The organism is Vibrio cincinnatiensis (genome assembly GCF_022113815.1).
GTDB lineage: Bacteria > Pseudomonadota > Gammaproteobacteria > Enterobacterales > Vibrionaceae > Vibrio > Vibrio cincinnatiensis_A.
This window is the reverse complement of record NZ_SGOM01000007.1, coordinates 1-57,671: the sequence shown is the minus strand read 5'-3', so window position 1 is coordinate 57,671 and position 57,671 is coordinate 1. Positions and strand designations below refer to the sequence as shown.

The following is a 57,671-nucleotide window of genomic DNA, read 5'->3' as shown; positions in this document are numbered from 1 at the left end:
AACATAAGCAGCGCAACAAAGACCACGATCATTAACCCGGTTTGCCAGGCCACTTGCACTAAATAGGCATCATAATGCTGCTGAGCAACGTCCATATTTTGAGTCGCGGCTAATAAGGAGTCATAGAACAGGCTAGCATCCCATAACTGTTTAGCTATCACCAATAAGGTACTGAATATCATCAGCATAACCATCTTTGGTATCAGACGTACATCTGTGATAACCCGTTCCCACGGTTTAAATGCTATCCTCGCCATTGTCCGTTCTCCACTCCGTCTAAATGTCAGTTTTTTCATGCTGTATATCGAAGGTATTATCGATAACATGAATTATTTCGAGCCTCGTATGAAAATAATAGTATCAAAAACCAATCACCATCGATGAGTGGAATATCGCTAATTCGATCATTGATGACGTGATTTGTGATCTCAAGCGGATTGTCTATTACTGCTCGAAATTTAAATTGAAAAATAGACACAAAATCATGACTCGATCACTGTCTCTATCGACTAAGTATGGAAACTCTACAAACCATTTGCCCACTCACGTACACCAATTGTGATCTGAGTCGATGTTTTCTTGCGGGGGTTCAAAGCCCCAGTGAGTAAGATAAAAAACGGATTGGAGAGACAGAATAAGCAAAAGCTCCCTCAATAAAGCAAAGCGATTCCGTATTATTTATTTCACAGATTAAGAGCAAAGATTGCTACAAAAGGTGATTTTGATATAAAAGCTAGAATTGGAAGAAAAAAGGCAGAGGAGCAACAAAAACGCCTCTGCCTTTTATTTTGACAAGCTACTCACGCCAGTAAGGTGGCGTTTCTACACCAATAATTCGAGTTTGTTCCATCGCGTGCAAGATCGAGTTCTCTTGACGAATCAACCACCGATTTACCTGTTCTTGATCTTCCGCTTGCAGTGTATCAAGCAGCTTTTCTAATGTCTTAAGTGTGAGCAGATCATCAATACCGTGTAGCAAATCAGCCCATGGCATTCGAAATGCTAACCGCTTTTCTGCATCATACAAACGGGCAAAACCGATTCCGGTATAAAGGCTTCGCATCAACCGATACTGTTGATCAATATATTCTTGGCTGGATAATGTTTGCTCTGGAGGAAAGACTTCCATAAGTTCAGCCCAAGCACGTTCAAGCTGCTTAACGGAAAAGCCTCGGATATTTCTCGCCATTCGTTCACGAGCTTTCTCGTCCAAAAATGGCTGCCAACCTCGGGTTAGAATCCAGCGACTAAGATCCAGTAATAGCCCCGTATAGCGAGCCGAATGAAGTAACTTGAGCGATTCTTCTCGCTGCGGAAGCTCTTCTTGACGCTGTTTTAACTCTGCCACCAAAAATTTGCGGGCCTCTAACTTACGCAGCGCATAACCTTTATCTTTCAGTAAGTCATCCAGATAGTCGTAATGCTTTAACCACACCAGTTCACCTTCAAGCCATTTCAGCTCTTGACGTAAAATCGCACTGGCACGACGTGGAACAATTCCACCATAAACCGTCAATAACTGACGAATAAAGCTAATCGCATGACTGATTTCATGTAGGGCTGCAATCGAGTCTTGTTCGGTATAAATTTGCTCATGATAATGCCAGTGAGACAAAGCATGCTCTAAAGAGCGAATAAAGCAGGACTCAACCGTATCATCATTTTGCGTGTTCACCAGACTCAATGGTTGAACCTCATCTCCCGAATAATCAGCCGCTAAACGATAGCCTCGCGCCGCCTTACTCAAGTTACCTAAACGCATTCCACCTTGATCGCTTAAATGGCGAGCCAGTACAAACAACGCATCCGTTTGCCCTGATTTTAACTCAAGTTCAACTTCGCAGATCGGCGCTTGATTCGCCCCTGCTTGTACCACGCCTTGGTCAAAAGCCACTTCTATTTGGCTACCATCAGCCATCCCGACTAGCCACTGCTCTCGAGTGAAATTCGTCGCAAATAAAGGCAATAGTTGCGCTTGTAAATCTATCACCTCTCGCCCATCTGGCCAGATATCTGCAGGATGAAGGGAGAGATCGGGATCATTGCTACAATGCTCCGCATTGTATTCAGGTCGTTGGTGTAGCCCAGCCACCACTCGTCCCGCCGTTTTGACGGTTTGTACATATACCTCATCAAAACGACGAATTCGTAGCCCTATATCGTGTTGACGTAACCAGTTATCGGCAGAATCAAAATAGGTGTTCCCTAATTCTCGACAACTGTGCTGAAGTACTTTGATTTCAGAAATTTTACTGCGTAAAACCTCTGAAAAATCTGGAGAAACAAAAAACTTCAGTTCTATTTCGGTTTCCATACTTATACCTTTCGCAGCAGATAGCGACAGGATATTGCCTAAAAGGCAGCGGGGCAAGAGAGAAATATCGACCGATAGATGATCTAAAACAGTTTTAATGCGCCAATTAATGGGTTAACATGCGCGCCTTTATAGCCAACGCTCAACATTTCGCCATAATATGGTATATGTTCTTTTTAGGTTATAGCTATTAGGTTGAATGACCATGCCAGTAAATACCATTATGGGGTTATTTGCAAAGTCCCCTATTAAACCTTTGCAACGACACGTTGTGTGTGTCAATGAATGCTGTTCTCACTTAGTCAATTTCTTTGAGGTTTGTGCTCAAGGTGATTGGGAGAAAGCGGAAGAGATACGCGCACAGATTTCTCATCTAGAGAAAGAGGCCGACGTGTTAAAACGTGAAATCCGTCTAAAACTTCCTCGTGGTTTGTTTATGCCGGTGGATCGGACTGACATGCTTGAGCTTCTCACTCAACAAGATAAACTGGCCAATCTTGCTAAAGATATTGCAGGCCGTGTTTATGGTCGTCAGCTTATTGTCCCTGAACCTCTCCAAGAAAACTTCATCGCTTATGTGAATCGCTGTCTTGATGCCGCGAAACAGGCGCAGAAAGTCATCAATGAACTCGACGAGTTATTGGAAACCGGATTTAAAGGTCGTGAAGTCACTCTCGTGGCGGAAATGATCAATCAACTGGATGTGATCGAGGATGACACCGATGCGATGCAAATTCGACTTCGCCAACAATTAATGGCTATGGAGTCAAAAATGAATCCTATTGATGTCATGTTCTTATACAAAATTTTTGAATGGGTTGGTGGTATTGCCGATCAAGCTCAGCGCGTTGGCGCACGGCTTGAAGTCATGCTGTCTCGCTCTTAAATCATAAAGTTAACCAAATAACTAAGAGTATTAATCGTACCATCACAGTTTAGGCGTTGATTATTGTTCTCGCTGATGGGATTTTTCGTGCCGAAAAAGTACTACGATTTTACTCCGCTTGTTATCAACAACTAGGTATTACGATGGATATCCTTGCGAACTACGGCACAGTCCTGATTCTTGTTGCAGCGATCTTCGGTTTATTAATGGCCATAGGTATTGGGGCGAATGATGTCGCCAATGCGATGGGCACATCCGTTGGCTCAAAAGCCCTCACCGTCAAACAAGCCATCATCATTGCGATGATTTTTGAATTTGCTGGCGCTTACTTAGCGGGAGGAGAAGTCACCGACACCATTCGTAAAGGCGTGATCGAACCCGCGCTCTTTGTTGACCAACCCGAATTGCTTGTGTATGGCATGATGTCTTCTCTGCTTGCCGCTGGCACATGGCTCTTACTGGCTTCTTATATGGGATGGCCGGTGTCTACCACTCACTCGATTATCGGTGCCATTATCGGTTTTGCCTCGGTATCAGTAGGCACTGAGGCTGTGGATTGGAGTTCAGTACAAGGCATCGTGGGTAGCTGGATCATTACCCCATTCATTTCCGGTTTGCTGGCCTATGCTATTTTTGTCAGTGCACAGCGGCTTATTTTTGATACAGAAACTCCACTGATCAATGCCAAACGGTTTGTGCCAGTCTATATGTTCATTACCACCATGGTAATCGCCTTAGTAACCATTAAAAAAGGCTTAAAACATATTGGCTTACACCTGACGAGTTCAGAAGCTTGGCTCTGCTCAATTGCCGTCTCTGCCATCGTAATGGCTTTAGGATACCTTTATATCTATAAGCGTTTTTCGAATACCGATGATAACCCCGGTTTTTCCAGCGTTGAACGTATTTTCTCTGTCTTGATGGTGATTACCGCCTGTGCCATGGCGTTTGCTCACGGCTCCAATGATGTAGCCAATGCGATAGGTCCTTTGGCCGCTGTCGTATCAACGGTGGAGCATCTTGGCCAAGTGGCAGGTAAAAGTACTATCGCTTGGTGGATTCTCCCTCTGGGTGGAATCGGAATTGTGGTCGGTCTTGCCACCCTAGGGCACAAAGTAATGGCAACGGTAGGGACGGGAATTACCGAGCTAACGCCAAGCCGAGGTTTTGCCGCTCAGCTAGCAACAGCATCAACAGTTGTACTAGCGTCAGGAACAGGCTTACCCATTTCAACCACCCAAACCTTAGTCGGGGCGGTATTAGGGGTTGGTTTTGCTCGTGGTATTGCTGCACTGAATTTAGGCGTGGTACGTAATATCGTTGCATCATGGATTGTGACTTTGCCAGCAGGAGCCTTACTGGCCGTCATTTTCTTTTATGTTATTCAAGCCGTGTTTGGTTAATCCATCACGTAAAAAAACTGTCAGTCGTTTGTCATTATTGACTCAAACGCACAGAAAGGGAGGCTTTGCCTCCCTTCTTGGTTGCACCAAGTTCGGAAAGTTTTTACTATCTGCCAAACAAACCTTAAAGCGAAGATCAAATTCTCATGAAAGACACTAGATTGTGTCTCAACTCTCTCAATGAGATGATTTGTTCATATCGCTATATTGACCATCACTAAGGGATAAACCGTGAAAAAACTCGTCTGCATGGTGCTATTTTCTTTGTTGGCTGCACCAACGCTCGCTCAAGACCGCTATATCGCAGATAAACTCTTTACTTATATGCATTCAGGTCCAAGTAATCAATTTCGCATCATTGGTTCGATTGATGCGGGAGAAAAAGTCAAACTGCTCTCGACCAATAAAGAAAATGGTTACAGCCAAATTGTTGATAGTCGAGGCCGTAATGGCTGGGTGGAAAGCCGCTTTGTCACTCGAGATATCAGCATGGCAGTACGCCTTCCTCTGCTGGAAAAAGAGTTAAAAGAAGTAAAAAGCCAATTGGCTAATGCTCGCCAAAATGCCGATAGTGAAAAAGCGGGATTAGTGGATTCACTCGAAATTCGCAATAAGCAAATTGCCGATTTAGAAAAAAGTTACGGTGATATCAGCCAACAATTAACCGCTTCACAAACAGAAATTCGTGAGCTTCGAGCAAAACTCGATACCCAAAAAGAAGACTTACTTCTAAAATACTTTATGTATGGGGGCGGTGTTGCTGGTGGCGGCTTACTGTTTGGCTTAGTCTTACCCCATATTGTCCCACGCCGTAAGCGTAACCCAGCTGGGTGGGCATAATCTTTATTTTTCTTATTACGGTCACCTCAGGTGGCCGTTTTTGTCTCGCTCGATGAAGGAAGAGATGTGCAAGTTTACTTAGTTGGCGGAGCCATCCGCGATCAATTACTCAACCTTCCTGTCTATGATAAAGATTGGGTAGTGGTGGGTAGCAGCCCAGAACAGATGCTCCAAGCTGGCTATCAAGCCGTTGGAAAAGACTTCCCGGTATTCTTGCACCCAAAAACAAAACAAGAATACGCCTTAGCACGCACTGAACGAAAAACTGGTGCTGGCTATACGGGGTTTGCCTGCTATTACGATCAAGAGGTGTCACTTGAGGAAGATTTAGCTCGACGTGATTTAACCATTAATGCCATGGCACAAGACGCACAAGGCAAACTGATCGACCCTTATGGCGGGCAAAAAGATATTGAGCAGCGTGTCTTACGTCATGTTTCACCAGCCTTTGTCGAAGATCCCCTACGAGTCCTACGTGTTGCACGTTTTGCGGCTAAACTCACCCACCTCGGTTTTACCATTGCCAAAGAAACGCAACAATTGATGCAGCAAATCACTCAATCGGGTGAACTCAGCCACCTAACGCCTGAACGGGTTTGGCAAGAGTGGCATAAGTCATTGGCGACTCAACATCCTGACGTTTTTCTTTCTGTACTCCATGAATGTGGCGCACTCGCCGTGGTGCTGCCCGAGCTTGATCGTCTATTTGGGGTACCACAGCCCGAAAAATGGCACCCAGAAATCGATACGGGCATACATACTTTACTGGTTGCCCAGCAAGCCGCTCAACGCTCCCCCTCTTTAACAGTGCGCTTTGCGGCCCAAGTTCATGACTTAGGTAAAGGTGTAACCCCCAAAGCGCAATGGCCGAGTCATAAAATGCACTGCCAGACTGGCATTGGCATTATCAAGCAGTTGTGTGAGCGTGTACGGATCCCTAATGAGTTTAAAGAGTTAGCGTTATTAGTCTGTGAGCAGCACTCAAACATTCATAGAGCAGCGGAATTAAAAGCCAGCACCAAACTCAAAATACTCGACAAATTAGACGTATGGCGTAAACCAGAGCGTTTAAATGAGGTATTACTTTGCTGCCAAGCGGATCATGCAGGCCGATTAGGATGTGAAGAGGCACCTTATCCACAAAGTGAACTCTTTAAGCAAGCTTATCAGGCGGCATTGACCGTCAATGTTCAGCAGATTATTACCGAGGGGTTTCAAGGGAAGGCCATCAAAGAAGCGTTAACTCAGCGCCGAATTCAAGCGATTGCCGCTTTAGAGACACACTGATGGTTTTTATCAAATCAGCCCATATCATAAAAAGATTGTCAGCCCTATAAAAAACGCCCTGCATTGCGGCAGGGCGTTTAGCGATAACAAAACTAAGCTATTTCAATAGAAATTAAGCTTGGCCTTTCACTTCTTTAAGACCGTTGAAAGGAGCACGAGCACCTAGCGCTTCTTCGATACGGATCAATTGGTTGTACTTAGCAACACGGTCAGAACGGCTCATAGAACCTGTTTTGATTTGACCTGCAGCAGTACCTACCGCAAGGTCTGCGATAGTTGCATCTTCAGTTTCGCCACTACGGTGAGAGATGACAGCAGTGTAACCTGCATCTTTAGCCATCTTGATTGCCGCTAGAGTCTCAGTGAGAGAACCGATTTGGTTGAACTTGATTAGGATAGAGTTAGCGATGCCTTTCTCAATACCTTCAGCAAGGATCTTAGTGTTTGTAACGAATAGATCGTCACCAACCAATTGGATCTTATTGCCTAGTAGTTGAGTTTGGTGTGCAAAACCATCCCAGTCAGACTCGTCTAGACCGTCTTCGATAGATACGATTGGGAACTTCTCAACTAGCTCAGCTAGGTAATGGTTGAACTCTTCAGAAGTGAAGGTTTTACCTTCGCCTTTCATGTTGTAGATGCCAGCGTCTTTGTCAAAGAACTCAGAGGCTGCACAGTCCATTGCTAGAGTGACGTCTTTGCCTAGCTCGTAGCCTGCAGCAGCAACCGCTTCTGCGATAACTTCTAGTGCTTCAGCATTAGATTTAAGGTTAGGAGCGAAACCACCTTCGTCACCAACAGCTGTGTTATAGCCTTTAGACTTAAGAACTTTAGCTAGGTTGTGGAATACTTCTGCACCAATGCGTAGCGCTTCTTTAAGCGTTTTTGCGCCAACAGGTTGGATCATGAACTCTTGGATATCTACGTTGTTGTCAGCGTGCTCACCACCGTTGATGATGTTCATCATTGGTAGAGGCATAGAGAACTGACCAGCAGTACCGTTTAGCTCAGCAATGTGCTCATATAGAGGCATACCTTTCGCTGCCGCAGCGGCTTTAGCGTTTGCTAGAGAAACCGCTAGGATAGCGTTAGCACCGAAGTTAGATTTGTTTTCAGTACCATCTAGGTCGATCATGATTTGGTCAACAGTTGCTTGGTCTTTTGCATCTTTACCAATCAATGCTTCAGCGATAGGGCCATTAACCGCACCAACAGCTTTAAGAACACCTTTACCTAGGAAACGAGCTTTGTCGCCATCGCGTAACTCAAGCGCTTCACGAGAACCCGTTGATGCACCAGATGGAGCCGCTGCCATACCAACGAAACCGCCTTCTAGGTGAACTTCCGCTTCAACAGTTGGGTTACCACGTGAGTCGATGATTTCACGACCTAGAACTTTAACGATCTTAGACATTAATGTTTCCTCTCATTGAATTTAAATGTCAAAACTAAAAGGATAGTGACACAACTTACGCCACTATCCATATCCTTTTACTTCAATTCACCGCGCTGGAATTGGCCTGCGGCTTTCACAAAACCAGCAAATAATGGATGTCCATCACGCGGAGTCGATGTGAACTCTGGATGGAACTGAGCAGCAACAAACCATGGATGTGCTGGGTTCTCAATCACTTCAACCAGTTTCTTGTCCGCTGACAATCCAGAAACTTTCAAGCCGGCTTTTTCAATTTGGGGACGAAGGTTATTGTTCACTTCATAACGATGACGATGGCGTTCATGAATCGTGGCACTTCCGTACAATTCATACGCTTTTGTCCCTTTCGTTAAGTGACAAAGCTGAGAACCTAAGCGCATCGTACCACCCAAATCAGAGGTTTCAGTACGTTCCTCAACCTTACCTTCCTTGTCCACCCACTCTGTAATTAAGCCTACTACAGGATATGGGCTTTCTTTGTTAAATTCTGTTGAATGTGCACCTGTCATACCCGCCACATTTCGGGCATATTCGATAAGGGCAACTTGCATACCTAAGCAAATACCAAGGTAAGGAACATCATTCTCACGAGCGTATTGGGTAGCAAGGATTTTACCTTCAATACCTCGGTCACCAAAACCGCCTGGGACTAAAATAGCATCCACACCTTGTAAGATGTCAACCCCTTTGGTTTCCACATCTTGCGAATCAATATACTTAATTGTCACGCTCAGACGATTTTTCAGCCCTGCGTGTTTTAACGCTTCATTGACTGATTTATACGCATCCGGCAATTCAATATATTTCCCCACCATCCCGATAGTGACTTCACCCGTGGGGTTGGCTTCTTCATAAATAACGCGTTCCCATTCTGAAAGATCCGCTTCTGGCGCTGTGATACCAAAACGCGCACAAACTAAATCATCCAAACCTTGAGATTTGATCAGTTGCGGGATTTTGTAAATAGAATCAACATCCTTCATTGAAATAACGGCTTTTTCTGGCACGTTACAGAACAGGGCGATTTTTTTACGTTCATTGGCGGGGATCACGCGATCACTACGGCAAACCAAAATATCTGGTTGAATACCGATAGAAAGCAATTCTTTTACTGAATGTTGGGTCGGTTTGGTTTTCACTTCACCAGCCGCCGCAAGATATGGCACTAAGGTTAAATGCATAAACATCGCATTTTCACGACCCACTTCAATGGCAAGCTGACGGATCGCTTCCATAAAAGGAAGGGACTCAATATCACCAACCGTACCACCGACTTCAACAATAGCGATGTCGTGGCCTTCAGAGCCAGCGATAACACGATCTTTGATCGCATTAGTAATATGAGGGATAACCTGAATCGTGGCACCTAAATAGTCACCACGACGCTCTTTACGGATTACATCGGCATAAACACGACCAGCAGTAAAGTTATTGCGCTTGGTCATTTTGGTACGAATAAAACGTTCGTAATGGCCAAGGTCAAGGTCAGTTTCAGCGCCATCTTCCGTGACAAACACTTCACCATGTTGAGTTGGGCTCATTGTGCCGGGATCAACGTTGATGTAAGGGTCAAGCTTCATCATGGTCACTTTAAGACCACGAGCTTCTAAAATAGCTGCAAGCGATGCTGCTGCAATACCTTTACCTAGAGAGGATACGACCCCGCCAGTAACAAAAATATAATTTGTCGTCATGTTTAACCTGAAATTGGTTGAATGAGGGAAATGGATTTCTTCTGGACGGGATGAAACTATACCAGAACCCATTTATCGCCACAACGTGAAATCTATCACACTCAGTTTTTTATTTTTTGCTTCAAATCAAACAGATTGAACTCGGCTTATTTTCTCTATTCAATCGTGCTTTTTATTGCTGTTTTTACTTAAAAAAGGCGCTATTGCCTCTTTTTCTTCCTGTTTGACTTGCTCCCACATAGCATCAAGTTCGGCTAATGAAAAATCCGTTAAGGGTTGATGATATGTCTGCGCCAATTGTTCCACCCCTTGGAAACGGCGCACAAACTTTTGATTGGCCTTCATTAACGCCACTTCCGGATCTTTCCCTAAGTGACGCACTAAATTGACCGTGGCAAACAACAGATCGCCTAGCTCTTCTTCCACTTTTTGTTCATTAATTTCAACCTGAAGCGCTTCTTCCATCACTTCAGCTAACTCTTCCTGAACTTTCTCTGCGACCGGGCCCAATGTGTCCCAATCAAACCCATATTTCGCACATTTTTTCTGGATTTTGTTGGCTCGCATTAAAGCGGGAAGCGCTTGTGGTATTGAGTCTAGAATACTTTGTTCATCTTTGCCTGCTTGGTGTTTTTCTTTGGCTTTTTCTGCTTCCCAATTAGCCTCAAGCTGCGCTTGATCTGATACCTGAACATCCGAAAAAACATGAGGATGACGACGAATTAGCTTCTCATTCACCGTTTCAACGACCTCGGAAAAATCAAATAAACCTTGTTCTTTCGCCAGTTGACTATAAAAAATCACTTGAAAAAGAAGATCGCCCAGCTCTTCTCGCAGGTTTGACCAATCTTGATGAGCAATGGCCTCCACTACTTCATAAGTTTCTTCAATAGTGTGTGGCACTATGCTGGCAAAGGTTTGTTTAAGATCCCATGGGCAACCATGCTCTGGGTCACGTAACTGATTCATGATCTGTTCAAGCTGTAAAATAGGGTGCGCCATGTTACCTCTCAATAAAAAACGAGGCAGAACCCATGTTCTTGCCTCGTTATAAACGATGCTCTATTAACCTAACCGCTTAACCAGCATCACATCTTTAATTTGTTCAATCCGTTTACAAATACGTTGTAGAACCTCAACATTGTTGAGCTCCAGTTCAAAGTCCATAATGGAGAGCTGCCGCTTATAGTCACTGCGACTTTTCATACTGGTTATTTTGATTTTTTCATTCGCCAGTAATGTCGTGATGTCTTTGAGTAACCCACCTCGTTCCATGGCTTCTACCCGTAGCGTTAAGCGGTAAGTTCCGACAAAACCCCGCCCCCAAACAGTATCAATGATTCGCTCAGGAGCATGGTGACTCAGCTCTTCGAGCTGCTCACAATCGCTGCGATGAACTGAAATTCCGCGCCCTTGGGTAATGTAGCCGCGAATTTCATCACCGGGAATCGGCTGACAACAACGCGCCAAATGCGTCATCAGATTATCCACCCCTTCGACCACCACTGCATCTTTATGCGTTGGGCTACTTACGGCTGGTTTGGTTTCTCCCACCAGTTTTTCAAGGGCCAGTTTATCTTCTTCTTCAGCGGTCGGTTTGTTGACCAGTGCATTGATGTGGTTGACGATTTGGTTAATCCGTAAATCACCGCTGCCTACCCCAACATACATTTCATCAGCACTATTCACGTTAAAACGTTTAAGCGCATAAACCTCAGCATCTTTTAAGGTGGCGCCAATTTTAGCCAACTCGTTTTCTAAGATTTCTCGCCCAGCTTCTAAGTTCTTTTCTCGGCTTTGTTTGCGGAACCAAGCATTGATTTTTGCCCGGGCCCGTCCAGAGTGAACAAAACCCAGTGATGGGTTTAACCAGTCACGCGAAGGGTTTGGCTCTTTGGCAGTAATAATTTCAACCTGATCGCCCATATGTAATTTATGAGTAAACGGCACGATACGCCCACCCACTTTAGCGCCAATGCAGCGATGCCCTACTTCCGAGTGAATATGGTAGGCGAAATCAAGCGGTGTAGCGCCCATCGGTAAATCCACCACATCACCACGCGGTGTAAAGGCATAAACGCGATCATCAAACACTTGGCTGCGCAATTCATCCAACATTTCACCAGAGTCGGACATTTCTTCTTGCCAATCCAAGAGCTTACGTAGCCAGGTGATTTTTTCGTCGTACCCACTTCGTCCAGCACTGCTGCCTTCTTTGTACTTCCAATGCGCAGCCACCCCCAGCTCCGATTCTTCATGCATCTGCTTGGTGCGGATCTGGATCTCTATCGTTTTCCCTTCTGGGCCTAAAATCACCGTGTGAATAGATTGATAACCATTGGGTTTAGGGTTCGCCACATAATCATCAAATTCACTGGGAAGATGCTTATATTTCGTGTGCACTATCCCCAATGCGGCGTAGCAGTCTTGCAGTTTATCCGCAATGATTCGTACCGCGCGTACATCAAACAATTCATCAAAAGCTAGGTTTTTCTTCTGCATTTTGCGCCAGATACTGTAGATGTGTTTGGGACGCCCACTCACCTCTGCATTGATGCTGGATGTTTTCATCTCTTGGCGTAGATCATCGACAAAGTCTCGGATGTACTGCTCACGAACAATTCTTCGCTCAGAGAGTTGCTTGGCGATCTGCTTGTAAGTATCCGGCTGTTGGTAACGAAATGCGTAATCTTCAATTTCCCATTTAAGCTGACCAATTCCAAGGCGGTTGGCTAAGGGGGCATAAATATTGGCACACTCTTTTGCGGCAATACGGCGCACTTCGTCGGGCTGATCTTTCACTTCCCGCAAATTACAAATGCGTTCAGCCAGCTTGATCACCACGCAGCGGAAATCATCAACCATGGCTAATAACATTCGCCGCACATTATCCACTTGCGCCGAAGCTTCACTACCACGCATGGTCACGTTGAGCTGTCCGATGGCGGCCATCTCTTCAACACCATGGATTAATTTAACTATCTCTTTTCCATAGCACTCTTCCAGTTCTTCATTATCAAGCAAACCACTGGTTGCTATTGGGAAAAGAAGAGCCGCCACTAACGTGGGTCTATCCATCGACAAGGTGATCAATATTTCGATCATCTCCCGTCCTCGCCATAACAGTAGCGAGCCTTGAGAATGACCTTCAAGTAATTGCTCACATTGGCGATAGACTTCGCTGAGCCTTGCCGCTGTTTTGGCTTCTTGCTGTAAACTAGCAATCCATTTTTCTAGCTCAAACTGTTCGTCTGGGTTTAAGTGTGCGCTACGTACCGCAACCATAGGGGTGTCCTAATTGTTATAATTTATGGTTTCGACTGACTTTCACATTTGAAAGTTCGGCCGCTTACCGATTTTTTACAAACAGAGCCATAGACTCCAAGTGGCTGGTATGTGGAAACATATCAAGCATGGTCAATTTAGCCAACTGGTATCCCTGACTCAGTAAACTGTGACTATCTCGTGCCAGCGTCGCTGGGTTACATGAAACATACACCACACGCTCAGCACCAAGCCTTGCGACGTGATCTATCACCCCTGCCGCCCCTGCTCGAGCAGGGTCAAGCAAGATTTTATCAAATTTTGCGGCAGCCCACGCCTGGCTGGTCATATCTTGTTCCAAATTCGCTTGGTAAAAGGTTGCCGTCTTGATCTGGTTCAACTCTGCATTATATTTTGCCCACTCAACCATCTCATCCACACCTTCAATGCCGACCACTGAGTAAGCCGATTGGGCGATAGGTAAACTAAAATTACCCAAACCACAGAATAAATCTAGCACTCGATCATCACTTTGAACATCCAACCAGGTAATGGCTTGTTCTACCATCTGCCGATTAACGGATTGATTAACCTGAATGAAGTGGCTCGGTAAAAAAGAAATAGAGGCCCCTGCTTCTTGATAGTTTGGATGTTCACCATACCGATGATCAACCTGCTCTGTTGTGGGTTGTAAATACAGAGAAAGCTGATGCTCTGCGGCAAAGGCCAGTAATTGCTGTTGATCCACTTGGCTTAGTGGAGCTAGATGGCGAAGCATAAGCGCAATCGTATTTTCACCTTTCACCAGCTCAACGTGGCCCAGTTGGTGAGGCTGACTCAAAGCAGTTAGCTGTTTTTTAAGCAGAGGCAATAGAGCATTAAGGCTCGGTTCAAGAACGGGGCAATCGGTCACGGTAACAATTTGCTTGCTCTGCTTACGGCGAAAGCCAAATTGAAGTTGTTGTGTTTTTTTATCCCATAACAGGCTTAAACGCACTCGGCGACGATAGCCTTTTTTCTTCCCACAAATCGGCTCTGACAGGCCGAGTTGCTGATTGGCAAACTTACTCATGAGCTGAGAAAGCGTCTGCTGTTTATGGGCCACTTGCGCAGTATGGTTAAGGTGCTGTAAATCACACCCACCACACTGCTGATAATACGCACAAAACGGTGTAACGCGCTCAGAGCTCGCCTGTAGGACTTTAATCAATTTTGCTCTGGCAAACTTACTCTTACTTTCCGTTAATTGAATCACAACCTCTTCACCCGGCAAGGCACCATCGATAAAAATCGGTTTTCCTTGCTGATAAGCGATACCGGCACCGAGATGATCGAGTTTGATAACACTCACCGACTGATGTTTCGATGAAAGTGAAGTATTCTTCTTAGGTTGAAAAAAACGTGCCATGCTCTGTGCCTAACTGTGATGAATAAAAAGGTTTTTTGCCCGAGCGTCACTATTCTGCACGGGGAAGATTGTCGAGAGCGGGGTTATTGCATTAAGCTATCCGCTCATTGAATAGCTTTGCAACACTCGATGCGGGTTATTTTCCCATATCCACACCACGATGTTTAGACAATAATGACCAAATATGGCTTACGTGCGCGTGTTATTACTCTAACTTTAGCTCCAACCTTGATTATTGGGTTATTGCTTAGCGCCTTATTCTCTTTTAACCGCTATCACGATTTGGAAATTCAAGTGATCAATTCAGGGGCAAGTATTATTGAGCCCCTTGCCATAGCCAGTGAAGAGGCTTTAAAAAATCAAAGTCGTGAATCGGTTCGTCGAATCATCAGTTACGCCCATCGGAAACACTCTAAATTTGTTCGCAGTATTGCAGTTTTTGATGCACGCCATGAATTGTTCGTCACTTCGAACTTTCATCCCAATTTTGAAGTGTTAATGTACCCCAAAGATCAACCGATTCCGGTTTTGGGCAGCTCACAACTCTATGACAATACGCTGATTTTACGTACGCCTATTTTATCAGAAACGCGCTTAATTGAAGACAACCTCAGTGCTCGTACGACTCCGGCATTGGGTTATATCGCGGTAGAGTTGGACCTCTCTTCCTTGCGCCTACAACAATATCAGGAAATCTTTTCAGCCTGCTTGGTGTTAGTGATGGGGCTAACGCTTTCCGGTGTTTTTGCTTTTCGATTGATGCATGATGTAACACGCCCAATCACCCACATGAAAAATATGGTGGATCGCATTCGTCGAGGCCACTTAGATGTACGAATTGAAGGAAAAATGCACGGTGAGTTAGATGCTCTGAAAAAAGGCATCAATGCCATGGCCGTCTCCCTTTCTGAGTATCATGTCGAAATGCAACACAGTATCGACCAAGCCACTTCCGATCTGCGTGAAACACTTGAGCAATTGGAAATTCAAAACATTGAGTTAGATATTGCCAAAAAACGAGCCCAAGAAGCCGCCAGAATTAAGTCTGAATTCTTAGCCAATATGTCGCATGAGCTACGAACACCGCTCAATGGTGTGATCGGCTTTACACGTCAAATGCTCAAAACTCAGTTAACGAACAGCCAAGCTGACTACCTTCAAACAATTGAAAAATCAGCAAATAACTTATTAACCATCATTAATGACATTCTTGATTTTTCTAAACTCGAAGCCGGTAAGCTCGCCTTGGAAAATATTCCATTTGAATTCCAAGAAACGCTCGAAGAGGTCGTTAACCTCCAAGCCACCAGCGCCCATGAAAAAGGGTTAGAAATCACCCTAAAAGTAGACCCGAAAATTCCGGTAGGTCTGGTTGGAGACCCACTTCGTATTCAGCAAGTATTAACCAACCTCGTCGGTAACTCCATCAAGTTTACTGAGCGGGGAAACATTGATATTAGCGTTGAGATGCGAGCACAACGAGACGACAGTGTCGAGCTTCAATTTATGGTACGAGATACCGGAATCGGTATTTCAGAGCGTCAACAAGCTCAGCTCTTCCAAGCCTTTAGTCAAGCGGATGCCAGCATTTCTCGTCGTTATGGCGGAACTGGATTAGGGTTAGTCATCACCCAAAAACTGGTCAGTCAGATGGGGGGAGAAATCAGTTTAACCAGCCGACTCCACCAAGGATCGACCTTCTGGTTTACGCTACGCTTACACGCTACCGAACTGCCGATTAGCGACCGTATTGATCCTCAAGTATTGGATCAAAAACAGCTACTCTTGATCGAACCGAATATGCAAGCCGCTTCGATTGTCCAGCAACAACTGGTTCAAGCAGGATTAGTGGTCACATACCACTCCGCGATTCCAGAGGAGTCTGACCATTACGATTATGTTCTACTCAACTTATCCCCGAATAAAGAGACGGACGCCTCTCAGGTTGAGCAATGGATCGAGCGAGCAATCACACTTGCTCCACATGTGATTATTGGAATACCGAGTACTGAACTTGCCTTAGCAGACCAACTGATGAAAACCTATCCCGTTCAGTGCATGACAAAACCTTTGTCTCGTAAAAAATTACTGCAAATTTTGATCGCTCATCAACCTCAAACGGTAGAAATGATTGAACCGGTAACTTATCAAGACAAGCTACCACTGACTGTCATGGCGGTAGATGATAACCCTGCCAACCTGAAGCTGATCACCGCTTTACTGCAAGAACGCGTTGAACAGGTGATCGCTTGTTCCGACGGTTCTGCTGCGGTAGAGCAAGCCAAATTACATCAATTTGATATTATTTTGATGGATATTCAAATGCCTCATATGGATGGTGTTACCGCTTGTCATGCGATCAAGCAGTTACCGCTCAATACCCAAACGCCTGTTATTGCGGTAACCGCTCATGCCATGCTTGGAGAGCGGGATCGCTTGTTAAAAGCAGGGATGGATGATTATCTTACCAAGCCGATTGAGGAACATGTTTTACAGCAAGTGCTCCTCCATTGGAGCCCACAAAATGCGACCGATAGATTAGAAACACGCCCCCTATCGACGGTGATGCTTCCACCAAAACTCGAGGTTTCCTCAACGGAGATCAAACCAGTAATCGACTGGGACCTTGCTTTAAAACAAGCGGCAGGAAAAGCCGATCTTGCACAAGAAATGCTGACGCTTTTGGTTGACTATATTCCAGAGGTTGCTCAAGTGGTCGAGCAAGCCTTAGAAGAAGCGTCATACCCGATTGAGGACTTACTGCACCATATTCATAAACTGCATGGGAGCTGTTCATACAGTGGTGTACCGTCACTCAAAGCGGTCTGTGCATCGCTGGAGCAAATGCTGCGTTCCGGTAGTGCTATTTGTGATGTAGAACCTGAATTGTTTGAATTACAAGATGAGATGAATAAAGTGCTAGCGGGAGCCAAAGCATATATTCAGCCCCCAAAATCGCCTTAAGCACAGGATTCAAAAATAACCGTAGCCAAAGCGTAATGACGCTCATCAGACAAAGAAAGGTGGGTTGCAGTAATCTGAGCGGCAGTAGCAAATTCAGCCGCTTTCCCGCTCAGTATCAATAACGGTTTTCCATTAACATCATTGCTAACTTGGAAGTCCTGAAAACTGACTCCGTGAGCAATACCCGTACCCAAAGCTTTAGAGGCCGCTTCTTTAGCAGCAAAACGTTTGGCTAAGTAACGGGCTTTTTGCTTTAACGAATGAAATATGACTAACTCTTCTGGCGTTAAGATACGCGCAGCGAAGGCATCACCACTGCGTGACAATGCCTTTTCTATTCGAACAATTTCCGTAATATCCGTCCCCAGCCCGACGATCGCCATCTTGTCTCCTATTGACGAGCTGATTGCATAATGGCTCTCATCTCTGCCACCGCTTTCTCTAAACCATCAAATACAGCCCGACCAATAATAGCGTGACCAATATTTAATTCGTAAATTTCAGGAATAGCAGCAATGGCGGCAACATTATGATAAGTCAGACCATGGCCAGCATTAACGGTGATCCCTTGATCATCAGCATAAGCAGCGGCGGCCGCGACTTTTTTCAGTTCACTCTGTTGCTCATCATCACAAGTTGCATCAGCATAATGCCCCGTATGCAGCTCAATAAAAGGAGCTCCACATGCTTTAGCAGCATCAATCTGTTCTTTATCTGCATCAATAAAGAGGGAGACTTTAATCCCTGCAGCGGTCAATTTTTCAGTCGCCGCTTTGATCTTAGGAAGTTGGCCAACCACATCTAAACCGCCTTCTGTCGTTAATTCCTCACGCTTTTCTGGAACTAAACAAACAAATTCAGGTTTTGTTTGCAACGCAATTTCTACCATCTCATCCGTGACGGCCATTTCTAAATTCATACGCGTTTGGATCGTTTCACGTAAAATACGCACATCACGATCTTGAATATGGCGACGATCTTCTCGCAGGTGAATCGTGATGCCATCAGCGCCCGCTCGTTCTGCAATTTCAGCCGCATGAACAGGATCGGGATAACGGGTACCACGGGCATTACGTAATGTGGCGACATGGTCGATATTAACACCTAAAAGAATTGAGCTCATGTTCCTATACTCCGTGCTCTAGATAGCGTTGTTTGCCGGAATAGCTCCCGGCTTTTTAACGGTTTTCCACCAAGGTACGGCTTTAACGCAATGCGTGTAAAGCGCTTGGCAGCTTGTAATTGTGCTTTAGTGGTAAAGCGACGTTCGCTAATGGCGATCAATTCATCACCATAAAAGGTTAAATTATCTTGCCGAACCGATGCAATAAACCCTTTCTGTTCCCGATAACGATAAGTCATCGTGGGATCAACGGGCTCCCCTGTTCCTGCACAATGCAAAAAATCCACCCCATACCCCATCGATGCCAGTAAAGCTAATTCAAAGCGGCGTAATGCCGGCTCTGGATTGAGATTTTGTGCCAATTCCGTTAGTGCAAAAAGATAATCGTGAAACAGACCAGGACAGGGAACTTCAGGCGCAAGAATACGCCCAATCAACTCATTGACATACAATGCAGAATAAAGATTAATACCATTAAGAGGAAGCCCCAAACTAATAGGCTCAGCTTGGCGCAAGGTTTTCATCGCGCTTTTGCCTGACCATTTCAAAAGTAGTGGCGTGAAAGGTTGTAGTGCGCCTTTCAAGTTTGAGCGTTTTCCTCTTGCCCCTTTTGCCATTAGGGTCAAACGGCCAAATTCTTCACTAAAAATATCTAAAATTAAGCTAGATTCACTGTAGGGGCGGCGATGTAAGACAAAGCAACGCTGAAAACCATCAAGCATAGCGCCCCCTAAAATCAGCAATAATTTATCCGTGAATCATGGATTTATCGTTAAAGATCATCAATATAGCCTAATGAGCGTAAGGCTCGCTCATCATCAGCCCAGCCAGACTTCACTTTAACCCAGGTTTCCAGATAAACTTTTCGGCCAAATAATTCTTCCATGTCTAACCGAGCTTCTCGGCCGATCGTTTTAATTTTCTCACCGTTTTTACCGATCACCATTTTCTTTTGACCAATACGCTCAACGAGAATTAACGCATTGATATGAAAACCATCCGTTTCTGGGTTGTAATCAAACCGTTCAATTTCCACCGTAACAGAGTAAGGCAATTCTTCCCCAGTAAAACGCATCAGTTTTTCACGAATGATTTCGGATGCCATAAAGCGCTGAGAACGATCCGTAACATACTCTTCAGGAAAGTGATGCACCGCTTTAGGTAGATGCTCACGAACATGCTTATGCAGAACATCAATATTTTTGCCATGCTTAGCCGAAATCGGTACCACATCAACAAATTCCATCAATTTGGATAATGATTGCATGTGCAGCATCACTTCATTGCGATCTTTTACGTTATCGACTTTATTCACGCAAAGCACTACAGGAAAATTGGCTTGCTGTAATTTATGCAGCACCATTTCATCATCAGCCGTCCAATGTGTCCCTTCCACCACAAATAGCACCAAGTTAACATCACTCAGTGAGCTACTTGCCGCTCGGTTCATTAAACGGTTAATCGCCCGCTTTTCCTCAATATGTAACCCTGGTGTATCCACATAAATGGCTTGATAATCACCGCGGGTATCCACGCCCATAATTCTGTGACGTGTGGTTTGAGGTTTACGTGACGTAATGGAGATCTTCTGGCCCAAAATATTATTGAGCAGTGTCGACTTACCCACATTAGGGCGGCCAACAATTGCGATAAATCCGCAGTGTTGGTTTTCAGGCGAAGAAGGGGCAGCTTCTTCACCGTTAGACGCAAAATATGCATCGATATCGAATTCATTATCAGCCATGAGTTAATTGCTCCAAAGCCATTTCTGCGGCCGCTTGCTCTGCTTTACGACGGCTAGTGCCTTTCCCGATCACCGGTTTAGCAATCCCCGCTACTTCGCACGATACCGTAAACTCTTGGTTATGTGCTTCACCTTTAATGTTAGTCACATTATACAGCGGCAGTGGACTTCTTCTTCCCTGCAAGAATTCTTGTAAGCGGGTTTTCGGATCTTTTTGTGATACGCCTGGTTTAATTGCATCTAATCGGGTTTGGTACCACCCCAATATGATGGTACGAACCATCTCGATATCACTGTCTAAATAAATGGCGCCAATGATAGCTTCTACGGCATCAGCCAGAATGGAATCACGACGGAAACCACCGCTTTTCAATTCACCTGGACCTAATTTTAAGTAATCTCCTAAGCCAAACTCTCGGCCTAATTCCGCTAGCGTATTACCACGTACCAGCGTCGCACGCATACGGCTCATATCACCTTCATTAATCTTAGGAAAACGGTGATACAACTCATCAGCAATGACAAAACTTAAAATTGAATCGCCCAGAAACTCAAGACGTTCATTATGTTTTCCGTTGGCACTACGGTGAGTCAGTGCCAACTCAATCAGCATCGCATCATTAAATTGATAACAAAGCTTTGTTTCTAGTCTATTAATTGGAGAATTCATGCTCTCTCGATGTGTTACGGGCCAGTATAACTGGCCTAATTAATGCCACCGATGCGGCTAAAGCGCACTCCGGTTGGGACCCACGTGGGTAAAAAGCTGTCAGGACGACGATCAAATTCAAAGCTGATCCAAATCGCAACGGCTTTACCCACTAAATTTTCTTCTGGTACAAAGCCCCAAAAACGGCTGTCAGCACTGTTGTCACGGTTATCACCCATCACAAAATAGTGCCCTTGTGGAACAACCCATTCATTTACCCCTGAACGAGGGTGATAATCTTGCACGTTATCAATTCGCAGCGGGTTAATTAAAATATGGTGAGACTGGTCGCCCAATTGTTCATCCAACTGGATCAGTGGAATACGATTTTGAATAAACTCACTCTCAACCACATTGGATAATTTGACTGGCTGACAATGAGAGGTATTGGGCGATTGAATACAAATTTCTTTTTCTGAGCTATAACGCACGATATCGCCGGGCATGCCCACGACTCGTTTGATGTAATCGACACTCGGATTGGGTGGGTATTTAAAAACAACAATATCACCACGTTCAGGTTTGCCGGTTTCAATCAATTGGGTGCGCCAAACAGGATCTTTCAACCCATAAGCGTATTTTTCAACTAAAATGAAATCCCCCACGAGCAAGGTCGGCATCATAGAACCAGAAGGGATTTGGAAAGGTTCAAATACGAATGAGCGTAGAACGAGAACAAATGCAATCACAGGGAAGATAGACACCGAATTTTCTATCCACCATGGTTGAGGGGCTTGTTTTAACTCACAGGATTGAGTATTCACCTTTAACTCGGCAAACTTTTGCTGACGCTTTTTCTTCCACACTCCCTGTTCAAGTGCCCAGATAACCCCTGTCACGAGGGTGACAATCACCAGAATGAGTGAAAATGTATTGGCCATTACCTTCCCTTATCTAAAAATACGAAAGTGAAAGAGCCAAAGCCCTTTCACTTGAAAGTTGATGACGAACCGCTCTATCACACCGAAGCCGTTAATCTTTACCTACATGCAAAATGGCCAAGAACGCTTCTTGTGGTAACTCCACGTTACCAATTTGTTTCATGCGTTTCTTACCTTCTTTTTGTTTCTTCAACAGTTTTTTCTTACGACTGACATCACCACCATAACATTTAGCCAGTACGTTTTTACGTAACTGCTTAACGGTTGAACGGGCAATAATGTGGTTACCGATCGCAGCTTGAATCGCAATATCAAACATTTGTCGAGGGATGAATTCTTTCATCTTCTCAACCAACTGACGGCCACGTGTTTGTGCTTGATCTTTATGAGTGATGATAGCTAGAGCATCCACTTTATCGCCATTAAGTAACACATCAACTCTGACCATATCCGATGCATCAAAGCGTTGGAAACTATAGTCTAATGAAGCGTAACCTCGTGAGGTCGATTTCAAACGGTCAAAGAAATCAAGCACCACTTCTGCCATAGGAATATCATAAGTTAGTGCTACTTGGTTGCCATGATAAACCATATCAACTTGCGTACCGCGTTTCTCAACACACAAGGTAATAACACTACCAAGGTAATCAGAAGGGACAAGGATATTACAGCGTGCAATCGGTTCACGGATCTCTTCAATATCATTGATAGCAGGCAACTTCGCTGGGCTATCAACATACAGCATTTCTTTATCCGTTTTGAGCACTTCATAAACCACCGTCGGGGCAGTTGTGATCAAATCAAGATCGTATTCTCGCTCTAAACGCTCTTGAATGATCTCCATGTGTAGCATGCCGAGGAAACCACAACGGAACCCAAAACCCAATGCGGCCGATGTTTCTGGTTCATAAAACAACGAGGCATCATTGAGGCTAAGTTTGCCTAAAGCATCACGGAAGTTTTCATAATCATCAGAAGAAACAGGAAATAGGCCCGCATAGACTTGCGGCTTGACCTTTTTAAAACCCGGTAATGGCTTTTCACAACCATTTTTAGCCAGAGTTAAGGTATCCCCTACAGGAGCACCGAGGATATCTTTGATACCACAAACAACCCAACCCACTTCTCCGGTATTTAACCCAGAAGTATCAACTTGCTTAGGCGTAAAAATACCAATGCGATCTACGCCCCAGATTTGCCCGGTACTCATCACTTTGATTTTATCGTTTTTCTTCAGGCTACCGTTTTTAATCCGCACCAAAGAAACAACACCTAAGTAGTTATCAAACCACGAGTCAATAATAAGCGCTTGCAGTGGAGCCTCAGGATCACCTTCTGGTGCAGGAATCGCTGATACGATTTTTTCTAGAACATCGTCAACACCAAGCCCGGTTTTGGCTGAACAACGAACGGCGTCAATAGCATCGATACCGACAATATCTTCGATCTCTTCGGCAACTCGCTCAGGTTCCGAAGCAGGTAAATCGATTTTATTAAGAATCGGGACGACTTCGAGATCCATTTCAATGGCAGTGTAACAGTTGGCCAAAGTCTGAGCTTCCACTCCCTGACCCGCATCAACCACCAGTAGCGCGCCTTCACAAGCCGCTAAAGAACGAGATACCTCATATGAGAAATCCACGTGCCCTGGAGTATCGATAAAGTTTAGCTGGTAAGTTTCGCCATCTTTGGCTTGATAGTCGAGAGTCACACTCTGCGCTTTAATGGTGATACCACGCTCACGTTCAAGATCCATTGAATCAAGAACTTGCTCTGCCATTTCACGATCGCTCAACCCACCACATACTTGGATTAAACGGTCAGATAAGGTCGATTTACCATGATCAATGTGGGCGATAATCGAAAAATTACGAATGTGCTTCATAGGTTTGGGATGACTAAACTCTTTGCTGATTAGGGAATAAGAAACGCCACCGAAGTGGCATTTCATTTAAGTTGGCCGATTCTACCGAATTTCGCTAGGCTTCGCACCATAATTTAAAGGATGGGCTCACCAAGCACTCTCAGTAAGATCACTTCTTGGATAGAGCGTTTTGATAATCGAGTTGAATAATATCTCGCCAACATCACTCCTACGATCATGGAAAGTAAAGCACAGCCGATCACCCCGCCTTCCCCCATGTTCAGCAAAGGGGCGAGCCAAGCCTCGGCGATCACGGCTCCCGCAATCATCATCAAGAGAGGCACGAGATAAACTAAAGCTGCCGATTGCAACAAACTTTTCTCAGGAAAGCCAATTTCTATCACTTGCCCAGCTGAGACGGTTTTTTCACTGTTCAATCGCCAAGCTAATGCTTTATTACCGATGGCTTTAGAAACCATACCTGTACCGCAACTTTTTGCTGATTGACAATGGCTACAACTGGTCTGTTGCTCACAGCTTAGGTCAACCCAATACCCTGCCGAATGTCGTTCTACCGCAGTCACGGTTGCCAATGCCGTCATCATTGGCTTTTTGCTCCGACTCTTTCAAAAACCACCGATTGAGCAATGCGCTGTGCCGTTGCTGGTGGGATATCACCAACCACTGAGACCTCGTTTTCGCCACTAACAAAACTGTGTACGGTTCGACGCCCTTGACGCACTAACTGCCCTTTCAGCGAATGATCATCACGGCTCGATACATAGACAGAAAAATTAAATAACCCATCAGAAAACATTTGACTTTCAACCAATCGTTCCGTCATTGCCATACGATAACGATTCAACTCAAGCGGTTGAAAACCTTCAGGTTTCCAACCAACCGCCCAAAATGTTTGTTGTATATTACCTTTGGGTAAAGATAACACTTCAGGTAACTGAACATTATTTAACCCAGACATCAAAGGAGCTAATTTATCATTAATCGAGTACGAAATTGTGCGGTATTGCTCCAACACTTCACCATCACGATCAACTAAATCGGCCCGCAGGGGCAATGCGCTATTTTCATCAACCCACAAAACATAAGAATAGCGAAGGCCATCTTTGGGAACAATTCGCAATACCTGACAAGCCGTTCCCGCTTCACGGGCCCGTCCCATTTTAACAAAGTCATAGTATTGGCTCAGTTGTGTTACATCACTATTGAGCATTGGGATGGTAGGGGCCACCATATTGCCAGATTCAATCGTAAATGGTTCAACGCCCGGCTCAACATAACTGACTTCATTGCCACGACGAATCACTTCGCGCACAGGGCCACTCAAATAAACAAGATGGGCAAACTGCTGACTCTCTTGTCGCGCATGGCGGTAAAGCAAAGGTTCAATGCTATTTTTCTTAATCAGAATATAAGACAATTCATAATTAAGATGCTGACTGGCTTCGTTCATCTGATGCAACAAAGCCTCTGCAGAAGGTTTTTCTGCAAAGGCAGGAGTCGCATTCAAACTGAACAGTGTCAGCACACTGATCAGAATTTTTTTCATTCAATTACCGATTCAACTGGGTCTGTGTGAGGGATCAAATTCTCACTATTTAGTCTCAACTGTAGCTCATAATCTTGCAGTAACGCGTTAATGCGGCGACGTTGCTCTTGCATGTTCGCTTCACTGCTACCATGTCTTGCCACAGAATCACGCGTCAAGCTGACAGGTTCTGCAGTACCAGCAAACGGAATGGTTTGTAATACTGGTAGCTGAGCCTCTTGCGCGCTTGCACTATCGGCACCTCCATACTGCTGCACACCAATGATCACGGCAAATGAGACACTCGCAGCAATAGCCACTTGCCCCAACTGAGTCAACCAAGAAGGCAGTTGACGACGCGCTTGATCAACCTTGGGCTGAGCCTCTAATTTTGCTAAGTGGAGATCGGCCACATTATCAGCACTCGTAAACGAGGTATGCGCCGGTTCATTTTCTAATGCCAGAGCGACACTTTCAGCAATATTCCATTCTGGTTGTACGGGAGCATCACCACGCATCACATCACCAATGAGATGGTAGTTTTTCCACGTTTCGAGACTCATTGAGTCATGCTCAACTTCTTGTATGAGCACTTTATCAACCAATTCTCCATCCATGAATGCTGAAAGTTTTTCTTTGTCAGCCATTATTTTCACCATTTTTGTTACTCATTATGCGGCGCTATAAAAGCGGTTTAATTCGCTTTTCAACCGCTTCACGAGCACGGAAGATACGAGAACGCACCGTACCAACGGGGCAATCCATGACTTCTGCGATGTCTTCATAACTTAAGCCTTCTAGCTCTCGTAACGTCATCGCGGTTTTTAAATCTTCAGGCAATGCTTCTATTGCACTAAATACCGCCTGCTTTAACTCTTTGGACAACGTAATGTTTTCAGGGTTCGATATTTCTTTGAGTGCATTGCCACTTTCGTAAAATTCAGCTTCTTCAGCATCAACATCATTCGCCGGCGGCCGGCGGCTTTGCGCTACGATGTGATTTTTCGCGGTATTAACAGCAATGCGATATAGCCAAGTATAAAACGCACTCTCGCCACGAAATGTCGGGATAGCACGATAAGCTTTAATAAAGGCTTCTTGTGCAACATCCGCCACATCTCCAGAATTGCTCACATACCTAGAAATAAGATTGCAAACCTTGTTTTGATATCTCAATACCAACAGATTAAATGCTTGCTTATCTCCGTTCTGAACTCGCTCAATCAACACTTGATCGGTCAGTTGATCGTTCATTCGAGCGGTTACTCCTATTGTTATCTCCCTTACCTTCTCAGATATGGACTCTAATTATGCAGAATGTTGTCTTGACACCACTGCCTACATGAGCACTATTGTGACTCAATAAGTGAGGAAAAGTTCAAATATAAGGTAAAATATTTTCCCTTAATGCGACGGTATTATGCCGTTGCGGATTCAAGACCCATACTAAACTCACTTTGCTTCTCTTGCTTTAGTCAACATTAACGATCGACACCTACAAATTGTGGGGATAGCCTTTAAAAAAGACAATAGCATTTACAAAGTATTGCCCTTAGCAGCAAAATAGCCGGATCCCCTATTTTCGTTTCAGTGGGTATGACTATGCTTTAATTCCCTCATGCCTGACGAGGCAGGTCAGCGCGGAGATCTTGGGCAGAAATAAACGGACTCACGTAGCTTGATTCACTCTCGCTAGTTGGCCTAGTAACACCACTAACGACCGGAATACAACTCGTGTTTTATTTTAATCTAGAGTAGGAACACTCTACTTTAAGTTCAGGAAGTTAACCATCTTATGAACGTAAATCGAGAACATCAATGCGATGTGTTAGTCGTAGGCAGCGGTGCTGCTGGATTATCTTTAGCGCTACAAGTTGCAGCACACTGCAACGTGATCGTATTGAGTAAAGGACCTCGTAGCGAGGGGGCAACCTATTATGCACAAGGCGGCATTGCTGCCGTTTTTGATGAATCCGACAGTATTGAATCCCATGTTCAAGATACTTTGATTGCGGGAGCTGGAATTTGTAATCAAGAAACGGTTCAATTTATTGCCGAACATGCCAAAGAATGTGTTCAGTGGTTAATTGATGGTGGTGTTCCCTTTGATCGGGAAGAAAATGACGATGATGAACACCCTCGCTATCATTTAACCCGAGAAGGTGGACACAGTCACCGACGCATTCTACATGCCGCCGATGCCACAGGCATGGCCATGCAAACATCCTTGCAAGATAATGTTCATAATCATCCTAACATTCGGTTGTTCGAACGTTACAACGCCCTAGATTTAATTACCGAAGATAAAATCGGAGGGGATGCGAACAAGGTTGTTGGAGCCTATGTTTGGAACCGTAATGTGGAACATGTTGAAACCATTCGTGCAAAATTTGTGGTATTGGCGACGGGCGGATCGTCCAAAGTCTATCAATATACCTCAAACCCCGATGTTTCTTCCGGAGATGGTATTGCAATGGCTTGGCGAGCTGGCTGCCGAGTTGCTAACCTTGAGTTCAATCAGTTCCACCCGACATGCTTATACCATCCAGAAGCGCGTAATTTCTTACTCACTGAAGCCTTACGTGGTGAAGGGGCCTATCTTCGCCGTCCGGATGGCTCACGATTTATGCCAGACTTTGATGAACGCGCTGAATTAGCGCCACGTGATATTGTTGCTCGTGCGATCGACTATGAGATGAAACGCTTAGGCGCAGACTGCATGTATTTAGACATCAGTCATAAACCTGCTGAATTTATTGAAAAACACTTCCCTACCATTTATACCCGTTTGATGGATCTTGGCATTGATATGACCAAAGAACCGATTCCTATCGTTCCCGCCGCCCACTATACCTGTGGGGGGGTGATGATCAACCAACAGGGGCAGACGGATCTTGATCAACTGTATGCCATTGGTGAAGTCAGTTATACCGGTTTACACGGAGCAAACCGTATGGCCTCAAACTCATTACTGGAGTGCGTGGTTTATGCTTGGTCTGCTGCACAAGATATTCTTCGCCGCTACCCAAGCGCACAAATGCCTAGATCACTACCAAACTGGGACGAAAGTAAGGTAACGTGCTCAGATGAAGAAGTGGTCATTCAGCATAACTGGCACGAACTTCGCCTATTTATGTGGGATTACATGGGCATCGTTCGAACCGATAAACGTCTAGAACGAGCATTACGTCGCATTCAACTACTGCAGCAAGAAACCCACGAGTATTACAGTAACTTCCGCGTTTCCAATAACTTGTTAGAACTGCGTAACCTACTGCAAGTGGCAGAATTGATGGTTCGGTGTGCCATGCTGCGTAAAGAGAGCCGAGGCCTGCACTACACATTAGATTATCCCGATCTATTAGAAAATAGCGGCCCCACCATCCTTACTCCAGAGAAATAACCTTAACGGGAGCGATACTGCTCCCGTTTTAATTTCACCAATAGCTGCCGGTAATCATTCTCATGACAACTATCTCGCCACAATAACCAGCATTTCCCCTTCCCTTGAATCATCAAAAATACATGCCGATAAAGAAAGTCAACTTGTTGAAAAACAAAGTCCTGCTCACCCACACGCAGTTTTCCTGAACAATCAATGTCAACCTCACCTTGTAAAGATGCTGGAAGCCAACTCAATAATGGACAAGAAAACAAAAGAGCGAACATCACAATGCTCACAACTAGCGGAATCGGGGAAACCAATATCGCCCATACCAAAACTGCCAACAGGGAGAAGGCGATGATACGAGCGAGAAAAGAGGGCTGCAAATAAAGCTTAACGGACCTTGCTAAGATTATGTGCGACAATTTTGTCTACCATTGCGGCATGGCCTAAGTTTTCTGAACGACCATGTCCCATAATCCAAGTGAAAAGGTCGGGATCATCACATTCAAGTAACGAGACAAAATCTTTCTGCTCTGACTCGTTTAATGACTCAAAACACTCTTCAAAAAACGGCATAATAACCACATCAAGTTCAAGCATTCCACGTCGGCATGCCCATTTGATGCGCGCTTTTTCTTCCGCAGCGTACATTGGCTTTCCTCACCTTATGTTTATTTGCGCCAAGTGTAACAACCAATGTTAAATTCAACTAGTAGCTTAGTCACAGTCCCTGTTCAAGCTGACAAAAAAGTTGATCCAGATTAACATAATGGAAAGCGTCTCACTTAGGTGAAAGATATGAACGGGAAAAACACATTTACAACTCTACATATAAACAGCAATGCTCCTCTGCCAGAACTGATGATTAGTCATTTACCCCATTGGGGAGCCATTGAACTATCAGGAGCCGACAAAAAAGCTTACCTGCAAGGCCAAGTGACTTGTAATGTTGTGAGCTTAGAGGCCGGACAAAGCTGTTGGGGAGCACACTGCGATGCGAAGGGAAAAGTGTGGTCTGCTTTTCGCCTGTTTCATCATCGTGATGGCTATGCCATGTTTCAACCTAAATCAGCGATTGAAGCAGAGCTACGCGAACTGAAAAAATACGCCATTTTCTCCAAAGTTGAAATAACAGAAAGTTCAGATGTCGCTCTTGGCGTTATGGGAACTGGCGCTGAGGACTTGATCAATCAATTCACCTCTAGCCGAGAAAACGTTCGGCCATTACCCTCAGGGAGTGCGGTCAAAATCGATGACCAACGCTGGTTATTGTTGTTAGAAGAGTCGGCGGCGGAGGAATGGTTCAATAACTGTACAGCAAGCAAAGTGGATGCGGCTATGTGGACCTATTTTGATATTCAACAAGCGCAGCCCATTGTTGAAAATAGCGAACAGAATACACATATTCCACAAGCATTGAACTTACAAGCACTGGGTGGGATCAGCTTTACAAAAGGCTGTTATACCGGGCAAGAAACCGTCGCCCGAGCCAAATACCGTGGAATGAACAAGCGGGCAATGTATATCGTACAAGGCAACACTCAGCAGCCACTCAGCCAAGGTAAAGCACACGCATTAGAACGTGCTGTCGGTGAAAACTGGCGCAATGCTGGAACACTCATGGCTCACTATAATTTTGCCGACCAGACAGCAATTGGGTTAATTGTCCTCCCCAATGACCTCGAAGTTGAAACCGAATTAAGGCTGACCGATCAGCCAGAAACTCGCTGGTCAATACGCCCATTGCCTTATGCATTAGATGATGAATAAGCCATTCTCGACCCCAATCACGCAGTATCTAGAAAAGCACAATATTGCCTACCGGCTACTGCCGCATAAAACGGCCACGATAACCATCGAGGAAACCGCACGCCAGCGTGGAATTCTTGCCAGTCAAATGGTCAAAACTTTACTACTGCGTGATATGGGAGATCGCCTTGCGTTGGCCTGCACACCCGGCGATTGTTCCGTCGATCCTAAAAAAGTACGTCAAGTACTAGCATGGCGACGCATGACCTGCGTCGATCGCTCTCAAGTTGAACGCTTTACTGGATATTCGATTGGCACCGTAACCCCACTGTGCCTTAAAACCGCGATGCCAATCCTCTTTGATCACGCCATTTTACAGCACTCAACTGTCACTATCAGTAGTGGCTCCCCCTTAGCTGGCATTGCTTTATCGGTGCAGGATTTAATTCAATTATGCCAGCCAATGTTTGCTCATATTCAGCGAACAACATAGGCTGAAAATATTGTAATCGATGGCAAAATATCGTGACTTACTGCAAATTTTCCTCATTTACCCAGTGAATCTTTAATCACATTAAAAACATAAATAGTCGATTAATCTTTTTTAGTTTACTCTTCGCTCGTTGGTTAACACAAAGCTGAACTTGAATTTTGCCTGTTTTAACCAATAAAAAGTGCATCGACTGATCATTTCAGGATATCCACTTTTTGTGTAATGCATCTGTGACTAATTTTGCCCACAAATTTCTGTGGGCTTTTTTTTACAAAACACCAACATCACCATTACCTTTTTCCTTTTACTTCCGCTATTCTTAAAACTGTCATATTGATTTGGCTTAATAAGGCCGCGTCAATTTATCCGTCTCATATTGTATTGATGGATGAAAGATGAAGCGATGCTTATGTCGAGGAGCCTTCTGCCTTTGAAAGGAGGCATTTTGTCGATATCAGCACAAATCACTAAAGAAATTCACTATCACTTTGGATATATCTGGCTAAATCACAGTATTGCTTAGCGATTTAACTTACACTAAGTGAAATAAGGACAACAAAAAGGATCGAAGTATGAGATTGTTTAAGCGCTATACCCCCAGTATGATTGCTAAACACGTAAGTCGTCTTTTTAAGGGAAGAATCTATATCTATGGTGTCGGTAAATTTGAGTTTGATAATGGGAAACTCATTCTTCCTGAGCGCGCAGAACAGCGGCATTATCAGACCGTCAATGAAGTCAACCAAGAAATCCGACGCTTACGCTGTGCTTATGCTTGATCAAGATTGAAAACAAAACAGGGTTGGCTAATGCCAACCCTGTTTTGTTTTAGCCAGAAGATCATTCGTGATCATAAGCCATCGCTTGCCTTTTCGCTAACTCAGGTAACTCACCTTTTAGCCCCAAGGTATGCTGCATGATTTCTTCTTTTACACCTGGTAGTTGTCCTGCAAGACGCATCCCAATACCACGAATCAGTTTTTTCGCAGGGTTGCTTCCAGCAAATAAATCTTTAAATCCTTGCATTGCCGCAATCATTTTGGCCGCTTCTGCTTTCCGCCAGCGCTCATAATGACGTAAATTGCGCGAATGACCGATATCTAAACCTTGTTGCCACACCGCCAACACTTCCTGCACTAAACTCGCAGCATCGAGCAAACCGAGGTTAACTCCTTGCCCGGCTAGTGGATGAATGGTGTGAGCGGCATCGCCCACTAAAGCAATACGTTCGCTGATAAAATCACGAGCATAACGTGCTTTTAATGGAACCGAATATCGCTGCCCAACAAGTTCACATAAGCCAAGTCGCCCATCAAATTCAGCGGTAAGTGCTTTATTAAATGTTGACACATCCATGGCCATTAAACGCTCAGCTCGACTAGGTTCGGTTGACCACACAATAGAACTCATCTGTGGATCAGACATAGGAAGAAAAGCCAATGGACCTTGCGGAGTAAAGATCTGTCTTGCTACCCCATTGTGAAGCTCACGGGTACGAATATTCGCCACTAGAGCACTGTGTCCATAATCCCAGTGGGTAAGCGGAATATCGATTTGGCGGCGAACCCAAGAATTGGCTCCATCAGCCCCAACCACCAGCTTAGCAGTCAATGACTGACCATTGCTTAACGTTAGCCAGGCTTCACTTTCACCCATGGCGAGATTTTGGCATTGGGCGGGCATAAACAGACTTACATTGGCTTGTTGCTTAACTTGATCCAATAAGGCTAATTGAATCACTCGATTTTCAACAATATGCCCCAGATTAGGCTGGGTCAGTTGCTGAGCATGAAACTCAATTCGAGCAAAACTGTCTTGCTCCCAAACTTCCATGGCATGATAAGGAGCAGCGCGGCGCTTTATGATCCCATCCCAAGCATTCAAGTTTTTCAAGATCGTTTCGCTAGCACGACTCAAGGCGGAAACGCGGACATCAGGGAGCGGATCGAGCCCCGCTTTCGGAATATGGCTTTCAATAACTGCGATTCTCAAATCAGAATCTTTAAATGCAGCCGCAAGCGCAAGCCCTACCATTCCGCCACCAACAATGGCAATATCCACACTTTGCATCATAAATTTGTACCTTTTATCGATTCACCACACCAAGAGTGCGTTGAAGCAAGGGCATGTTTAAAAATGGAACGCTGTCCATTGCCGCTAAACCGAGATTACGCGCAATACGAAGGCTCAGCCAATCATTAGAAAAGAGATGAACCAACGTTGATGTCAACTGGATCGTCGAGCAACGATCCGCTTCTCGACGCAGACGAAAACGGTTCAATGTTTGGTAATCCCCCACTGGATCACCACAAGTGATCTCCTCTGCCAAACTGGCAATATCTCGGATACCTAAATTGAACCCTTGCCCTGCAATCGGATGTAAGGTTTGGGCGGCATTACCCACCATAGCAAAGCGATGAGAGATCATATTTTCTCGATAACGAAGCAATAATGGGTAGCAGCTGCGCTCCCCGACTTGAATAAAACGCCCTAAGCGCCAACCAAAATCTTGCTGTAATTTATCCAGAAAGCTGGAATCATCCATCTTCATAACTTGCTGCGCATCAGCAGTAGACAGACACCAAACTAATGATAAACGGTTTTCACTCATCGGAAGCAAAGCTAAGGGGCCGGAGGAAGTAAAGCGTTCAAACGCACGTCCTTGATGACGTTGATTCGTTTGCACATTAGCAATGATCGCTACCTGATGAAAATCCTGCTCTTGCAACGGAAAACCCAGTTTCTCACAACACGTCGACATCGTGCCATCAGCGGCAACTAACAGTTTCCCGACGATAATAGATTGATTCGACAACGTCACCGAAACCGACTCTAATGTGCGAGAGATATGAGTAACACTGACTGGACAATACTGAGTAATGTTTGGACATTGCGCCATTTTTTCAGCATATAAACGCCCTACTCGCGCCAACTCAACCACATAGCCCAACGCATCCAGTTTAAGTGATTGAGCATGAATGTCTGTCATACCAGCATGAGAACGATCCGAAACATGAATATCTGTGATGGCGGTGGCTAAAGGGCGAATCCTCTCCCACAGCCCCCATTGCTCCAATAAGGCTACCGTGCCATAAGAAAGAGCAATCGAACGAGCATCAAACCCGGGATGAGCATGATGATCAACAGGAAAAGCTTCAATCACTGCAATAGACAAAGCGCCTTGACTCAAAGCATTCAATGCCAGAGCCAGAGTCGCCCCCGCCATTGCTCCGCCAGCAATGATAACATCGAAAGATTGCTCGTTACTCACCATAACCTCACTTAGTGAATCATAGGCTTAGTTACGGGTTCAGACTTACTGAACTCAAGGTGTAGCGTAAAAACACACGCTTTGATGTGCTCAATCACTTGTTCTAACAACAGAGCTTGTTGCTGTAAATCATCGTCTTCATCGATGGCTAATTTGGCGATTTCTTCTAAATCCTGTAACGCTTCTTTCGCATCTGCAGACACACCCGTTAAATTGACGGCCGCTAAACCTAGGCCAGAAATAAAGTGGTTAACCCAATCGATCACACCATCGGCAAACTGGAACAAGGCCTCACTATCATGATTAACTGGAACTAACAGCGTTAATTTAAAATCACGACCAGCTAATTCATGATGAGTGGCTAAAAACAATTGCTTCGCTTGCTCTAATGCTTGTGTAGGCCAGCCCATGCCATCATTAGTGTAATCAAAAATCAACGGCTGCCAGCTTGAATCATCAACACTTAATCCTCCCGCTAGCATTCCCGCTAATAAACCATGCAGCTCGGCAGGATTAATCCCCAACGAGGCCGATTGTAGATCACTCGCTAATTGGTTATAACTGGGAAAAGTCGCTTCACTCATAATCACTTCATCTTGGTAAATAAACGCCATCCTACCACTTCAGCGTTTAACCGAAAACGCTCATATGACTAGCTTTTGCGCAAATTGCCCAATAAGTAGTTTTTTATGCATCAATTCATGCTTATCCGCGTGAAAAGCTTGAATCTTAGTAGCGCTTTACCTATAGTTTGCCCCTCGATGGTTTGGCGATTGCCCCCATCTTTAGTTACGCGAATAGAGTTCACTTATCATGAGTAATCAAGCGGTTGACGTAGAAATATTAGGCAAAGTAACCCGAGTTAATTGTCCCAGTGGGCAAGAAAGCTCTTTGATACGTGCCGCACAAGATCTTGATCAACGATTGAAAGATATGGCCGAACGTACTAAGGTAACCAATGAGGTTAAGTTACTCACTATCGCAGCATTGAATATTTGCTACGAATTACAAACTGAGCGACAAAAACAAAATGATCAGCAGTTGCAATTGAATCGGCGAGTGGATGAACTCACGGAGTCATTGCAAGCCGCGCTCAATAAAGTACAGCAAGGTAGCTAAAAGTTTTACCCTGGAGTGTTCGTCAGCGGATGTAAGTCCCTGAGCCGATAAGCAACACCAAAGGGTTAGTATTTGGTCGCTATTGAGCAAGCTCGGCTCGTACCGAGAAGCCTACGGTAGCCATTGCTAATCCGCCTTGAACCAGCTGGTTCAAGGGCCACAATCCTCAACGGCACTCTGGGGTTCCCTAATTATGTCACCAACTCGTCAAGCTCTCCGTCAACATATCCGCCAACGACGCAATCAACTGCCCAGTGACGTGCAATTTCAGGCAAGCCAAGATTTAATCCACCGAGCAGCCCAACAAGCGGAATTCAAACACAGTCAACACATTGCTTTATACCTTTCAACCGATGGTGAGCTCGATACAATGCCACTCATCAAATGGTTATGGGCGCAAGGAAAATCCGTCTACCTCCCTGTGTTACACCCATTTTCCAAAGGACACCTGCTCTTTTTGCATTACCAATTTGATACTCCAATGGCTTATAACCAATATGGCATTATTGAGCCTAAATTAAATAAGCAGTTAGTGAAACCGGTTAAAGAGTTAGATCTTATCTGCACACCACTGGTGGCTTTTGATGCACAAGGGCACCGGCTTGGCATGGGGGGAGGCTACTACGATCGCACACTCTCAACATGGTTTCACTCCGGACAAGGAGCCAAGCCGATCGGTTTGGCTCATGATTGTCAATATGTTGAAACATTACCGACCGAAAGCTGGGATATCCCTCTGCCTAAAATTGTGACACCTACTCGCTCTTGGCAGTGGAAAGCGTGAACTCGGTTCTCGTTATCTGAGTGAATAGTCACCATCACCAGTACATCTGTCAGTTTTTTGAGTATATAATCGCGCCGCACACGCATTAACTCATTAAACCATGATCAGGAGATAGGCATGACTCAAGATGAGATGAAAAAAGCCGCCGGTTGGGCTGCACTGAAATACGTAAAGAAAGGCAGTATTGTTGGCGTAGGAACCGGTTCAACGGTCAATCACTTCATCGATGCACTGGGTTCTATCAAAGATGACCTAATAGGTGCAGTATCCAGCTCTATCGCTTCCACCGAAAAACTCCAAGCGCTTGGGATCAAAATCTACGACTGCAACGATATCGAGCAGTTAGACATTTATGTCGATGGGGCTGATGAAATTAACCCAGAACGAGCCATGATCAAAGGCGGTGGCGCAGCCCTGACTCGTGAAAAAATTGTCGCAGCCATTGCCAACAAATTTATCTGTATCGTCGATGGCACCAAAGCCGTTGACGTTTTAGGCACATTCCCCCTCCCAGTTGAAGTGATCCCCATGGCTCGCACTTATGTGACCAGAGAGCTGACCAAATTAGGTGGCTCCCCTACCTATCGTGAAGGCGTGGTCACAGATAATGGCAATATTATTCTTGATGTCCATAACTTGCACATTAGCGATCCTAAAACATTAGAAAGCCAGATCAATGCGATTACCGGGGTCGTCACGAATGGCTTATTTGCTCATCGTGGAGCTGACGTGGTGATTACCGGTACAGAACAAGGTGCGAAAATCGAAGAATAAGATTGATAAAATCTCCATTTTTCTGTTATTTGATTACAAACGGCACTCCAAGTGCCGTTTTTTGTTCTTTTTCTATAAGAAAATTATTTCTTATTACGTAATTTCCTTACCCAAATGACAAAATATTTGTTAGTTTAATGGAGTAAAGTAACACAAGGAAAACGTTTGCGTTGAATAAAACAAGTCAAATAATCGACGTTTCACTTGACGTTTGCTTTATTAGCCCACCATCCCATATTTAAGGACGAGAATAATGGCCAAAGTTTCACTGGAAAAAGACAAAATCAAGATCCTACTCCTTGAAGGACTTCATCCATCATCAGTAGAAGTTTTGCAAGCTGCTGGCTATAGCAACATTGAGTACCACAAAGGCTCTTTAGAAGAAGCCGAACTCATCGAAGCCATCCAAGATGTGCATTTTATTGGTATTCGCTCCCGCACCAATTTGACAGAAAAAGTCATCAACTCCGCGAATAAATTGGTTGCGATCGGCTGCTTCTGTATTGGTACTAACCAAGTAAACCTCGAGGCGGCAGCGAAACGAGGTATCCCAGTCTTTAATGCTCCCTTCTCCAATACTCGAAGTGTGGCAGAACTAGTATTAGGTGAGATCCTTCTTCTGCTACGTGGCATTCCTGAAAAAAATGCCCTTGCTCACCGTGGGATCTGGAAAAAAAGTGCCGATAACTCTTATGAAGCTCGTGGCAAATCTTTAGGTATTGTGGGTTATGGGCACATTGGTACGCAGTTAGGCATTATTGCTGAAAACTTAGGGATGCGTGTTTATTTTTATGACATTGAAAATAAACTTTCATTAGGCAATGCCACTCAGGTCCATACCATGAGCGAGCTGCTTAACAAGTGTGATGTCATTTCTTTGCATGTCCCAGAGACTCCAGAAACCAAGAATATGATGGGTAAAGAAGAGTTTGCTCGTATGAAACCTGGCTCTATCTTTATTAACGCTGCACGGGGAACGGTGGTTGATATTCCAGCCTTATGCGATGCATTAGAATCTGGACACATTGCTGGAGCAGCGGTCGATGTTTTCCCTGTCGAACCTGGCTCAAACAAAGAAGTTTTTGAATCACCACTCATCGAGTTTGACAATGTACTACTCACTCCACATGTCGGCGGCTCTACTCAAGAAGCGCAAGAAAACATTGGAATTGAAGTAGCAGGAAAACTGGCTAAGTACTCAGATAATGGTTCAACGCTCTCTAGTGTTAACTTCCCTGAAGTCTCACTACCACAGCATCGAGACTGCTCACGTCTGCTGCATATTCATGAGAACCGCCCAGGTATTCTGACTCAAATTAACACGATTTTTGCGCAAGACGGTATTAACGTGGCAGCACAATACTTGCAAACCAACGCAACCATCGGATATGTAGTGATTGAAGTTGAAACCGCTCGTTCAGCAGAAGCTTTGGCTAAGCTGAAGAGTATTGATGGCACTATCCGCGCTCGTATTTTGCACTAAGCTTAATGCGTACAACAAAAAACCAGCCTTTGTCATTGGCTGGTTTTTTTATTGATGATGCTGATATAAAAACGCTTACTGGCCGCGCAACGCTCGTTCTCCTCGCGTCATCCCAACCACACCACTTCGAGCGACTTCAATTACATCCGTAATTTCAGAAATAGCATCAATAAAGGCATCTAATTTATCACTGGTTCCGGTTAACTGAACGGTATATTGTGCCGAAGTCACATCAACAATTTGCCCACGAAAAATATCCGCTGTCCGTTTCACTTCAGCCCGAGCAAAACCACTGGCTTTGACTTTTACCAGCATCAGTTCTCGTTCAATATGCTCAAACTCTGAGACTTCCTGAACTTTTAACACATCAATGAGCTTATGCAGCTGCTTTTGGATCTGCTCTAGTTGCATTTCATCTGAGGTGGTGGTGATCGTTAGCCGCGACAAGGTTTCATCATCCGTTGGAGAAACGTTAAGTGTTTCAATGTTATAGCCGCGCTGAGAGAACAAGCCAACCACCCGAGATAATGCACCAGGCTGGTTTTCTAATAGTAATGAAATAATGTATCTCATATTAAGTTCTCTCCGTTTTGCTTAGCCACATTTTATCCATTCCTTCGCCTTTGATCTGCATAGGATAAACATGCTCGGTTTCATCCACATTGATATCCACAAATACCAAACGATCTTTCATTTCCAAAGCTTGTTTTAGTCCTGCTTCTAGTTCACTCGGATCTGAAATTCGGATCCCCACATGCCCATAAGCTTCAGCTATCGCGGCAAAATCAGGAACGGAACTCATATAAGAGTTGGAATGACGTCCTTGATAAATAATATCTTGCCACTGTTTCACCATACCTAAGAAACGGTTGTTTAAGTTAATGATCTTCACTGGAATATCATACTGCAGTGCTGTCGAGAGCTCTTGAATATTCATTTGAATGCTACCATCTCCCGTCACAACGACAACATCCTCATCCGGTAAAGCAAACTTCACCCCCATTCCAGCAGGTAACCCAAATCCCATCGTGCCAAGACCACCCGAATTAATCCACTGACGAGGCTTATCAAAAGGATAATAGAGCGCAGCAAACATCTGATGTTGGCCCACATCTGAAGCAACATAGGCTTGGCCTTTAGTCAACTTAAATAGAGTTTCAATGACTTGTTGAGGCTTAATTCGCTCAGCCGATTTCTCATAACTCAAGCATTGACGCTCACGCCAGCCTTGGATGTCATTCCACCATAGTTCTATAGCTTGGCTATCATTCCCTTCTGCTTGCTCTTCGAGCAATTTAAGCATGGTTTCTAGAACCTGATCGGCTGAGCCCACAATGGGTAAATCCACTTTGACGTTCTTGGAGATCGAAGAAGGGTCAATATCAATCTGCATGACTTTGGCATTCGGGCAATATTTTTCTAGATTATTGGTGGTACGATCATCAAAACGAACCCCAACGCCAAAGATCAAATCGGCATTATGCATCGCCATATTGGCTTCATATACCCCATGCATGCCAAGCATACCAAGGAAATTTTCATGTGTGCCAGGGAAAGCCCCTAGCCCCATCAATGTACTCACAACGGGCAGATTTAACGCCTCAGCCAGTTGACGAATTTGCTTATCTGCATGTGAAATAATTGCCCCACCACCAATGTACAACACTGGTTTTTTGGCCGCTAATAATGCTTTTAACGCTTTCTTAATTTGCCCTTTATGCCCAGAAGTCGTAGGGTTATACGAGCGCATTTTAATCGTTTCTGGATACTGATAAGGAAATTTTATCAACGGATTCATGACATCTTTAGGAAGGTCAATCACCACTGGTCCGGGGCGACCCGTTGAGGCAATATAAAAAGCTTTTTTAATGGTTTCAGGAATATCCTGCGCATCTTTCACCAAAAAACTGTGTTTTACGATAGGGCGAGAAACACCAACAATATCGCACTCCTGAAAGGCATCATTACCAATCAAGTTGGTCGCAACGTTACCCGAAATCACAATCATTGGAATGGAATCCATATAAGCTGTGGCAATGCCTGTCACGGTATTAGTGGCTCCGGGGCCAGAGCAAACCAGTACAACTCCCGGTTTACCTGTGGCTCGGGCATAACCATCAGCCATATGGGTTGCCGCTTGCTCATGACGAACAAGAACATGTTTAATTTTATCGGTTTTTTCGTGCAGAGCGTCATAGATATCAAGCACCGATCCACCGGGATAGCCAAAAATCTGTTCTACGCCTTCTTCGATCAGAGATTGAACCACCATCTCTGCACCAGATAACATTTCTGTACTGGGTAACATTGTCATTTTTTCTCCTTACCCTTTCTCACCACAAGGTCAGTGGATGAGCGAGGTCTTACATAGTCTAGGGCTTATTCGTAGCCTAATTCGAAAACACTCCGCTTTCGGCTATGTCCTGCACCAGTCATAACCAGTGCGAGGTAACGCAACAACTTTACCCCTTTCTTTTTCATCGGTCTAACCACTCAAACCGCACATTTTTTAACAATATAAGGGAAAAAACGGATAGAGAGGATTCAATACCGGACAAGTGCTTATAGCCAGAGATAAAAACAGTTAAGTTATGAAAAAAAAGAGTAATATTTTATGAGGAAAAGAATAAAGAGGGGAAATACATCTGTTTTTAGGGGAGAAACCATCGACCAAAGCAATAGAAAATCGTCAGCAATTGGTCGATGGAATAAAAAAGCCGCTAATCTTTGGGTTTATCGTGATACATTTCTTCGATTTCTTGCTGATATCGATCATTAATCACTTTACGGCGCAACTTTTGTGTTGGTGTAAGTTCGCCTTCATCCATAGAAAAAGCTTTTGGCAGTAATTTAAATTTCTTTACTTGCTCAAATTTTGCTAAGCCTTGTTGAAGTTCATTGACTCGTTTTTCAAATAACTCAATGATTTGATTATGTTTAAGCAATTCAATCCGATCATGATATTTGATATTTAACTCTTTGGCATACGTTTCAAGCGTATCAAAACAAGGAACAATCAGAGCTGAAACAAATTTACGGGTATCGGCAATCACAGCAATCTGTTCTATAAAATGATCTTTACCGATCGCGCCTTCAACGACTTGCGGTGCGATGTATTTTCCGCCCGATGTTTTCATTAACTCTTTAATACGATCGGTGATAAAGAGATTACCCTTTTCGTCGATATACCCCGCATCGCCAGTTTTTAAAAAACCGTGTTCATCAAAGCTTTGTTCTGTCTCTTCCGGCATTTTATAGTAGCCACGCATCACCATCGGCCCACGCACTAAAATTTCATTATTCGCACCGATCTTAACCTGAACTCCCGGCATGGAGAGTCCAATCGAATCGGGATTAAAAACATGATCATCCCAGCAAGAAATTGTGGCCGTGGTTTCAGTCATGCCATAACCGAGCTTGACGTTAATACCAATGGCATGGAAAAAGCGACCAATCGTCTCATCTAATTTAGCACCACCACAAGGCATGAAGTGAATTCTACCACCAAGCAATCCACGCAGCTTTGATAGAACTAACTTATCCGCCCAACCATAGCTGTACTGTAAGAAAAACGACGGCTGGCGTTTTTCTTGTTTGCATAACGCCATCTTCGCCCCCATGTTCACCGCCCAAGTAAACAGAGCTTTACGATGAAATGGCGCTTTCGCTACTTTTTCATGTATGGCAGAGAAGATTTTTTCGTAAAAACGCGGTACGGCACACATGACGGTTGGCCGAATTTCCGATAATGCCTCGCGGACTAATCCCACCTCTTGTAAATAACAATTGGTTGCCCCTTTATAGAGAACATAACAGGTCCAAGCTCGTTCAAAAACATGGGAAAGTGGCAAAAAGCACAAAGAGATATCCTGACTAGATAGGCTTAACCGTTGATCATGCCCTTCCAATTGAGCGCCGATATTTCGATAATCGATCATGACCCCTTTAGGTTGCCCTGTCGTACCCGAGGTGTAAATCAAGGTATAAAGATCATCATAATTTGCAGCCGCCAAACGCGCAGTTAACTCTGCTTCTTGGAGAGCGGAGCCTTGTGCAATAAAATCTTCCCAAGAGAAGGCATGCACGAATCCTTTCAGATCAACCTGATCATTCATAACCACAATTAGTTGCAGCTGTTCACACTGTTCAAAAATCGACAATGCCGCATCATATTGTGGTTGATCCCCCACAAACAGAATTTTTACATCTGCATTTTGTAAGATATAAGCCGATTGATCTGGCGTATTGGTGGGATAAATAGGCACCGTGACTAATCTAGCTTGTAAAGCAGCAAAATCAGCAATCGTCCATTTCGGCATATTGGAGGAAAAGATACCGATTTTATCTTGAATACCCAGTCCAAAAGATAATAGAGCTAAAGAGACCTGATCAATTTGCTGGCCAAACTCATTCCAACTGATCCCTTGCCACTCGTTATCTACTTTATGTCGTAACGCAATACGATTTCCGCCAAGAGAGACTTGCTCTTTAATGCATTTGACAATATGAAAATCTAAATTGACCATTTCTCTTACCTTTGGCTTACACTTGTAAGCTGTATTTTGAGCGCACAAGTGTACATTCAAGATGTCAAAAGACAACTGACCCGTATCAAACTTTTACAAAATCTCAGTGCGACAAAAATAAAAAAACCTTAGGTCAGAACTTTCCCTAACCTAAGGTCAAAGTAAAGTACGAATAAGTGTTACTTCAGAGCAACGACTTCGCCACAAGTCACCATCAGTTGATCTCGCAACCAAATGTGACCCTTATCTTTCTCGCTAGATTCATGCCAGCTTAGGTAACCATTGATGCTGGCATTTTCAAATGGGAAGCTCAGAATCTGTAGCTGATCTTTATTCGCCGCATGTTCAACCATCCAACGTGGAGCGATCGTCACTAATTCAGACTGCCCTACCACATAAAGTACATTACTTAAGCTGGTGCCTTCATAGCTCGGATGACAATCAAGATCACGGTACGCTTGCTCAGAGAAGCTGCGTTGCCCATGAACTTTTGACAATTTAGCATGTTGCTCAGCCACTAATGCCTCACGAGAGACTGAACCTTGGATTCGTGGATGAGATTTGGCTGTAACCACCACCAATTCATCTTGGAAAATTTCTGTGCTAGAAAAACCTTGTTCGTCAAAACGAGCATAATCAATCACAAAATCAATTTCTTGATAGCGCATACGTTCAGCCAATTTACGATCAAATTCAGCGTCTAAATGCAGTTGTACATGAGGCGCTTGCTCATGAATGCTCGCCATAATTTTAGGGGCAAAACGAATGTCACAAGGGCTACAAATGGCCAATTTAAATAAACGTGTTGAGCTTTCAGGAGAAAAGACTGAACTAGGTAGCTCATTACGAATTAATTGTAATGCTTGACGAATAGGACCAAACAGTTGGCGAGCACGCTGAGTCGGCTGAATACCACGACCTTGGCGCATAAAAAGCTCATCGTTAAACATGACTTTTAGTCGAGCAACCGCATTACTCACTGCAGGTTGAGACATACCCAAATTATGAGCAGCACGAGTAATATTTTGCTCTTGCATTACCGCGTCAAACACGGTGAGTAGGTTCAAATCGACACTTCGCAAAGTGCTTTCCATACGATAGCTAGCAATCGCGCTTATCGGATCTTTTTTATTGTTAAGCATTAAGTACGCCTCTTTTTTATTATTCAATTCGTCACTGGTGACAAGTTCAAATCAGATTGGCGAATAGAAAACCGAATTATTTATTATCCAGATAGTTTCTGGCTGAGTCGTACTATCAACCATTCATTTGTTGAATAGCAACACGATTGATAAAAAGTCAGTAAATTTTACCCAGTTAGAAAAAAATCCAATATATTTCAAAATATTAGCTTTTTATAAAAAAGATAAAAAATATTTTTATAGCGGTTTTTATAAAACATTGATGAGGCGAATGAATGCTAGTATGGGCAAAAACTAATATTCACAGCAAAGATAAGAGAGGATGGGTAATATATTTTAGAGCTAATTAATCACCGCATAACTTGGAAAGTCGACTTGCTGCCATAACCGGTCACATAACTCAGAATGATCATTCCATGCACCATTAATGACCCAATCAGCCACCGCACTGGCAACATCTGGATAGGTAACTCGCTCAGCATGGGACTCGTTAAGCCACTGGCTAATGGCAGAGGCATCCAAAAACTCCATACTGTTGGCTAGCCCTAATAGATCTAATGTCGCCACATTACTCTGCTGCTCAAACTGACCTGCAAGGGGTTTTAATAATAATTTTTTGCCGAGTGATAACGCTTCTGAAGGCAGTTCAAACCCTCCATTCGCAATCACGCCATTACATCGGTGTAAGTGGTATTGAAAAGAGCGATGACACAAAGGTTTTAACTCGATATTTTCGACCGTACTCTCTTCCAAGATGGTCGGGTGATAACACACAAATTGATGATGAGAGAAGCGGCTCAACAATTCACAGACTTGATGTCTCTCCTCAAATGGCAGATAGACCAAGATAAAACTATCATGTCCACCAATCGGCGATAATGGTGTATGAACGATGGGGGGTAAAATGGATTGATTAAAGTGATACCAATGAAGAGCTAGGTGATGATCAGCTGGAGCAAAATGCTGCAAAATCGCTTGATCAAGCCAAGTCGCCCCCTTAAGTGGCACAGAATAACGAAAAGCATTTTGATGACTCAAACTGATACAAGGTATTGATTGGAACTTTGCCGCCCATGCGCTAACGGGTTCAAAATCATTAATAACTAAGTCGTACCCCGAAAGATCGCATCGCTTCACTTCCTGAAAAAAAGTCCACAGGTTGGTCTGCATAGCCGTTTTTAAATAATCCACATGCCCCCGCTCAGTAACAAAACTTAAACCTCGTCGAGTATGAAAATCACCAAAGCACTCCATGGAAAAATAATCGGCTCTCTCTCTTCCGGAGAACAAAAAATCAACCGATACATTGCGTTGTGTAAAAGCCTGACTCATTGCTCTGGCGCGAGTAATATGACCGTTACCCGTTCCTTGGACGCCATATAGAATTCTCAAATCCATCCCTCCATTAGAGAGAGTGATAGCATGGCACAACTGGCCCCAAGTATCGCACCAATAATGACATCCGTGAGAAAATGTACGCCAAGCAAGATGCGAGCGGTGCCTATCAACCCTGCCCATAATAAAGCCAGAAAGAACAAAGGGGGATAGAAATGACCAATTAAGACTGCCATTAAAAAAGCAGCAGCGGTATGCCCTGATGGTAAACTATATCGGTCGGATGGCGTGATAAATGCCGTTAGTAACGGTGAGAAGTCTTCCGGTCGACGGCGCTGAAAACTATTTTTAAGCCCCCAATATACTGGTAGCTCGATTGCAAATGCGATGAGTCCAGCTGTTAAAAAAGTCGCTCCATTTAAGCCATCGCCCACCCAAGCGAGCAGCCCAAACATTAAGTATAGATGCCCGTCACCAGTATGAGAAATCGCTTTGCTAACTCTGGCGATAGGTTGGTTAAATTTATGATGTAGACAAAAAACAGAAAAGGCTAAATCTAATTTAGCAATCGGTTCAATTGCACGCATGCATCCCCCCTCCTTGATTGGGTTCTACCCTTTCAACATAGGTAAGATAGATGACAGGTCTGTGACTGTTTTTTGGTGAATCGATGAATTTAACCACAAAAGTGGCAAAATCCATCAAGACGCATCGACGAAGAAAACTTAAACAGTCATCCCTATTTTCGAACCCAGCCCCAATCGGATAGGACAAGGTACGCAGCAGGGATCATAAAGAGTACCAAAAGCGTGGAGGCAAAAATACCAAACACAATAGCCACTACCAGCGGCTGGATCACTTGCGCTTGTAAGCTGGTTTCTGAGAGTAAAGGCAGTAACCCCGCGGCGGTGGTCATTGAGGTAAGAAAGACCGCACGAAAACGCTCTCGGCTGGCTTGTACTACCGAATCATGCAGCGACAGCCCCTCATCAATATGATGACGAATATATTGCACCAATAGGATTGAGTCATTAACAACAATTCCAGCTAAAGAAACAAACCCCATCATACTCGGCATACTCAGTGGATAACCCAATAACCAATGGCCCCATATGACACCAATTAAGGCGAGAGGAATCGCTAACATGACAACAAAGGGTTCTAAATAACTGCGGAATTGATAGCTCAAAATAGCAAAAATACCAAATAAACCGATAAGAAAACCTTTAATCATTGAGCGGCCAGTCTTGGCGGTATCTTTCGCTTCTCCCTCAAAATCAAAGCGTAACCCAGGATATTTAGCCACAAGACGAGGGGCTTCATCACGCTGAAATTGATGAATAATTGCCGAAGAACTGACTTTGTGATTATCCACATCGCCAAACACACTCACGGTTCTCAGACCATTGATACGTTGAATCCTCACATAATTACGCTGGAACTGTAAACGAGCAATCGTAGCCAGTGGAATCTGGCTTCCATCAGACATTATGATAGGAAAATTAGCCAATTGCTGAAGATCGCTCGCTTCCGTTTTATTCAGACGCACATCGATAGCAATATTTTCGACACCTATTTGAATATCATCGGCAGTTTGTCCGAAAAAAGCGGACCGAAGTTGAGCTGCGACCATCTGGCCATTAACACCATAACGTTCAGCGCCTGGTGAAAGTTGAACCCGTATTTCTTCTTTGCCCATTCTCATATCATCCAATATACCCAATACGCCATCCAGCCCGTTAAGATACTGTTGGATATCCAATGATGCCGATTTAAGAGTCGTTAAATCATCATGTTGAACTCGTATATCAATCGCTCGTCCACCCGGGCCCATGGTGGGTTGTTTAAAAACCAAAGCGATGGGCTCAGCCAACTCTCCCACAGTTTCACGCCACGCATGAATAAAATCATCGATTTGACTATTACGCAGCTCTGCTCCCAGTAGATCTAACTTAACGGTGGCTAAATGAGGGCCAGATTCACTCGCATCGCTATTGACATTAAATTGAGTGGTGATGTGTTCAACTAAATCTCTTCCTTCTTCTGCCTCCTCACTCCACACTTGGTTCAGCCTTTTAGCCGCCTCAACAACCTGATCAACGACTCGCTCCGTCTGCGATAAGGATGAACCAGGAGGAAGAAGGATACGAGCCTCTGCCACATCACCATCCAACTCTGGAAAAGGTTGAAATTTCACCACCCCACCCACCACTAAAGCGATAGATATCAACAAAGTCGATAACACGCCCCCTAAAAATAGGTAACGAAACTGCGCCACTTTTTCGACAGCGTTGACTAAAGTGGTATGACGAAAGGCATCAAACTCTTTCAGCAACCGAACCTTAAGTCTCAACGGTACCGATACTTTGTGAGTTTGTTTAAGAGAATGAGCGAGGTGATTGGGTAAAATCAGAAAAGCTTCGACTAAACTGAGAGATAAGACCAAAATTAAGACTTGAGGCACCGCTTTTAGAACCGCCCCCATCTCTCCTTCTAAAAAAAGTAAGCTGCCAAAGATACACAGCGTCGTCAGAAAAGAAGACACCACCCCCGGCATCACTTTCTTAACCCCATTAATTACCGCTTCTTCAATTTTTTGACCTCGTTCAATATGAGAGGCCACCGACTCTGCAATGACAATGGCATCATCCATCATGATCCCGATTGCCATCAGCAAGCCCACCAATGACATAACATTAATGGATAACCCTAAATGAGCCATTAGAAATAGACCACCGAGAAATGCAACCGGCAACCCTGCAGCAACCCAAAATGAATAACGAAAACTAAAAAATAGCCACATGGTAGCGAAGACAAGAATAATGCCTTGCCAGCCGTTACGAACCATCATAGAAAGGCGATCCCACAGTACCGACGAAAGATCATTCGTCATGGCTAAGGTGATGCCCTCTGGCGCAAGCCGTTGTTGATCATCCACAAATTGGCTCACTCTCTCTTTGATTCTCAATGCATCATCTTGTTTGTTTTTACTGACTTTCAGTAGTGCTGAAGGATGACCATCAAACAAGATTTTTTGTTCATCTAATTCGAAACGATCAGTGATGGTGGCAATCTCTCCCAGATGGATCAGTGAACCATCGTTTCCAGCCGCTACTACAATCGTTTTAAGTTCATCGGGAGTGATGCGGCGTTCATCAAAACGAATTAAAAAGTTCTTTTCTACTGTCTCAAGGTTGCCACTCGGCAATTTAATATTTTGCTTACCTATCTGATCTGCAATATCCCCCACACTCAGCCCTAGCTGGCGAATAGCTTGCATATTCAATTCCACTCGATATTGATGATCGGAGAAGCCGCTGAGCGTCACCAGAGAAACGTCATAGTCGAGCTTTAGTATCCGTTTTAGCTGCTCAGCATAAGATTTAAGCTCAGGCCAAGGAAGATTCGCCATAATAGCCACATCCACGACAGGCTCATTCCAATCAATCTCTTGTACTATCGGCGACTCAATTTCTGTAGGAAAATCATTAATGGCATTAATTTGCGTTTGAACATCAACCAACATTCGACCGATGTCACTTTGATCCTTAAGTTTAAGGATCAAGCGAGCACGTCCTTCTACCGCTTCACACCGTGTTTCCTCAATATTTGCTAACCCATCAACCGCATCTTCCATTCGCAAACATAGGCTCTCCTCCACTTCTTGTGGAGACGCTCCGGGATAAACAATGCTGGCGGACAAATAAAGAGGGGTAAATTCAGGAAAAGTCTCACGTTTAATACTCGGTAATGACACAAAGCCAAGCATCAGCAAAAAAACCATTAATAAATTTGCCGCGGTGGGATGGCGAGCAAAGAAGGCAATCATCCGTCTATTCCCTCAACCTGATTTTCACGCAGTAACATACCTTCAACCGCAGGTAAAAGATCATTCAAAATTAAGCGCTGACCTGAGTTAAGATCACCACTAATCACGACCTGATCCGCTCGCCGATAACGAACAGTGATAGGTAGAATCTTCAATCGCTGATCATCATCCATAAGGTATATTTTATCCCCATGTAGGGCATGTTCAGGAATGACCCAAGCTCGATGTGACGGCCCTTCAAGGGTTATTTTCACAAACATACCATTTAAAAGCATAGGGTGGCGGCCTGAGGTAAACGTGTCAGGCTCTTGAGTGATTTCAAGAATAACCCCTACAGTAGCTTGGGCTGGAGCCACGGCTTCACTGATTCGCATCACTTGAGCAGGCCAACGAGCGGTAAAATGACCACTGCTTAATTCAACCATCGAAGTGACTAATGGCATCTCTTGTTGTAAAAGCCATTGATTTTGATCGATACCAGCAAAGCTTGAAAAAAGTGTCTGCATATCGTGAAGAGAGAACTGCGCATCAACCTCCATCACGTCAAGACCATGAGCCACAACCATCATTTGTTGAGTATTTACGACCTGACTCTCTTCAATATCCACCTGAGCAATACGCAATGTTTGAGGCAAAATAATTCGAGTTTTCTCTAACTGCCGCTCAGCTTCTTTGACCTTCCATTGATTCACATCGACGACCGCTTGTGCAACACGTTTTTCATCAGGAATTAAGGAAAGCTGATTTTCAATATCTTGAACCGCACTTTGCAGAGCGAGAGTGGTGAGCTTTCTCTGATCCAGATCTGACTGAGAAGCCCCCCCTTTTTTAACAAGGTTCTCAGTTCTTGCCAACTCAGCACGACTAAGTGCTAAGCGCTTTTGCTCAATCATTAATGTCTGCTGTAAATTAAACGCCTGCTGATTTAACTTCATTAAGGACGTTTGACTGGACTGAAGCTCAGCCTCCGCTTGACGCAGCTTTAACTGGTAATCAAACGGATCAATACGCAGTATCTCGGTGCCTTGCGCGAGAATTTGCCCTTTTTCCAACTGAGGATGTCGATAAACCACCTTGCCAGAAATTTCAGCAATCGCTTTCCATTCAACTTTTGGAGCCACATTCCCAAACCCAATCAAAAGTGGAGCAATAACGGTTTGTTCTAATGGCTGAATTTCGACCAGTCGAGCACGATTGCTGATCGGCTTGATTGGCAAATCCGGGCGTAATTTTATGGCAAAAAACAGCACCGCGATGCCTACCGCGAAAACAGGAAAGAAAAGTCGTTTACGATTGAGAATCATCGTTCAATCCTTATTGGCTGTTGGCAAAATAAAGCCTTGAGTCATCAACAAAATATTATGCTCATAGAGGCGTTCTAGAAATTCATCCGTCAACTCAATACCATGAACCGCAAATAATGCGGGAGGGGCTAAAAATGGAAATACCATTAAGCTGATATAAGAAACTCGACAAAGTTGAGGGTCCATCTCTGGGCGAATCACGCCTTGTTGCTTTAGCTTCTCAAAAATGATTTCTTGTACGGGTTGAGTGACATCAAAAATCACTTTTTCTACTAACTTCCGCTGGCTATCTGAAGACGGCATCTGCATCACTTGCATAACCAAACGGGGAAATTGGGGAACATTGAGCATCTCACGATAATAAGTACGCATTAAATCAGCGAGGTGTTTATGTGACCCCTCTACCACTAATTTGTGCATTTGCTGCTGCATCGGAATAAAGGTTTCACGCAACATGGTTTCAAACAACCCGGCTTTACTGCCAAAGTAATAGCGGATCATCGCGATATTGACACCCGCTTTTTGAGCGATTAATCGGGTAGAGACTTTGTCATAAGGCATAACAACAAACAGTTCCCTTGCATAGTGAATCAGCCGTTCTCTCGCATGGGTAACGTTATTGGGGCGTCCAACTTTCCTCAAGCTTTCTTCCACGATTCAAAGCTCTATATATATTAATTAATCAATTGATTAATTATAGAGCGGTGAGTCATCCCTCGATACTTTTATTATTCATCACACATTCACTAAGTGATGAAATAGTTTTAAGTGGATTTTTGACAAAAATAAATTCGATATGAATAAAAAAGCAACTTAATGGTTGACGTGTTAGGTTGAGTGCGGTACTAATTTGTTAACTTAATAGTGTGGAATGTTACTGATGACATCACGTTTTTCTCTCCTGCTGGGCCTACTCCTTATCGTGAACCATTCGCGCGGGTAGATTGTGGAAGAAAAATAACACACAAGATTACATAGAACCCGCATCGAGATGCGGGTTTTTTTATAAGTATATTCAGGAAGTAAACGATTAACTGTCGAGATCAGGGAGCCAATATGAGCGATCAAGTTATTATATTCGATACCACATTACGTGATGGTGAACAGGCATTGTCTGCCAGCCTTACAGTAAGAGAAAAACTACAAATCGCCTATGCTCTTGAACGACTAGGAATCGATGTCATTGAAGCCGGTTTTCCCGTTTCCTCTCCCGGGGATTTTGAATCCGTTCAAACGATCGCCAAACATATTAAAAACAGCCGAATTTGTGCCCTTTCTCGAGCGGTAGAGAAAGACATCGATGCCGCTGCACAAGCATTAAAAGTGGCTGAGGCTTTTCGGATTCACACCTTTATCTCAACCTCTACCATCCACGTTCAAGACAAGCTACGCCGCAGCTATGACGATGTTGTAGAGATGGCCGTTCACGCAGTTAAGCATGCTCGTAACTATACTGATGATGTTGAGTTTTCTTGTGAAGATGCAGGAAGAACCCCCATTGATAATCTATGTCGAATGGTGGAAGCGGCCATTAATGCCGGTGCATCAACCATTAATATTCCTGATACCGTTGGGTATACTGTTCCAAGTGAATTTGGTGGCATCATTCAAACGCTCTTTAACCGAGTTCCGAACATAGATAAAGCCGTAATTTCTGTCCACTGCCATGATGATTTAGGAATGTCTGTCGCTAATTCCATAGCTGCCGTTCAAGCCGGAGCCCGCCAAGTAGAAGGGACCATTAATGGTATTGGTGAGCGTGCTGGTAACTGTGCTCTAGAAGAAGTCGCCATGATCTTAAAAACTCGCCAAGACCTTTTGGGGGTTAGCACTAACATTCAACACGAAGAGATCAGTCGAACCAGTAAATTAGTTAGCCAACTGTGCAACATGCCCATTCAAAGTAATAAAGCCATTGTTGGAGCAAATGCCTTCAGCCACTCTTCAGGCATTCACCAAGACGGTGTATTAAAAAATAAGAACACTTATGAAATCATTACTCCTGAATCGATCGGGCTAAAAAATCAGGTACTCAACTTAACCAGTCGCAGTGGTCGAGCTGCTGTTAAGAGCCATATGGATTCAATGGGTTATAACGAAAATGAGTATAACCTTGATGCATTATATGAAGACTTTCTAAAACTTGCCGATCGTAAAGGTCAAGTTTTTGATTATGATCTAGAAGCATTAATGCACTTTTCAAATCTACGTGAAGAAGATGATTTTTATAAATTAAACTACCTTAGCGTACAATCGGGTAGCATCATGGCAACCACAACGATTAAGCTGCAATGTGGTGAAGAAGAGAAATGTGAGGCCGCCGTAGGAAATGGCCCCGTCGATGCCCTTTATCAATGTATTTATCGTGTCACTGGGTATGAAATTGTACTGGACAAATTTGACCTAACCGCAAAAGGGGAAGGGGAAGATGGGTTAGGCCAAGCCGATATTATCGCTCACTATAAAGGTCGAAAATATCATGGTACCGGTGTCTCGACCGATATTGTCGAAGCATCAGGACAAGCCTTGCTTCATGTCATTAACAGTATTCATCGAGCCGATCAAATTGCTGAGATAAAACAGAATAAAAAAATCGCTACCGTATAAATTTTAGCGTTAGCAAACACAATTTAAATAAAAATTAGAGAAGGACGACTATGACGAACAAAAATTACCGGATCGCCGTTTTACCCGGTGATGGTATTGGCCCAGAAGTCATGCAGCAAGCTCATAAAGTGCTGGATGCGATTGAACAGAAGTATCCATTAACGTTTACACGTGAAGAACATGATGTAGGTGGTATCGCCATCGATAATCATGGTTGTCCACTTCCAGATTCAACTTTGCAGGCTTGCGAACAAGCCGATGCAGTTTTATTTGGCTCTGTTGGTGGACCGAAGTGGGAACATTTACCACCGAATGATCAACCTGAGCGTGGAGCTTTACTGCCATTACGTAAACATTTCCAATTATTTTGTAATTTGCGCCCCGCTCAAATTCATCGTGGGTTAGAAGCATTTTCACCGCTACGTGCAGACATTTCTGCACGAGGCTTTGATATTGTCGTTGTGCGTGAATTAACAGGAGGTATTTACTTCGGTCAACCAAAAGGACGCGAAGGCGAAGGCGCCAATGAAAAAGCGTTTGATACTGAAGTATATCACCGCTTTGAAATTGAACGAATTGCTCGTATCGCCTTTGAATCCGCTCGTTTACGTCGTAAAAAAGTCTGCTCTATCGATAAAGCAAACGTATTGCAAAGTTCTATCTTATGGCGTGAAGTCGTGACAGAAATGAGCAAAGAATATCCGGATATCGAGCTATCGCACATGTATATCGATAACGCAACGATGCAATTAATCAAAGATCCCGCTCAATTTGATGTCATGCTTTGTTCAAATATCTTTGGTGATATTCTCTCCGATGAATGTGCGATGATCACCGGTTCAATGGGTATGTTACCTTCTGCTAGCATGAACGAAAGCAATTTTGGATTATATGAACCAGCCGGTGGCAGTGCCCCCGATATTGCAGGAAAAAATATCGCCAACCCTGTCGCACAAATCCTCTCGGCCGCCCTCATGCTACGTTATAGTCTAGGCGAAGAACAAGCCGCGCAAGCGATTGAATCGGCGGTGAGCCAAGCACTTGAAGCTGGAGAACTGACGGGTGATCTCTCTAGTGGAAAGCCCGCACTCTCAACCAATGAAATGGGCGATGTTATCGCAAGATATATTCTAAACGCATAGTATTTAGAGCCGACAAAGATCGGCTCCAATTGGCTCATTGAGCTCAAGGAAGAAGCAATGTCAAAAGCAAAAACCTTATACGAAAAAATTTATGACGCTCATGTGGTCGTTGCCGCAGAAGGTGAAAACCCGATTCTGTATATTGACCGTCATCTAGTCCATGAAGTCACCTCACCTCAAGCCTTTGATGGTCTACGAGAAAAAGGAAGAAAAGTTCGTCAAGTCGAAAAAACGTTCGCCACGATGGATCACAACGTATCAACCACCACCAAAGACATTAATGCCTCCGGTGAAATGGCACGCATCCAAATGGAAACTCTCTCCAAAAACTGTGCAGAATTTGGAGTCACTCTTTATGATTTAAATCACAAATATCAAGGCATTGTTCATGTCATGGGTCCAGAGCTTGGTATTACTCTACCAGGAATGACGATTGTTTGTGGCGACTCTCATACCGCAACACACGGAGCATTTGGTTCACTCGCGTTTGGTATTGGTACTTCAGAGGTTGAGCATGTACTCGCAACTCAAACACTGAAGCAAGCTCGTGCTAAAACCATGAAAATTGAAGTCAAAGGCAAAGTTGCACCTGGCATTACGGCTAAAGATATTGTGTTAGCTATCATAGGTAAAACGACTGCAGCAGGTGGTACTGGCTATGTTGTAGAATTTTGTGGTGAAGCGATCCAAGATCTCTCCATGGAAGGCCGAATGACCGTCTGTAACATGGCAATTGAACTTGGCGCGAAAGCGGGCCTGATCGCACCAGATGAAACGACCTTTAATTATATTAAAGGACGCAAATTTGCTCCTCAAGGCGATGATTTTGAAGCCGCTGTTGCCTATTGGAAAACTCTCGTCACCGATCCAAACGCTGAATATGATGCAGTTGTCACTCTTGATGCTACAGAGATCAAACCTCAAGCAACTTGGGGCACTAACCCCGGACAAGTTATTGCTGTTGATGAGAAAATTCCTTCACCTGATAGCTTTAGTGATCCCGTTGAGAAAGCATCAGCAGAAAAGGCACTGGCCTATATGGGCCTAGAAGCAGGAAAATCCTTGTCTGATTATCAAGTGGACAAAGTGTTTGTTGGCTCTTGTACCAACTCCCGAATCGAGGATATCCGCGCAGCTGCAGCGGTAGCCAAAGGCAAAAAAGTCGCCCCCCACGTGCAGGCTCTGATCGTGCCGGGCTCTGAGCAAGTAAAAGCCCAAGCTGAAGCCGAAGGGTTAGATAAAATTTTCATTGACGCTGGTTTTGAATGGCGTTTACCCGGTTGCTCAATGTGCTTAGCGATGAATAATGACCGATTAGGCCCAGGTGAACGCTGCGCATCCACATCAAACCGAAACTTTGAAGGAAGACAAGGTCGAGCGGGTCGAACTCACTTGGTGAGTCCAGCAATGGCAGCTGCAGCCGCCATTGCTGGGCATTTTGTCGATATTCGTCAATTTAACTAATTTAGAGAGGAAAGAGAAATATGTCAGGTTTCCAAACTCATACAGGCTTAGTCGTTCCTCTTGATGCTGCGAATGTCGATACAGATGCCATCATACCCAAACAGTTTTTACAAAAAGTGAATCGCATAGGATTTGGTAAACACCTTTTCCATGATTGGCGATTTTTAGATGACGAAGGTCACCAACCCAACCCTGATTTTGTGATGAATGAGCCTCGTTATCAAGGAGCGAGCATTCTACTTGCTCGTGAAAATTTTGGGTGTGGTTCCTCAAGAGAACATGCCCCTTGGGCGCTCGCTGATTATGGAATTAAGGTCATGATCGCACCAAGCTTTGCAGACATCTTCTATGGTAACTCAATCAATAACCAGATGGTTCCCGTTCGTTTAACAGACCAAGAAGTTGATGATCTTTTCCAGTTTGTACACACTAATGAAGGAGCCCAAATCACCGTTGATCTTGAGGCTCTGACCATTCATGCAAACGGAAAAACCTATCAATTTGAAATAGACGAATTTCGTCGTCATTGCTTGTTAAACGGCTTAGATAATATTGGGTTAACGCTGCAGCATGAAAGCAAAATTGCCATTTATGAAGCAAATATACCAAATTTTTTAAAATAAAAAATCGTAAGGGCTGCCAAGGGTGGCCCTTTTCTTTACCTATCACTATAACCTTGATATTGCTTATGAAATACCTAATTTCACTACTTGCCTTATGCTTTTCACAGTCACCTCTTGGAGCACCTAAACCTGATTTATGGGATTACTGGAATAAAAGTGATGAACATAGCCAAATGGTTATTTCTCACCATTCATGGCAAATAATGCTCGACAACTACCTCATTCAACATGATCAACAAACATTATTTGCTTACGCTCAAGTTAGCCAAGATGATCAAGAAACACTTCAGAACTACTTAAACCAGCTAAGCCAGTTCGATCCAAGAAGGCTGAATAAGCGAGAACAATATGCTTATTGGATAAACCTCTATAATGCACTGACAGTAAAAATTATTTTAGAAAACTATCCTCTAACCTCTATTACTAAACTTGGAGGCTGGTTTCAGTTTGGTCCCTGGGATTTACCTCTCATCACAATTCAAGGACAAGATCTAACTTTAAATGATATTGAACATCGTATCCTTAGACCAATATGGCAAGACCCCAAGATTCATTATGTACTCAACTGTGCCAGTCTAGGGTGCCCAAATCTTCAAGCTAAAGTTTTTACGGCGAAAAATATAGACAGTCAGTTAGAAGAAGCAGCGCAAGCATTTATTAACAGTACGAAAGGTGCACAATTCAAAGAATCAAGCTTGATTCTTTCTACCATCTATAAATGGTATGCGGATGACTTTGGTAATAAAGCTCAACTATTACAACATCTGAGTAGGTATCGTCCAGAACTCTCTCACTATACAGGAAGAATTCGTTATGAGTACAATTGGTCATTAAACGATATATAGCAAAAAGCCCCTACATTACTGCAGGGGCTTAGTATATGAACCTGGCGATGTCCTACTCTCACATGGGGAAACCCCACACTACCATCGGCGCTACTTCGTTTCACTTCTGAGTTCGGCATGGGATCAGGTGGGTCCAAAGTGCTATAGTCGCCAAGAAAAATTCTACTGGTAATTAACTACCTAAATAACTGGTGCTGATACCCAGAATCGAACTGGGGACCTCATCCTTACCAAGGATGCGCTCTACCGCCTGAGCTATATCAGCAGATCTCTTTTCAACTGCTAGTTCGCTTATCATTTTAGCGCTAGAGTTTCGCCTTATAGATAATTAAACTTATCTATAATACAAAATTAAAAGCCTGGCGATGTTCTACTCTCACATGGGGAGACCCCACACTACCATCGACGCTGTTTCGTTTCACTTCTGAGTT

Annotated in this window: 50 protein-coding genes, 1 tRNA gene, 1 rRNA gene and 1 other RNA gene (1 of these 53 running past the window's edge); 19 read left to right on the top strand and 34 right to left on the bottom strand. The window is 44.1% G+C overall.

The genetic code is table 11. The features are described 5' to 3' along the window. Together EXA13_RS10355 and EXA13_RS10350 are read right to left on the bottom strand one after the other, a co-directional pair. A protein-coding gene (locus EXA13_RS10355) for a methyl-accepting chemotaxis protein (RefSeq protein WP_238133110.1) crosses the window boundary here: on the bottom strand, nucleotides 1–257 show its 5' end (the start). 1,000 nt of this gene lie to the left of the window's left edge; 257 of the gene's 1,257 nt are visible here — the first part of the coding sequence; it begins with the start codon at nucleotides 255–257; the stop codon falls past the left edge of the window. Nucleotides 258–796: 539 nt separating this feature from the next. Continuing rightward, on the bottom strand, nucleotides 797–2,314 hold the full coding sequence (locus tag EXA13_RS10350) for an inorganic triphosphatase (protein ID WP_238133109.1): 1,518 nt from the start codon (nucleotides 2,312–2,314) through the stop codon (nucleotides 797–799). Between the two features lie 205 nt (nucleotides 2,315–2,519). Between EXA13_RS10350 and EXA13_RS10345 the strand changes: the two genes are divergently transcribed. The 4 genes from EXA13_RS10345 (at nucleotide 2,520) to EXA13_RS10330 (ending at nucleotide 6,730) form a co-directional block, all read left to right on the top strand. Beyond that, a complete protein-coding gene (locus tag EXA13_RS10345) occupies nucleotides 2,520–3,200 on the top strand; it encodes a TIGR00153 family protein (protein ID WP_238133108.1) in 681 nt (226 codons plus the stop codon). A 143-nt stretch (nucleotides 3,201–3,343) separates the two neighbouring features. Beyond that, the gene (locus tag EXA13_RS10340; RefSeq protein WP_238133228.1) at nucleotides 3,344–4,603 is read left to right on the top strand and encodes an inorganic phosphate transporter; all 1,260 of its coding nucleotides are present in this window, start codon (nucleotides 3,344–3,346) and stop codon (nucleotides 4,601–4,603) included. A gap of 231 nt (nucleotides 4,604–4,834) precedes the next feature. After that, nucleotides 4,835–5,443, top strand: coding sequence for a TIGR04211 family SH3 domain-containing protein (locus EXA13_RS10335; RefSeq protein ID WP_078926013.1), 609 nt, complete (start codon nucleotides 4,835–4,837; stop codon nucleotides 5,441–5,443). 66 nt (nucleotides 5,444–5,509) lie between these two features. Further along, nucleotides 5,510–6,730: a multifunctional CCA addition/repair protein gene (locus EXA13_RS10330; RefSeq protein ID WP_078926012.1), complete on the top strand. Its 1,221-nt coding sequence runs from the start codon at nucleotides 5,510–5,512 to the stop codon at nucleotides 6,728–6,730. A gap of 112 nt (nucleotides 6,731–6,842) precedes the next feature. Here EXA13_RS10330 and eno read toward each other — a convergent pair whose 3' ends face one another. The 5 genes from eno to rlmD all read right to left on the bottom strand — a co-directional run bounded on the left by eno (nucleotide 6,843) and on the right by rlmD (nucleotide 14,531). Then, nucleotides 6,843–8,144: a phosphopyruvate hydratase gene (gene eno / locus EXA13_RS10325; protein WP_078926011.1), complete on the bottom strand. Its 1,302-nt coding sequence runs from the start codon at nucleotides 8,142–8,144 to the stop codon at nucleotides 6,843–6,845. Nucleotides 8,145–8,221: 77 nt separating this feature from the next. Beyond that, nucleotides 8,222–9,859 (bottom strand): CTP synthase, encoded by a 1,638-nt coding sequence (locus EXA13_RS10320; RefSeq protein ID WP_238133107.1) that lies wholly within the window; start codon nucleotides 9,857–9,859, stop codon nucleotides 8,222–8,224. A 159-nt stretch (nucleotides 9,860–10,018) separates the two neighbouring features. Then, nucleotides 10,019–10,861 carry a nucleoside triphosphate pyrophosphohydrolase gene (gene mazG / locus EXA13_RS10315; protein ID WP_158117110.1) on the bottom strand — a complete coding sequence of 281 codons (843 nt, stop codon included), beginning with the start codon at nucleotides 10,859–10,861 and terminating at the stop codon, nucleotides 10,019–10,021. Nucleotides 10,862–10,924: 63 nt separating this feature from the next. Next, nucleotides 10,925–13,144: a GTP diphosphokinase gene (gene relA / locus EXA13_RS10310; protein WP_238133106.1), complete on the bottom strand. Its 2,220-nt coding sequence runs from the start codon at nucleotides 13,142–13,144 to the stop codon at nucleotides 10,925–10,927. A gap of 64 nt (nucleotides 13,145–13,208) precedes the next feature. Further along, nucleotides 13,209–14,531, bottom strand: coding sequence for a 23S rRNA (uracil(1939)-C(5))-methyltransferase RlmD (gene rlmD, locus EXA13_RS10305; RefSeq protein WP_238133105.1), 1,323 nt, complete (start codon nucleotides 14,529–14,531; stop codon nucleotides 13,209–13,211). Nucleotides 14,532–14,705: 174 nt separating this feature from the next. On the opposite strand from rlmD, the gene barA reads away from it, so the two are divergent. Beyond that, nucleotides 14,706–17,495, top strand: a complete 2,790-nt coding sequence (gene barA, locus EXA13_RS10300) for a two-component sensor histidine kinase BarA (RefSeq protein ID WP_238133104.1) — start codon at nucleotides 14,706–14,708, stop codon at nucleotides 17,493–17,495. On the opposite strand, the gene acpS is transcribed toward barA, so the two are convergent. The 11 genes from acpS to rpoE all read right to left on the bottom strand — a co-directional run bounded on the left by acpS (nucleotide 17,492) and on the right by rpoE (nucleotide 26,616). Then, nucleotides 17,492–17,878 carry a holo-ACP synthase gene (acpS, locus tag EXA13_RS10295; protein WP_238133103.1) on the bottom strand — a complete coding sequence of 129 codons (387 nt, stop codon included), beginning with the start codon at nucleotides 17,876–17,878 and terminating at the stop codon, nucleotides 17,492–17,494. The genes barA and acpS overlap by 4 nt on opposite strands. A gap of 8 nt (nucleotides 17,879–17,886) precedes the next feature. After that, the gene (gene pdxJ, locus EXA13_RS10290) at nucleotides 17,887–18,618 is read right to left on the bottom strand and encodes a pyridoxine 5'-phosphate synthase (RefSeq protein WP_238133102.1); all 732 of its coding nucleotides are present in this window, start codon (nucleotides 18,616–18,618) and stop codon (nucleotides 17,887–17,889) included. Next, entirely contained in the window at nucleotides 18,615–19,340 is a 726-nt protein-coding gene (gene recO, locus EXA13_RS10285; protein WP_238133101.1) for a DNA repair protein RecO, read from the bottom strand. Before recO ends, pdxJ begins: the two co-directional genes overlap by 4 nt. 50 nt (nucleotides 19,341–19,390) lie before the next feature. Continuing rightward, on the bottom strand, nucleotides 19,391–20,362 hold the full coding sequence (gene era / locus EXA13_RS10280) for a GTPase Era (RefSeq protein ID WP_238133100.1): 972 nt from the start codon (nucleotides 20,360–20,362) through the stop codon (nucleotides 19,391–19,393). Further along, on the bottom strand, nucleotides 20,355–21,032 hold the full coding sequence (gene rnc / locus EXA13_RS10275) for a ribonuclease III (RefSeq protein ID WP_238133099.1): 678 nt from the start codon (nucleotides 21,030–21,032) through the stop codon (nucleotides 20,355–20,357). Before rnc ends, era begins: the two co-directional genes overlap by 8 nt. A gap of 35 nt (nucleotides 21,033–21,067) precedes the next feature. Beyond that, the gene (lepB, locus tag EXA13_RS10270; RefSeq protein ID WP_238133098.1) at nucleotides 21,068–21,952 is read right to left on the bottom strand and encodes a signal peptidase I; all 885 of its coding nucleotides are present in this window, start codon (nucleotides 21,950–21,952) and stop codon (nucleotides 21,068–21,070) included. A 91-nt stretch (nucleotides 21,953–22,043) separates the two neighbouring features. After that, nucleotides 22,044–23,837, bottom strand: a complete 1,794-nt coding sequence (gene lepA, locus EXA13_RS10265; protein ID WP_238133227.1) for a translation elongation factor 4 — start codon at nucleotides 23,835–23,837, stop codon at nucleotides 22,044–22,046. Nucleotides 23,838–23,950: 113 nt separating this feature from the next. Continuing rightward, on the bottom strand, nucleotides 23,951–24,421 hold the full coding sequence (locus tag EXA13_RS10260) for a SoxR reducing system RseC family protein (RefSeq protein ID WP_238133097.1): 471 nt from the start codon (nucleotides 24,419–24,421) through the stop codon (nucleotides 23,951–23,953). After that, nucleotides 24,418–25,383 (bottom strand): sigma-E factor regulatory protein RseB, encoded by a 966-nt coding sequence (rseB, locus tag EXA13_RS10255; protein WP_238133096.1) that lies wholly within the window; start codon nucleotides 25,381–25,383, stop codon nucleotides 24,418–24,420. The genes EXA13_RS10260 and rseB overlap by 4 nt, the downstream gene beginning before the upstream one ends. Beyond that, nucleotides 25,380–26,009: a sigma-E factor negative regulatory protein gene (locus EXA13_RS10250; protein WP_238133095.1), complete on the bottom strand. Its 630-nt coding sequence runs from the start codon at nucleotides 26,007–26,009 to the stop codon at nucleotides 25,380–25,382. The genes rseB and EXA13_RS10250 overlap by 4 nt, the downstream gene beginning before the upstream one ends. A gap of 34 nt (nucleotides 26,010–26,043) precedes the next feature. Continuing rightward, on the bottom strand, nucleotides 26,044–26,616 hold the full coding sequence (gene rpoE / locus EXA13_RS10245) for an RNA polymerase sigma factor RpoE (protein ID WP_078925990.1): 573 nt from the start codon (nucleotides 26,614–26,616) through the stop codon (nucleotides 26,044–26,046). Nucleotides 26,617–27,157: 541 nt separating this feature from the next. Between rpoE and nadB the strand changes: the two genes are divergently transcribed. After that, nucleotides 27,158–28,765 carry an L-aspartate oxidase gene (gene nadB / locus EXA13_RS10240; RefSeq protein WP_238133094.1) on the top strand — a complete coding sequence of 536 codons (1,608 nt, stop codon included), beginning with the start codon at nucleotides 27,158–27,160 and terminating at the stop codon, nucleotides 28,763–28,765. Nucleotides 28,766–28,767: 2 nt separating this feature from the next. Here the strand turns inward: nadB and EXA13_RS10235 are convergent, their stop codons facing one another. Together EXA13_RS10235 and EXA13_RS10230 are read right to left on the bottom strand one after the other, a co-directional pair. After that, complete coding sequence (locus EXA13_RS10235) at nucleotides 28,768–29,091, bottom strand: protein YgfX (RefSeq protein ID WP_346346950.1); 324 nt, start codon at nucleotides 29,089–29,091, stop codon at nucleotides 28,768–28,770. Between the two features lie 49 nt (nucleotides 29,092–29,140). After that, nucleotides 29,141–29,401: a succinate dehydrogenase assembly factor 2 gene (locus EXA13_RS10230; protein WP_238133092.1), complete on the bottom strand. Its 261-nt coding sequence runs from the start codon at nucleotides 29,399–29,401 to the stop codon at nucleotides 29,141–29,143. Between the two features lie 147 nt (nucleotides 29,402–29,548). On the opposite strand from EXA13_RS10230, the gene ygfZ reads away from it, so the two are divergent. From ygfZ to EXA13_RS10215, 3 genes are all read left to right on the top strand, one after another. Then, a complete protein-coding gene (ygfZ, locus tag EXA13_RS10225; protein WP_238133091.1) occupies nucleotides 29,549–30,520 on the top strand; it encodes a tRNA-modifying protein YgfZ in 972 nt (323 codons plus the stop codon). Continuing rightward, complete coding sequence (locus EXA13_RS10220; protein ID WP_238133226.1) at nucleotides 30,513–30,992, top strand: aminoacyl-tRNA deacylase; 480 nt, start codon at nucleotides 30,513–30,515, stop codon at nucleotides 30,990–30,992. The genes ygfZ and EXA13_RS10220 overlap by 8 nt, the downstream gene beginning before the upstream one ends. A 572-nt stretch (nucleotides 30,993–31,564) precedes the next feature. Continuing rightward, nucleotides 31,565–31,771, top strand: a complete 207-nt coding sequence (locus EXA13_RS10215) for a DUF1107 domain-containing protein (RefSeq protein WP_078925982.1) — start codon at nucleotides 31,565–31,567, stop codon at nucleotides 31,769–31,771. 61 nt (nucleotides 31,772–31,832) lie between these two features. Here the strand turns inward: EXA13_RS10215 and EXA13_RS10210 are convergent, their stop codons facing one another. The 3 genes from EXA13_RS10210 to EXA13_RS10200 are packed head-to-tail and all read right to left on the bottom strand — an operon-like array spanning nucleotide 31,833 to nucleotide 34,847. Further along, nucleotides 31,833–33,065 carry an FAD-dependent 2-octaprenylphenol hydroxylase gene (locus EXA13_RS10210; RefSeq protein WP_238133090.1) on the bottom strand — a complete coding sequence of 411 codons (1,233 nt, stop codon included), beginning with the start codon at nucleotides 33,063–33,065 and terminating at the stop codon, nucleotides 31,833–31,835. Nucleotides 33,066–33,078: 13 nt separating this feature from the next. Next, nucleotides 33,079–34,266 carry a 2-octaprenyl-6-methoxyphenyl hydroxylase gene (gene ubiH, locus EXA13_RS10205; RefSeq protein WP_238133089.1) on the bottom strand — a complete coding sequence of 396 codons (1,188 nt, stop codon included), beginning with the start codon at nucleotides 34,264–34,266 and terminating at the stop codon, nucleotides 33,079–33,081. An 8-nt stretch (nucleotides 34,267–34,274) separates the two neighbouring features. Next, nucleotides 34,275–34,847: a UPF0149 family protein gene (locus EXA13_RS10200; protein ID WP_238133225.1), complete on the bottom strand. Its 573-nt coding sequence runs from the start codon at nucleotides 34,845–34,847 to the stop codon at nucleotides 34,275–34,277. Between the two features lie 229 nt (nucleotides 34,848–35,076). On the opposite strand from EXA13_RS10200, the gene zapA reads away from it, so the two are divergent. The 5 genes from zapA (at nucleotide 35,077) to serA (ending at nucleotide 38,423) form a co-directional block, all read left to right on the top strand. Further along, nucleotides 35,077–35,382 carry a cell division protein ZapA gene (gene zapA / locus EXA13_RS10195; RefSeq protein ID WP_238133088.1) on the top strand — a complete coding sequence of 102 codons (306 nt, stop codon included), beginning with the start codon at nucleotides 35,077–35,079 and terminating at the stop codon, nucleotides 35,380–35,382. A gap of 4 nt (nucleotides 35,383–35,386) precedes the next feature. Continuing rightward, a non-coding RNA gene (gene ssrS / locus EXA13_RS10190) (6S RNA) lies at nucleotides 35,387–35,570 on the top strand. Between the two features lie 5 nt (nucleotides 35,571–35,575). After that, complete coding sequence (locus EXA13_RS10185; protein ID WP_238133087.1) at nucleotides 35,576–36,166, top strand: 5-formyltetrahydrofolate cyclo-ligase; 591 nt, start codon at nucleotides 35,576–35,578, stop codon at nucleotides 36,164–36,166. Between the two features lie 117 nt (nucleotides 36,167–36,283). Further along, nucleotides 36,284–36,940: a ribose-5-phosphate isomerase RpiA gene (gene rpiA / locus EXA13_RS10180; RefSeq protein ID WP_238133086.1), complete on the top strand. Its 657-nt coding sequence runs from the start codon at nucleotides 36,284–36,286 to the stop codon at nucleotides 36,938–36,940. Nucleotides 36,941–37,193: 253 nt separating this feature from the next. Continuing rightward, nucleotides 37,194–38,423, top strand: a complete 1,230-nt coding sequence (serA, locus tag EXA13_RS10175) for a phosphoglycerate dehydrogenase (RefSeq protein WP_238133085.1) — start codon at nucleotides 37,194–37,196, stop codon at nucleotides 38,421–38,423. A 75-nt stretch (nucleotides 38,424–38,498) separates the two neighbouring features. Here serA and ilvN read toward each other — a convergent pair whose 3' ends face one another. From ilvN to EXA13_RS10130, 9 genes are all read right to left on the bottom strand, one after another. Further along, on the bottom strand, nucleotides 38,499–38,996 hold the full coding sequence (gene ilvN, locus EXA13_RS10170) for an acetolactate synthase small subunit (RefSeq protein WP_238133084.1): 498 nt from the start codon (nucleotides 38,994–38,996) through the stop codon (nucleotides 38,499–38,501). A gap of 1 nt (nucleotide 38,997) precedes the next feature. Next, nucleotides 38,998–40,737, bottom strand: coding sequence for an acetolactate synthase 3 large subunit (locus EXA13_RS10165; protein ID WP_238133083.1), 1,740 nt, complete (start codon nucleotides 40,735–40,737; stop codon nucleotides 38,998–39,000). Nucleotides 40,738–41,143: 406 nt separating this feature from the next. After that, a complete protein-coding gene (locus tag EXA13_RS10160) occupies nucleotides 41,144–42,949 on the bottom strand; it encodes an AMP-dependent synthetase/ligase (protein ID WP_238133082.1) in 1,806 nt (601 codons plus the stop codon). Between the two features lie 179 nt (nucleotides 42,950–43,128). Further along, the gene (leuO, locus tag EXA13_RS10155; protein ID WP_238133081.1) at nucleotides 43,129–44,091 is read right to left on the bottom strand and encodes a transcriptional regulator LeuO; all 963 of its coding nucleotides are present in this window, start codon (nucleotides 44,089–44,091) and stop codon (nucleotides 43,129–43,131) included. Nucleotides 44,092–44,433: 342 nt separating this feature from the next. Further along, complete coding sequence (locus EXA13_RS10150) at nucleotides 44,434–45,483, bottom strand: MJ1255/VC2487 family glycosyltransferase (protein ID WP_238133224.1); 1,050 nt, start codon at nucleotides 45,481–45,483, stop codon at nucleotides 44,434–44,436. Beyond that, complete coding sequence (locus EXA13_RS10145; protein WP_238133080.1) at nucleotides 45,480–46,013, bottom strand: phosphatase PAP2 family protein; 534 nt, start codon at nucleotides 46,011–46,013, stop codon at nucleotides 45,480–45,482. Before EXA13_RS10145 ends, EXA13_RS10150 begins: the two co-directional genes overlap by 4 nt. Before the next feature lie 152 nt (nucleotides 46,014–46,165). Then, complete coding sequence (locus EXA13_RS10140; protein ID WP_238133079.1) at nucleotides 46,166–49,255, bottom strand: efflux RND transporter permease subunit; 3,090 nt, start codon at nucleotides 49,253–49,255, stop codon at nucleotides 46,166–46,168. Beyond that, entirely contained in the window at nucleotides 49,252–50,559 is a 1,308-nt protein-coding gene (locus EXA13_RS10135) for an efflux RND transporter periplasmic adaptor subunit (RefSeq protein WP_238133078.1), read from the bottom strand. Before EXA13_RS10135 ends, EXA13_RS10140 begins: the two co-directional genes overlap by 4 nt. Nucleotides 50,560–50,562: 3 nt before the next feature. Continuing rightward, complete coding sequence (locus tag EXA13_RS10130) at nucleotides 50,563–51,213, bottom strand: TetR/AcrR family transcriptional regulator (RefSeq protein WP_238133077.1); 651 nt, start codon at nucleotides 51,211–51,213, stop codon at nucleotides 50,563–50,565. 402 nt (nucleotides 51,214–51,615) lie between these two features. Between EXA13_RS10130 and leuA the strand changes: the two genes are divergently transcribed. From leuA to EXA13_RS10105, 5 genes are all read left to right on the top strand, one after another. Next, nucleotides 51,616–53,166, top strand: coding sequence for a 2-isopropylmalate synthase (leuA, locus tag EXA13_RS10125; protein WP_238133076.1), 1,551 nt, complete (start codon nucleotides 51,616–51,618; stop codon nucleotides 53,164–53,166). Nucleotides 53,167–53,216: 50 nt separating this feature from the next. Further along, complete coding sequence (gene leuB, locus EXA13_RS10120) at nucleotides 53,217–54,308, top strand: 3-isopropylmalate dehydrogenase (RefSeq protein WP_238133075.1); 1,092 nt, start codon at nucleotides 53,217–53,219, stop codon at nucleotides 54,306–54,308. A gap of 57 nt (nucleotides 54,309–54,365) precedes the next feature. Further along, nucleotides 54,366–55,772 (top strand): 3-isopropylmalate dehydratase large subunit, encoded by a 1,407-nt coding sequence (gene leuC / locus EXA13_RS10115; protein ID WP_238133074.1) that lies wholly within the window; start codon nucleotides 54,366–54,368, stop codon nucleotides 55,770–55,772. Between the two features lie 20 nt (nucleotides 55,773–55,792). Next, complete coding sequence (gene leuD, locus EXA13_RS10110; RefSeq protein ID WP_238133073.1) at nucleotides 55,793–56,395, top strand: 3-isopropylmalate dehydratase small subunit; 603 nt, start codon at nucleotides 55,793–55,795, stop codon at nucleotides 56,393–56,395. 65 nt (nucleotides 56,396–56,460) lie between these two features. Beyond that, the gene (locus tag EXA13_RS10105) at nucleotides 56,461–57,240 is read left to right on the top strand and encodes a DUF547 domain-containing protein (RefSeq protein WP_238133072.1); all 780 of its coding nucleotides are present in this window, start codon (nucleotides 56,461–56,463) and stop codon (nucleotides 57,238–57,240) included. Nucleotides 57,241–57,279: 39 nt separating this feature from the next. On the opposite strand, the gene rrf is transcribed toward EXA13_RS10105, so the two are convergent. Together rrf and EXA13_RS10095 are read right to left on the bottom strand one after the other, a co-directional pair. Then, nucleotides 57,280–57,395: ribosomal RNA gene (gene rrf, locus EXA13_RS10100) — 5S ribosomal RNA — on the bottom strand. Between the two features lie 34 nt (nucleotides 57,396–57,429). Next, a tRNA-Thr gene (locus EXA13_RS10095) sits at nucleotides 57,430–57,505 on the bottom strand. Nucleotides 57,506–57,671: the final 166 nt, after the last annotated feature.

Coding starts and splice junctions, on each gene's coding strand:
- EXA13_RS10350 (WP_238133109.1), bottom strand. CDS start 2,314: ATGGAAACCGAAATAGAACTGAAGTTTTTTGTTTCTCCAGATTTTTCA.
- EXA13_RS10345 (WP_238133108.1), top strand. CDS start 2,520: ATGCCAGTAAATACCATTATGGGGTTATTTGCAAAGTCCCCTATTAAA.
- EXA13_RS10340 (WP_238133228.1), top strand. CDS start 3,344: ATGGATATCCTTGCGAACTACGGCACAGTCCTGATTCTTGTTGCAGCG.
- eno (WP_078926011.1), bottom strand. CDS start 8,144: ATGTCTAAGATCGTTAAAGTTCTAGGTCGTGAAATCATCGACTCACGT.
- EXA13_RS10320 (WP_238133107.1), bottom strand. CDS start 9,859: ATGACGACAAATTATATTTTTGTTACTGGCGGGGTCGTATCCTCTCTA.
- mazG (WP_158117110.1), bottom strand. CDS start 10,861: ATGGCGCACCCTATTTTACAGCTTGAACAGATCATGAATCAGTTACGT.
- relA (WP_238133106.1), bottom strand. CDS start 13,144: ATGGTTGCGGTACGTAGCGCACACTTAAACCCAGACGAACAGTTTGAG.
- rlmD (WP_238133105.1), bottom strand. CDS start 14,531: ATGGCACGTTTTTTTCAACCTAAGAAGAATACTTCACTTTCATCGAAA.
- barA (WP_238133104.1), top strand. CDS start 14,706: ATGACCAAATATGGCTTACGTGCGCGTGTTATTACTCTAACTTTAGCT.
- acpS (WP_238133103.1), bottom strand. CDS start 17,878: ATGGCGATCGTCGGGCTGGGGACGGATATTACGGAAATTGTTCGAATA.
- pdxJ (WP_238133102.1), bottom strand. CDS start 18,618: ATGAGCTCAATTCTTTTAGGTGTTAATATCGACCATGTCGCCACATTA.
- recO (WP_238133101.1), bottom strand. CDS start 19,340: ATGCTTGATGGTTTTCAGCGTTGCTTTGTCTTACATCGCCGCCCCTAC.
- era (WP_238133100.1), bottom strand. CDS start 20,362: ATGGCTGATAATGAATTCGATATCGATGCATATTTTGCGTCTAACGGT.
- rnc (WP_238133099.1), bottom strand. CDS start 21,032: ATGAATTCTCCAATTAATAGACTAGAAACAAAGCTTTGTTATCAATTT.
- lepB (WP_238133098.1), bottom strand. CDS start 21,952: ATGGCCAATACATTTTCACTCATTCTGGTGATTGTCACCCTCGTGACA.
- lepA (WP_238133227.1), bottom strand. CDS start 23,837: ATGAAGCACATTCGTAATTTTTCGATTATCGCCCACATTGATCATGGT.
- EXA13_RS10260 (WP_238133097.1), bottom strand. CDS start 24,421: ATGATGACGGCATTGGCAACCGTGACTGCGGTAGAACGACATTCGGCA.
- rseB (WP_238133096.1), bottom strand. CDS start 25,383: ATGAAAAAAATTCTGATCAGTGTGCTGACACTGTTCAGTTTGAATGCG.
- EXA13_RS10250 (WP_238133095.1), bottom strand. CDS start 26,009: ATGGCTGACAAAGAAAAACTTTCAGCATTCATGGATGGAGAATTGGTT.
- rpoE (WP_078925990.1), bottom strand. CDS start 26,616: ATGAACGATCAACTGACCGATCAAGTGTTGATTGAGCGAGTTCAGAAC.
- nadB (WP_238133094.1), top strand. CDS start 27,158: ATGAACGTAAATCGAGAACATCAATGCGATGTGTTAGTCGTAGGCAGC.
- EXA13_RS10230 (WP_238133092.1), bottom strand. CDS start 29,401: ATGTACGCTGCGGAAGAAAAAGCGCGCATCAAATGGGCATGCCGACGT.
- ygfZ (WP_238133091.1), top strand. CDS start 29,549: ATGAACGGGAAAAACACATTTACAACTCTACATATAAACAGCAATGCT.
- EXA13_RS10220 (WP_238133226.1), top strand. CDS start 30,513: ATGAATAAGCCATTCTCGACCCCAATCACGCAGTATCTAGAAAAGCAC.
- EXA13_RS10215 (WP_078925982.1), top strand. CDS start 31,565: ATGAGATTGTTTAAGCGCTATACCCCCAGTATGATTGCTAAACACGTA.
- EXA13_RS10210 (WP_238133090.1), bottom strand. CDS start 33,065: ATGATGCAAAGTGTGGATATTGCCATTGTTGGTGGCGGAATGGTAGGG.
- ubiH (WP_238133089.1), bottom strand. CDS start 34,266: ATGGTGAGTAACGAGCAATCTTTCGATGTTATCATTGCTGGCGGAGCA.
- EXA13_RS10200 (WP_238133225.1), bottom strand. CDS start 34,847: ATGAGTGAAGCGACTTTTCCCAGTTATAACCAATTAGCGAGTGATCTA.
- zapA (WP_238133088.1), top strand. CDS start 35,077: ATGAGTAATCAAGCGGTTGACGTAGAAATATTAGGCAAAGTAACCCGA.
- EXA13_RS10185 (WP_238133087.1), top strand. CDS start 35,576: ATGTCACCAACTCGTCAAGCTCTCCGTCAACATATCCGCCAACGACGC.
- rpiA (WP_238133086.1), top strand. CDS start 36,284: ATGACTCAAGATGAGATGAAAAAAGCCGCCGGTTGGGCTGCACTGAAA.
- serA (WP_238133085.1), top strand. CDS start 37,194: ATGGCCAAAGTTTCACTGGAAAAAGACAAAATCAAGATCCTACTCCTT.
- ilvN (WP_238133084.1), bottom strand. CDS start 38,996: ATGAGATACATTATTTCATTACTATTAGAAAACCAGCCTGGTGCATTA.
- EXA13_RS10165 (WP_238133083.1), bottom strand. CDS start 40,737: ATGACAATGTTACCCAGTACAGAAATGTTATCTGGTGCAGAGATGGTG.
- EXA13_RS10160 (WP_238133082.1), bottom strand. CDS start 42,949: ATGGTCAATTTAGATTTTCATATTGTCAAATGCATTAAAGAGCAAGTC.
- leuO (WP_238133081.1), bottom strand. CDS start 44,091: ATGCTTAACAATAAAAAAGATCCGATAAGCGCGATTGCTAGCTATCGT.
- EXA13_RS10145 (WP_238133080.1), bottom strand. CDS start 46,013: ATGCGTGCAATTGAACCGATTGCTAAATTAGATTTAGCCTTTTCTGTT.
- EXA13_RS10140 (WP_238133079.1), bottom strand. CDS start 49,255: ATGATTGCCTTCTTTGCTCGCCATCCCACCGCGGCAAATTTATTAATG.
- EXA13_RS10135 (WP_238133078.1), bottom strand. CDS start 50,559: ATGATTCTCAATCGTAAACGACTTTTCTTTCCTGTTTTCGCGGTAGGC.
- leuA (WP_238133076.1), top strand. CDS start 51,616: ATGAGCGATCAAGTTATTATATTCGATACCACATTACGTGATGGTGAA.
- leuB (WP_238133075.1), top strand. CDS start 53,217: ATGACGAACAAAAATTACCGGATCGCCGTTTTACCCGGTGATGGTATT.
- leuC (WP_238133074.1), top strand. CDS start 54,366: ATGTCAAAAGCAAAAACCTTATACGAAAAAATTTATGACGCTCATGTG.
- leuD (WP_238133073.1), top strand. CDS start 55,793: ATGTCAGGTTTCCAAACTCATACAGGCTTAGTCGTTCCTCTTGATGCT.
- EXA13_RS10105 (WP_238133072.1), top strand. CDS start 56,461: ATGAAATACCTAATTTCACTACTTGCCTTATGCTTTTCACAGTCACCT.